Source organism: Mucilaginibacter flavidus, assembly GCF_024055575.1.
GTDB lineage: Bacteria > Bacteroidota > Bacteroidia > Sphingobacteriales > Sphingobacteriaceae > Mucilaginibacter > Mucilaginibacter flavidus.
In genome coordinates, this window is record NZ_JAMXOE010000031.1 from 1 (window position 1) to 57671 (window position 57671).

Genomic DNA, 57671 nt, shown 5'->3' on the forward strand with positions numbered 1-57671 from the left:
CAATAAATAAAGTAGTAAGGCTAATCTTTTCATATTGGGTAAGGCTTTGATAAACCTAACCAATAAAAACTAAATTATAAAATTACCGGCGTCCCAACTGATATATAGTTACCTAAAAAAATCTTTTTCATTATTAAACACTTGTTCTTTTCGTTCAATTCCTAACTCTTTTCTCTTGATCCTTGTCTTTTAACTCTTAGTTCTTGACTCTCAATTTCTTGACTCTGTTCCCCTATCCTTTTTTCAACACAATTACTTCGTTCAGCATTTCATGCATTTTCTTAAAAAAGGCATAAAAATCGGGGTATTTATCTTTGGAATATTCGGGCACATTATAGTACACGTTGTAGCGTATTACTATTGAACCATCCTGTTCGGCCACCACGCGCTTAAACGTGAAACTTTTATCAGGCATAGTCATGCTGGCGTTCTTTGGCAGCGCATCAGCTTTGTAGCCTGCCGGTATTTTGTAAATGCCGTTTATCGAGTAGCTGCGATTATAGCCAAACTCAACGTCCGTTTGCCGGTTTTCACTTAAAAAAGGGTTGCTTTTAAGTGCCGAAAACAGGTTAGGGTTTAAGTAGATATAGCTTTCGTCCGAGCCGGCCAAATCCAGGTTAAAATTAAAGTTTTGCATCAGCGGCAGCGAGTCCACTTCCATGTTTTCCAGCTTCAGGCCGGTTACCTTTATGTTATTGTCGTCGTGGCGCAAAAAGTCGATGTATTTTTTTTCGCCATCAGTTTTGTAACGGTCCACCACATTTATTTTGTTGTAGCTGTTGCTGCTTATCTGCGCGGTGCCCTCAATTTTGCCACCGGCCTTTATTTCTGCATTTACAAAAACCGACTCGCGCACTGGCTCATTTTTTTTCAGGGTAATGATGTTATACAAATCTTTCGATTTATCAATATAAAGGCCTGATGAGTTTAGCAGTTCTGATGGAGTTTCGTTATACATATTGTACTTACCACTGGCATCGAGCACATATTTTTTTGAAGAATCAACCGGCACATACACCACGCCACGGTTAAACTGCGCCAATGATGTGTAAAACGGCCTTACCCTGCCATGTTCGCGTGTGCTTACCACCATGGGGTATGCCCCTATGCCTGATTGCTTAAGTAAATGATACAATATCAGGTTTATTTCGGTTGCGTTGCCTGTTTTATTTTCCCATGCACGATAGGTTCCGTCTATCGTATACCAGCGGTCGCTGCCGTTCCACTTCATGGTGTTTTTTACCTCGTTAAAAAGATAGGCTATACGCTCGTCGGTCGATTTTATGGCCTTTGCTTTTGCTATTATGGCTTCCTCGCCGGTTACTTTCCTTTTCAACTGCCCGCCAAAGTCGTCATCATCGGCCAATATCCCACCTACTTTTTCCCAGGTATCCGAATGGTTAACCACAAAGCCACCGATCGGCTTGATGGTAACCAATTGGAAACGGATAGCCTGCACGTTATCCCGGTACGACGACATATAAGGCTCATCGGGCAACGACGGCACATTTACCAATGCACGCAGCGTATTTTCCAGGGTGTATTGGTAGGATTGGCTACCCTCTAACAAGCTTCGTCCATCGGATGTGGTTTTATACTTTGCAAATGCCATTGCCAGGTTTGTGTTTGCCCTGAAATAAAAAATATCGGGTATTGCAGTGTATAACTCGCTGTAACGTACCGGTATATGGTCCTGGAATTCCCAGTCGGGAAAATTTACGAACGAATTTGTGTTAAGGTTGTACTTATATTCAAGTATACTTCCCGGTTTTACATCGGGGAACGTAAAGGTTATTTCGCTGTTATTTTTGTCGATGACTTTGGTGTAGATCAGTTTTTTATCCAGCTTGATAATCTCAGGTTTGCCATTAACAAGGTTTATTGTTTGCGCCTGCAGCCCGGTGATGTACTCCAGGCGGTTGCCGCTGTAAAATTTAATGTGTATGTCGGCCTCTTTTTTGCCATTGTCGTTAAATACTTTTATCCGGCGATGTATTTCGTTGGTTATCGACATTAAATCGGCGCCAAAATAAACGTTTCCTTTATCAAAGAGCACCTCGGCGTTGGCATCTTTTTCAAAATCGCAGGCCTTCATTTCAAGGTCGGCAATATCAATTTTTCCGAAAGGTTGTGTGGTTGGCATTGCCGCGGCCGGCGTTTGCGCCTTTACGGTAAAACAAACAAAGGCCAGTAAAAAGGCGGGTAAAAGTTTATTCATTGTGATACAATTTGGTATTTAAATATAGTTAATAGGTTTTATTATTATGGGTATGATATTATTTAATAGCGATATTTAATTTTTCTTCAATACAATTTGCTCGTTAAGCAAATCGAACATCTTTTTATAGAAATCCCGGATGCTGGGGTATTCATCGGCGGGGAAAACGGCGTGTTTGTAATTGACGGTGTAGTGTACCATTATTGAGCCTTCCTGGTCGGCAACCACACGTTTAAAAGTTATGCTGGTATCCGGCATCATTAAAGATGTAGGCTTTGGTATCGATTCAATTTTGTACCCTGCCGGAATTTTATAAATGCCGTTGATTGCATAATAATTTAAGCTCCCAAAATCAATTTCGGAATGGCGGGTTTCGCTTAAAAACGGGTTGGTATGAAACGATGAAAATAAATTTGGATTAATGAAAATGTAGTTCTCGTCTGAGCCTGTAAGTTCCTGTTGAAAACTGAAGCTTTCTGTTAACGGCAGCGTGTCTTTGCCAACATTATCCCGTTTATACCCGGTAATTGTCAGGCTATTATCATTGTCTTTTAACTTATCGATATACTTTTTCTCGCCAAGTTCATCATACACCTGCAAACAATTGGCCCTGTGATAGCTAAAGTCGTTTATTTGTGCATTGCCATCCAGCTTTCCGCCTTGTTTAATTTCGGCAGTAACAAAAACAATTTTCCGCGATGGGTTATCATTTTTTAGCGGCACCAGCATGTGAATACCCCAATTATTTGGGTCGACAAAAAAACCGTTAGAGTTCAGCAACTCAAATGGAACGTCTCTCCATGTGTTAAATTTGTTACTGGCGTCAAGGGTATAGGCTCTCTTGCTGCCAGCATTTACACTAACAACTGTTTTATTAAATGCATTCATATCCGGATATCCGGGATTAATTTTTCCATTATCGCGCGTGCTTACAAAAAGAGGGAAACAATTTATGCCTGCCTGTTTAAGAAAACTGTATAGTATTAAATTAATTTCGGTACTGTTGCCTTGTTTTTTTATCCCATGCTTTTTTTACACCGTCGCGCGTAAACCATTCGTTCTCGCCATTCCATTTTACATCATTCTTTATTTTATTAAAAATGTAGCTTACTTTTTCCTCATCGGTGCCAAATGCCTTTACAGTAGTAAGCATTTTATCCGGGTCAACCAAAGTTTGCCTCAATTGAGGGCCAAAGTCATCGTCGGTTACAATAGCATGCCGCAACTGCCACCAATTCATGTCTAATGTTCGCATGTTGCTTTTAAGCGAGTATTTTATTGCCGATAATATAAACCGCATGCGTTGCAGGTTATCTTTGCGCGATGTTGAATAAGGCTCATCTCTGAATGAGTTTATATTTTTTAGCGCCCAGGTAAATTTGGCCCCAATGGTATCGCCGCTGCTATTAATCCAGCGTTCCTGCGTGTTTTTTACATAGTCACCTGATATTTTGGGAATAATTTTGTAAGAATAATCAGTTCGGATAGAAGCATTAAGTTCGCAGTATTTAACGGGTATATCCTGCTGAATCTCCCAATCCGGAAACGCCCCGGCGAAATCAAACGTAAGTTTATACGCATATTCAATTACCGAACCAACCTTTACCTGGGGAAAAGTAAAAGTTATTTTCTTTGTGTTTTTGTCGGCAGCCTGTTTAAAAAACTGTGCCTTGTCGACTTTTACATATGATACTTTGCCATTTTCAAGATTAGCGGTTTCGGCTTCAATATCGCCTACACTTTCAAGGCCATGCCGACTTACGTAGCCAATGGTAACGTTTGCCTCGTCCGTGCCTTTCGTTGTCAGAATCTTTATCCTTACGTGCCTTACTACTGCGGTAGACCCAAAACCGGTGTTAACATCGGTTTTATCAAACAGCACCATAGCATTAGCGCCTTTTTCAAAATCGCAGGCGGTAAGTTTCAGGTCGGCAATATCAACTTTTCCGTACGGCTGGGTTCTCGATATCGAACTATCGGGTGTTTGTGCCTTTACGCAAACGCTTATCAGCACAAAAAATAACATAAGTAAAGCTTCCTTCATTTTCTTCGGTTTAGGACTATTCCTTCTTTAACACAATTTGTTCATTCAGCAAATCGAACATCTTTTTATAGAAATCGCGGATGCCGGGGTATTCATCGGCGGGGAAAACGGCTCTTCTATAATTAATGGTATATCGCACTGTTATTAAGCCCTCCTGCTCGGCCACAATGCGTTTAAATGTTATGCTGGTATCGGGCATCATCAGCGATGTTGCTTTAGGCAGAGATTCTGTTATATATCCTGCCGGAATTTTGTATACACCATTAATGGCATAGTAATTTAAGCTGCCAAAATCAATAGCCGAATTGCGCCCTTCACTTAAAAACGGGTTGGTACGAAACGAGGTAAATAAATTGGGGTTGATAAAAATGTAATTATCGTCCGAACTGGTAAGGTCGAGCTGAAAATCAAAACGTTCAATTAATGGGAGCGAATCTTTTTCAACGTTTTCGCGCTTGTATGATGTTATTTTAAGGTTATTGTCATCATCTCTTAACGCATCAACATACTTTTTTTCACCAAGCTTTTCATATTTCTCCAGGCTGTTTTTACGGGCATAACTAAACCGGTTAACCTGGGTATTGCCCTCCAGTTTTCCATTTGGTTTAATGGTTGCCTCCACAAAAACAACCTTTCGCGATGGGTTATCATTTTTAAGGGGCACCAACAAGTTTACGCCGGTGTTATCCGGGTCGATAAAAAAGCCTGTTGTATTTAAAATTTCAAACGGGGCGTCTGTCCAGGTATTAAATTTACTGCAGGCGTCAAGCACGTAGTTTTTCCGGGATAGTGTTACGCTAACCACAATTTTGTTAAATGCATTAATATCCGGGTAGCTGGTGTTTATTTTCCCGTTATCGCGCGTGCTTACAAACAACGGGGAGCATTTTATCCCCGCCTGTTTCAGAAACCGGTATAAGATCAAATTTACTTCGGCGCTATTCCCTTGTTTTTTGTCCCATGCCTTTTTTATGCCCTCGCGTGTAAACCATACATTTTCGCCGTTCCATTTAATGTCACTTTTTATTTTATTAAAAATATAACTTGTTTTTTCCTCATCAGTAGTAAATGCTTTTGCCCCGGCAATTATGTTGTCGGCATCGTGGAGCTTTTGGGTTAATTCCATGGCAAAATCACGGTCGTTCATAATAGTGTATCTTAAATAATCCCAGTTCATCCAGAGCCGGGGATGGTTACTGTTAGGCGAAAACCTTCCGGATGATAATATAAAGCGAATACGTTGCAGGTTATCCTGGCGCGAGGTGGCGTATGGTTCGTCTGTAAACGATGGGATGTTTTTTAGGGCCCATGCATATTTGATCCCTATTGTATCTCTCTTTCCTTTAATCCATGGCTCGTGGGTCTTTTTTTCATACACACCTAATACATGGGGGATAATTTTATACGAGTATTCATTCCTGACGGCGGCATTGAGTTCGCAATATTTTACCGGTATATCCTGCTGAATATCCCAGGCGGGGAATATACCCTCGTTGTCAAGTGTAAGAGTATAAGTATATTCGATAACAGAACCGACCTTAACCTGGGGAAAAGTAAAAGTTATTTTCTTAATATTTTTGTCGGCGACCTGTTTAAAAAACTGCGATTTGTCAACTTTAAGGTAGGTTATTTTGCCATCGTCAAGATTAACGGTTTCGGCTTCAACGTCGCCTACGCTTTCAACGCCATGCCTGCTTACGTAGCTGATGGTAACATTTGCCTGGTCGGTGCCTTTGGTAGTTAATATCTTTATCCTTACGTGCCTTAACACAGCCGTGGACGATAAACCGGTGTTGACATTGGTTTTATCAAACAAAACCATAGCATTTGCATCTTTTTCAAAATCGCACGTGGTAAGTTTCAGGTCGGCAATATCAACCTTACCGTAAGGCTGCGATGAAAAAACTGCAGCCGTGTCGGGCTTTTGCGCTTTTACAGCAAGCCCCAACAGGCAAAACAATAAGAAGAGTGTAAGTTTATGCAATGGTTATGGTATTAGGTTTTAGTTTTTCTTTAATACAATTTGCTCATTCAGCATCTCGAACATCTTTTTATAAAAATCGCGAATGCCGGGGTACTCATCGGCCGAAAACTGTGTGCGTTTTAAACTGATATTATAATATGTAGCTATTTTACCGTCTTCGTTTGATACAATCCGCTTAAAACTGATGCCTTTGTCGGGGGTTATCATTGATACGTTCTGCGGTAATGATTCTACTTTATAGCCGGCAGGCGCGGTGTAAACAGCCCTTGCAGAAAGATTACTTAAATTCCCATAATCAATCGCGGCCTGCCGCGTTTCGCTTAAAAATGGATTGTTGTTTAACGAAGTAAACAACGTTGGATTAATATATAAGTATTTTTCGTCCGAACTCGTCAAATCTAGCTTAAAATCGATATTCTCTAAAAGAGGCAGTGAATCCACATCTGCATTTTCCCGTTTAAGGGAAAGTATTTGCAAATTGTTATCATTGTTCCGTAGTTCGGTTTTATACTTTTCATCGCCAAGCTCGTAGTATTGTTGTAGCTTGTTGATTCTTGCATTGCCTGTGGTAAGAATGTGTGCCGAACCTACCAATTTGCCGTCTGCGTTCACCTGTGCCATAACAGAAATTGATTTCCTAATGGGTAAGCTATCAGTTAAAGTCTTCAGCGTAGTTACTTTACTGTCAGGGTCAAGTACAAGTGAGTATCCGTTTAACAGGTAAAACGGGATGGTAGTATAACTATTAAACCTATTGCTGGCATCAAGCAAATAGCTAAGCTTTGGCGTTAAATTAACAGTTACTACCATGGTGTTAAAGCCATACATGCCGGGCAGGTCTGGGTACAACCTTCCATGGCTTCGGGTGGCAGCGTAGGTTATGCAGCTTTTTATGCCGGCCAGCCTCAAAAAATTGTAAAGCATATAGCTTATTTCGCCGCTGCTGCCCTGCTTTTTTCCCCAGGCTTTTTCCACGCCATCGGCCGTGCCCCAATCGTATACGTTATTCCACCGCACACCTGTTTTTATCTTATTGAACACATAGGCAATTTTTTCATCGTCGGTAACCAGACTGGCGGTTCCGGGCAATATGCCCAGGTCGTCTTTTAAATCAACCTCAAGTTGCTCTTTAATCTTTTCGTTACTCATCTGTGCGCCGGCCAGGATGCCCCAGGTAGGCTTGAAGGACGAGAAGTTGTAAGGCGATTTAGTTTTGTAAAAACGGACACACTGAATATTATCTTCGCGGCAGGTAGCGTAAGGCTCATCTTTATACGACGGTGTGTTTTTTACCGCCCACGCAAAATGAACGCCAACCGAATCATTCGATTTATTGCGGATCGCCTCTTTTATCTTTTTTTCGAAAGGACTATTTACATTGGGGAAAATACGGAAGCTAAAGCCCCTTTGTATGTACGTGTTAAATTCGCTGTAGCGAACGGGCAGTGTTTCCTGGAAATCCCAGGTGGGTAAAGCACCATTGTAGTCAACCTTGGTACGAAACGAATATTCAATCACCGAGCCCGTTTTAACGTTCGGAAAGTTTATGGTTAATGTTTTTACAAGCTTACTAGCTGCTTGTTTATAAATCAACGCCTTATCAACCGGCGTAAATATAAGCTGGCCATTCTCCAGGTTAATGGTTTGGGCATCAAGGTCGCTAATTTTTTCAAAGTTGCTTTTGCTGTACCAGGCTATGGTAACGTTGGCATTGCCGAGGCCTTTTTCGTTTAAAATTTTAACCCGCCTGTGTTTTAGTATAATTGTTTGCTCGTCTTGTGTATACACTTCGGTTTTATCGAACAAAACAAGTGCGTTCGCATCTTTTTCAAAATCGCAGGCGGTAAGTTTCAGGTCGGCAATGTCGATCTGTCCATAAGGTTGGGTTTGCCCTTTTGATACCATTACTGCGCAAAGCAGCAACAAGAGCGTAAATAGTCTTTTCAATTAACAGGGATTGAACAGATAAATATAATTATTAATTTAATTTCTGATTAAAATATTTTATTAGATAAATACTAAAGGAAAGATGCAATTACTGCCAAAAATCCACAAAGCCGTTAAACTATTTTGTCAAACCAAAGTCATACCATCAAATACCCTTATTATGGATAATTTACTGCAGGTAAAACATTTATATGCGCGGGCCGGCTTCGGGCTGAGGTTTGATGAAAAAAGTACTGCAGGCAACCTTAGCGTAAAACATGCAATTGCCGGGTTGTTTAAAACATCTGAAAATCCGCAGCCGATAACCATCGTTAAAGACAACGCCGATTACAGTATGTTAGTAAAAGGCGACAAGGAGCAGAAAAAGCAGTTTATGCAACTGCAGCGCCAGCAGGAAAAAGACCTCAACATGGCCTGGCTTAACTTCATGAGCACTACCGACGCCGTGCTGCGCGAGAAGATGACCTTGTTTTGGCATAATCACTTTGCGTGCCGGAGCCGGCAATCGGAATTTGCACAACAACTCAATAATATACAACGACAGCATGCTTTAGGTAATTTTCGCGAGCTGGTGCTGGAAGTCTCCAAATCGCCGGCCATGCTCCAGTTTTTAAATAACCAGCAAAACCGCAAAGGCCACCCTAACGAAAACTTCGCCCGCGAACTAATGGAACTTTTTACAATCGGTCGCGGAAATTATACCGAGCAGGATGTTAAGGAATCGGCCCGGGCCTTTACCGGCTGGGGTTTTGATAAGGACGGTAAATTTATTACACGCCCCTTTCAGCACGATAATGGCGAAAAAACCTTCCTGGGCAAAACCGGTAATCTAACAGGCGAGGATATCATCAACCGCCTGCTGGAGCAAAAACAAACTGCCATATTTATCAGCACTAAGCTTTACAAATATTTGGTTAACGAGGTGCCCAACCCGGCACACATCACGGCTATGGCCGACGTTTTTTACCGCGGAAATTATGAAATAAAGCCACTGCTCGAGTTTGTGTTTACCGCGCCCTGGTTCTATGATCCGCAAAATACGGGCAACCTGGTAAAGTCGCCGGTTGAGTTTTTGGTAGGGCTTAACCGCCAGTTTTACATCAGTTACCAGCGGCCCGAAGTACTGCTGCAATTTCAGAAAGTATTGGGACAGGTGCTCTTTTACCCGCCTAACGTAGCCGGCTGGCCCGGCGGCCGTAACTGGATTGACAGTTCATCGCTAATGTACCGCCTAAAAATACCGTCGACCATATTAAATGGTGGGCTGATTGACTTTACCGGCAAAGCCGACCCTGAAGAGGAAGCTTACATAGCCGCCACCCGTAACCAGCAGCAGCAGGTAAACGCACGCGTGCAAGCCCAGGTTGATTGGGATAAGTTGATGAAAACTATTCCCGCCGGCATAAACAACCAGCAAATAGCAGCATTTTTGCTGCAGCCACCGGTAAGTAAAACGCTGGCCGCCGAGCTTGGCAATGCACCGGATATTAAAACAGCAATAATTCAAACAGTATCAACGCCTGAATATCAACTATGTTAATTTTTTAATTAGTGAGTTAGTGATTTTTAAGACAGTTTTCTCAATCACTAATTCGCCAATTCACTAAATCGCTAATTAAGATGAACAGAAGAAATTTTTTGCGCAACACTGCGCTCGCTTCGGGGGCATTAATGGTTCCCGCTTTTTTGAAGCCATTTGAGGCTTTGGCGATAAATGAGCTATCGGGCTATAAAAACCTGGTGATTATTCAACTTTCCGGCGGCAACGATGGTTTGAACACCATTATCCCCTATGGCAACGATATCTACTACCAAAAGCGTAGCACTATCGCCATAAATAAATCCGATGTGATCGCACTCAACGATGTGCAGGGACTTAACCCCAACCTCTCTGCATTAAAGGAATTGTACGACCAGGGCTGGATGAGCATCATCAACTCCGTTGGCTACCCTAACCCCGATCGCTCGCACTTCCGCTCTATGGATATATGGCAAACCGGCAGCGAGGCTAACCAGTTTTTAACCACCGGCTGGATTGGCCGCTATTTGGATTCAAATTGCGCTACCTGTAAAAACCCATATACGGCTATCGAGGTAGACGATACACTCTCGCTGGCCATGAAAGGAGCAAAAATGAAAGGCATTGCCGTTGAAGACCCCAGCAAGCTTTTCCAAACCACCCGCGAGCCTTTTTTTAAGGAATTGGTACACGACCATGAAAACGCCAACTTAAGTGAAGATAACCTCGGCTACCTATATAAAACCATGGCAGAAACGTACTCTTCGGCGGGGTATATTCAGCAAACTTCGAAAACCTATGCCGTAAAAGGCGAATACCCTGCAACGCCATTAGGCAACCAGTTAAAAACGGTATCCAAATTCATTAATTCAGGCTTGCAAACGCGGGTTTATTATGTCTCACTCAGCGGCTTCGACACGCATGTGGCCCAGCAGGGGCAACAAGGCAGGCAGTTGCAAATTTATGCCGATGCCGTCGCGGCGTTTATAAAAGATCTTAAACAAACCGGCAAGCTGGATGATACCCTGGTGATGACCTTCAGCGAGTTCGGCCGCCGCGTTGAACAAAACGCCAGCAACGGCACCGACCACGGCACAGCTAACAATATCCTGTTGTTCGGCGGTAAACTAAAAAAGGCCGGCATTTTCAACGATGCCCCCGATTTGGCACAGCTAGACAACGGCGACTTAAAATACAAAGTCGATTTCAGGGATGTTTACGCCACCCTGCTCGATAAATGGCTGGATGTGAGCAACGGGCAGGTATTGGGTAAGGGGTTTAAAGGGTTGGAGTTTATTTAGGCGGAGATCTCCAATCCCTTAGAGGCAGTGCCCGCACTAATTTTAAGGAAACAATCCTAATTCATTACCATCTTTCGGTATTTGCGCTGATTTGACGAAGAGCCAACCGTTGTTAACCAATTTATAAAGCTCAAGTTTACACGGACAATGGGGAACGTAGGTAGTTGTATCTCCCGCATCAGGTTCGTCCTTGTCGTAACGTTTATCCACAAAAGTCATCCAAATCTCAAATTTGTTAAGATTGTTCATTGCAAACAATTCGACATCTGTGTCCTGTTTTTTTGTTTTATAGATGGAGTCAAGTGTTGCCATGGTTTTGACATCTTTCGCATAAAACTTTATCCTTGCCCACCCGTGTTGATGATTTTCATATTCAAATTGAAGAAACTGGTGTTTTGTCGAAACCGGGTCTGGCCCATACCAAAGCGAAAAACTTTTATTGTGAATATTTATAAAGTTCACATTGGAATGAAGAGTTTCCTGTCCGTTCCTGGGTTGCGCAAATGAATCAATATGCGAATGTAAAAAAACGCCCGCCAAAATAAAAATCAACCAGTTTTTCATGCGTCTAAAGTAAAAAAGACGCAAAGTATTGCGTCTCTACATTTTAAAAATAAATCCGAAATCGAACTTCCGAATTCCGAAATTACTTCGGCATTCTCCGCATCATGTTTGCCATGGCTGCCGGGTTGCTCATTTGCTTCATCACCTTGCGCATGTCTTCAAACTGCTTTATCAGGCGGTTAACCTCGGTAAGGTTGGTGCCCGAGCCATTTGCTATACGGTTGCGGCGGCTTTGGTTAATGGTATCAGGATTGCTTTTCTCGTATGGCGTCATCGATTGGATGATTGCTTCGATAGCTTTAAACGCGTTGTCATCAACTTCCACGTCCTTCATCATTTTGCCAACGCCGGGTATCATGCCCATCAAATCTTTCATGTTACCCATTTTTTTGATTTGCTGTATCTGGCTGTAAAAGTCGTTAAAGTCGAACTTATTTTTGCGGATCTTCTTTTGCAGTTCGGCAGCTTCCTTTTCGTCAAACTGTTGTTGTGCACGTTCAACCAGCGAGATAACGTCGCCCATTCCCAAAATACGCGAGGCCATACGGTCGGGGTGGAAAACGTCGAGCGCTTCCATCTTTTCGCCGGTACCGATGAATTTTATCGGCTTGTTTACCACCGATTTAATCGATAAGGCCGCACCACCGCGGGTATCGCCGTCAAGCTTGGTTAATACAACACCGGTAAAGTCGAGGCGGTCGTTAAACACCTTGGCGGTGTTCACGGCATCCTGGCCGGTCATTGAATCCACCACGAATAAAATCTCGTGCGGTTTAGTGGCGGCTTTTACGTTCTCGATTTCCACCATCATGGCCTCGTCGATAGACAAACGGCCGGCGGTATCAATGATCACCACGTTATTGCCGTTTTGTTTGGCTAACGCGATGCCTTCACGGGCAATAGCTACCGGGTCGGTCGATTCCAGGTTAGCATAAACCGGCACATCTATCTGCTTACCCAAAACCTGCAGTTGCTCAATAGCAGCCGGGCGATAAACGTCGTCGGCCACCAGCAGCACTTTTTTGTTTTTGCTGGTTTTCAGGTAATGGGCCAGCTTGCCGGTAAAGGTTGTTTTACCCGCACCGTTTAAGCCAGCAATTAATATAATGGTTGGGTTGGTAGTTAAATTTAAATCGGCTGTGCTGCCGCCCATCAGCTCGGTCAGCTCATCATTCATTATTTTAGTGAGGAGTTGGCCGGGAGAGATAGAAGTCAATACATTCTGACCGATTGCTTTTTGCCTTACTTCGTCGGTAAAGGCTTTGGCAGTTTTATAGTTAACGTCGGCGTCAAGAAGGGCCTTGCGGATTTCCTTCATGGTTTCGGCCACGTTTATTTCAGTAATAGTTCCCTGGCCTTTTAGTACCTTAAAGGCCCTGTCGAGTTTATCCGAAAGATTTTCAAACATTAGTTATGCTGATTTTGAGGATGCAAAAATAAGATTTTTTACGGTTTATATCGGATATTTTAACCGTAGCGGCACGGAGGGCGACACGAAGCACGCTGAGTTTTAACACTTATGCGCAAGACAGCGAAGAGCCTCCCGAATCAAAAGCGTTCCATTTTTCTACGTGGAACACCTGGAACGCTGTGAAACATTCTGATTATCAAATGTTTAATTTTTCTAAAATCGTCCGCTGGTCAATTATTGCGCGTTCCTAACCAGTTTCCAAACCTCGCTGTTAAAATTTGCCTTTGTAATTCCGCTCACCTTTTCCAGCGCTGTAAAATAATTTTCATCACCTTTTTCAACTTTGCCACAGGTAAGCAGTTCCATCGGGGCGCCGCCTTTTTCCTTATCGAACTTTTGGGCAACTAAGGCATTTATGGCGTACGATATTTTTAAGGGTTTTGAACCCTCCGAAAAATTCTTATTCTTTTCGTTGATGTACAGGGTCAGCCAGTCGGCATTGGGGTTCTCTTCGGCGTACTTTTTAAACATCGCAATAATTTCGGTCCAGCTAATGCCCCAGCTGCCGCCGTATAAATAGGCGCAGCCCTCGTCGACCGGGCGGTTGATTATATCGGGGTTAACTACCTGCCGTAACCGCTCGTGAAAAAGGTCGTGCGGGTCGAAGCGGCTTTTGTAGGCATTCCATCCGTTCACCAGTAATAATGAGTCCTTTTCATGTACCGACAGGGTGCCCCACGCCAGCCCGTTATACTGCAAGTTATAATCGACCCCTAAAATTTGCAGCGCTGCAGCAACGTCATCGCACAAATACAAAGCAATAGGCCGGGTGGGCGCATGCAGCTTTTTATCATAAAGGCTTACCGTATTATAATAGTATTTTGCCCCGGTCAGGTTCAGCGTGTCTTGATAATGAAAGGTGATATTGCCGAGCTTTTTTGTTTTCCAGCCTTGCGTACTTTGCTTTAACGGCGAGTAAACATAAAATGTACCTTCAGCTTTTTTTGCCATTAACCTAAATGACGACCGCAGTACAGGTGTGCCATTTACATCCGCCATATAATTTATCCGGGTTGAAAAAACATCATCACCCAGGGCACTAATATTGGCTAAGTACGGTTTATAATAATTATCGTCCTTAAGTTTGGCATTTTTCTCCAGGCCTTTTAGCTCGTCCAACAGCATCGAGGTTGCCAGGAACTCTTCTTTTAAAATAAATTTATTCTCTGCATGCGGTTTTTCTTTTTGGCCGAGAAAACCATTCAGCGCGCTTATTAATTGATTTTTGGTTGCCGTGTCTTTCGGCAGGTTTATTTCGGGGGATATGATCAACGGTTGCCCGTAAACATTACCGGTGAAAGCAATTAGCAGTAAAATAATGAAGCGTTTCATGTGTGTGTTTGAGGTTGAGGGATGCAAGATAGGGAAATTTACAGTCGGTCAAATACCACACATAACCAGGCACCTGCAATTCTTTAATTTCCTTGCTATTCCTCTTATAGCTAATCAGATCTTCGACACTGCAGCGCCTTTGTATTGTAAAGTAAAAACGGGTTCCATAATTCGCCGTCAGCAACCGCCCAATAAACGTTTCGCTCATACAGTAAATAATGCACATGTAGTATTGTACTCCTGGTTTAGCTGTTGTAATATTGATTGGTTAGAAAAAAGAAACACCAGGAGTAACCTGTTGCCTTTATTTTTTAATCCATGGAGCAGCAAAGACATATATTTTGTGTAATTAAAAATTGATAAATAACGCGGTGAAAGAAGAAAAAAGCAAATACAAAACCGGCTGGCGCGTTTTACTGATAAAAGCAGTATGCGCAGTTGCCATCGTGTTCTTGATAGAAATAGTTTTGGAGGCCTTGCGCAGTAAAGATGCCCTGGCGACTGCATTGGCGCCGTTTCATAACCACTATTTCTCGCTATCGCGCAACTTTCTTACCATACCGGGCATGGCTTCCACATTTTCGGACGACCAAACTGCGACAACCAGGTTTGTGGAGTATTTTATATTGGGCTACATTGCATTTGCTATTATCAGCATGTTAATATGGGCAATACCTGTATTGAAAAAGTATTCCAGCCGCATTAATTCCGTGTTGTTCTTCCTGCTGGTGTTAAGCACGTTCCTGGTGGCATTTTTCTTTCCCGGCCGAATGACGGTAATTGACACCAAAGCCAGGGAAATCCGGACCACCAAAAATTCCTGGTGGTTTATACCTGAAACTACCCGCATACCATTTGTCAATATCGCCAACATCGGTTATAAAACTACCTGGTATTATAACGGGCACGATAAAGAATACAATAACTATATTGTAATAACGCTTACCACCAAAATCGGCACAAAAATAAACCTCGGCGAAATACAAGCCGGAGAGCAGAAAGGTACTCTGGTCCATAAACCGCCAGTTATGATTCCGCCGGAACAAATAGTAACGGCGGCTAAGGTGGTGGATGCGTTGAATGAAGCGGCGAAGAAGTAGCAGTAGTGTTTAGTAGCAATAGTTCAAGGGATATGCCGGGCGGTTTTAACAGACACATTTTTAAACCAGGCCTGCGACCTGGCCTGATGAATTACGCCCTTTCAGGGCTTGGGGATGTTCTTCAACTTATGTTAACATGTTACGAATGCGACACTGTAGGAGAACCAAATTCAGGCCCGTCTGCGCGCTCAGCCCTGAAAGGGCGGCCATCACCAGCGCAGGTCGGGGGCCTGCGGTAATCGAACCGCGATAAATGCCCTTTTAAACCAGGCCTGCGACCTGGCCTGATGAATTACGCCCTTTCTGGGCTTGGGGATGTTCTTCAACCTCTGTGAACAAGTTACAAAGGCGGCACCGTAGAATAACCAAACTCAGGCCCGCCTGTGCGCTCAGCCCTGAAAGGGCGGCCATCACCAGCGCAGGTCGCAGGCCTGCGGTGAAAAGAGCACATATTAATCCCAAACATATCGTTCATCATATTCAACCCTATGTTCTTTTAAAACACACCGGTATTCGTCCTGAAAATGAATTTTGCTGTGATGTTGATGCTGGTTGCTTATATATGCAATAATGGAATCAACATCGTCGGGGCTAACTGAGAATCCTCCATAACCATTCTGCCAATAAAAATTTTCCAGCGATTCATGCCTGGTTTTTATCCATTTTGATGAACTCGCCTTTATCTTTTCAACCAGGGTCATGAGCGCTATTTTTTTCGATAGCATGCACAAAATATGAACATGGTCGGTATAGCCGCCCACCTTTATGGGATGGCACTCATACGTTTGACAAATGCCTGCCAAGTGATTATGTAGCTCCAGTTCATATGGCGCGTAAATAAGCGGCTCCCGATGTTTTGTGCTAAACACTATGTGCATATAATTTTTTACGAGTGATTGTCCCATGATTTGGAATTAGGTTATATTGCTTGTAATGTAAGGTGCTAATTTAAATTAAATACTGTGTTTGTTGAAGCGGTAAGCTTGACGATTAACACAAACATTTTAAACCAGGTCTGCGACCTGGCCTGATGAATTACACCCTTTCAGGGCTTGGGGATGTTCTTCAACTTATGTTAACATGTTACGAAGGCGACAATGTAGGAGTACCAAATTCAGGCCCGTCTGCGCGCTCAGCCCTGAAAGGGCGGCCATCACCAGCGCAGGTCGAAGGCCTGCGGTGAAAATAAAAAGCGTTCTACTGTACATCACTACCCTTACCCCCGTTTAAATAATAATTTTATATTTGACTTATTGCAATACTATGTTATTATCAACTCACCCGGTAGAATATCGTTACAACAAATTTAATGGCTGGTTTGCAGTTATTAGTTTAGCCGCCATTATTGGTGTTGCCGTGCCTTATATTATCTCGAATGCGAAAGCGGGCGATAATGGAATAGCCCTGGCAATTTTGACCGCGGCCGGCATAGCGGCTTTGATACTTGTTTTTGTTATTAAAAAATACTTTATACCTGCACTAAGAGGCGACATCGCGCTCGAAATAACTACCAAAGGAATAACAAGCTACCTGCATAACATCAGCATTTCGTGGCGCGATGTTGACAACATTGAGGTTAACGGCGGCCGTATGGCCGATGTACTCTACATCTACTTTAAACAGGAAACCGACCACGGCGATTATGTACGCATCCCCCTGCAATGGATAACCGGCAACGACGACGATATCTATGAAACGGCCAAAGCTTTCTGGAAGCACAAACCACAGTAGTTCACACGTATTTTGATCTTCAAATTTTTATTGGCGCAGGCCTGCGACCTGTGCTGGCGAATTGTGCCCCGTTGGGGCTTTTACGATTTTTCTTCAATTTAGTAATTCCGGTTAACCTATTTTATCAATGTTTCCAACATCCACAGAATGAAGGCAGCCCACTCAGCCCCAAAGGGGCGGCATTCATTAGCGCAGGTCGCAGGCCTGCGCTCAAGGCGATATGTTTAATCACAGGCCGGTAAATTAAGTTTATTGGTGGTTTTATATTATAATAAATGTATTTTCGTTTATACCTTGCACCTGTTGTATCGAAATATGAACGCTGCCGATAATTATGAACTTTTGATTGATAAGATCAACATCTTTATCCGGAAATACTATTTCAACAATTTTTTACGGGGGCTGATATTTTTAGGTGCGGGCCTGTTTTCGGCCTATGTAGTTTTCACGCTCAGCGAGTACTTTGGCAACTTCAATATCCTTTTCCGTACGCTGCTTTTTTACCTTTTTATCGCGATTAACCTTAGCCTGGTTATCTGGCTGATTATGCCGCCGCTGCTGGCCTGGTTAAAGCTGGGCAAATCGTTAACGCATGATGAGGCCGCCGAAATTATCGGCAAGCATTTTAACGACGTACACGATAAGCTGCTGAATACCCTGCAGCTAAAAAAACAAGCCGGGCAGGATGAACAGCACCGGGCATTGATCGAGGCCAGCATCAACCAAAAAATTGAAGCTCTAAAACCGGTGAGTTTTCCATCGGCAGTAAATATTAAAGAAAACCGCAAGTATTTAAAATGGTTGCTGTTCCCGGCCGGGGTGATAATTATTTTAGCTTTTGCGGCACCGTCCATATTAACCGAGAGTACCAAAAGACTTATCCGCCATAACGAATATTTTGTGCCTGTTGCCCCGTTTAATTTTATCATTCAAAACAAAATCCTTTCGGTTGTTCAGGGCGATGATTTAAAACTTGACCTAAAAATCGACGGCGATAAACTGCCTGCAGATGTATACGTAGAAACAGCTAACAATACATTTAAGCTGGATAAAGAGAACATCAGCAAATTTCATTACCTGTTTACCAACCTGCAGCAAAACACGGCATTTAAGTTAACGGCTAACGGCTTTACCTCGCAACCCTACGAAATTAAGGTTAACCTGCGCCCGGCCCTACTGCATTTTGACGTGGCGCTTAACTATCCCGCTTATCTGCACAAAAAGAACGAAACGATAAAAAATGCCGGCGATTTAATCATACCCGCGGGTACCACCGTTACCTGGGAAATGCACACGCAAAACGCTTTGAATTTAGCCTTTAGCATGAATGGCAGTAACGGCCAGGTTCGCGATGTGGCCCGTGATGTTTTTTATCACCAGGAAAGGATCATAAAAAACAGCGTCTACAAGATAACACCGCTTAACAGTAGCGTAAGCCATAGCGACTCGGCGAGTTACCGCGTTAATGTTATTGCCGATGAAATGCCATCCATCACCGTGCAGGAAAAACAGGATTCGGTGAGCCTGAAAACACTTTACTTTAACGGCAGGATACAGGACGACCATGGCTTTTCGTCTTTAAACTTTCACTATACCGTTGGCGCCCCCGGCGATAAAACCAATGTAAAAACTTATACCAAACCGGTTAAGGCCGATCTGGCGCAGCCGCAGTCGGATTTCTTTTATTTCTGGAACCTGAAGGATATGGGTATAAAGCCCGGCGACCAGGTAACCTACTATTTTGAAGTGGCAGATAACGATGGTGTTACCGGGCCGAAAAAGGTGCGCTCGCCTGAGCGGACAAACAACATCCCTGATGCAAAAGAACTGAATGAGCAGCTAAATGCCGGCAGCCAGGCCATCAAACAAAAAATGGAATCGGCAATAAAACTGGCCGGGCAACTGGAAAAAGATTCGCAAAAGCTGAACCAAACATTACTTAATAAAAATACGCTATCTTTCGACGAGAAAAAGCAAATTCAGGACCTGCTGCAAAAGCGCAAGGATCTGGAAGATTTGGTAAAAGAGGTGCAGGCCGACAACAAAAAGAACCAGTACAATCGCCAGGAAAACCAGCAACAAAGCCAGGAGCTTACCGAAAAGCAAAAGCAGATGGAAAAATTGCTGAACGAGGTGCTTGACCCTAAAATGCAGGAAATGCTGCAACGCCTGCAGGAAATGCTGGAGCAGGAACAAAAAGAAGGCGCCCGCAACGAACTGCAAAAAATGCAGGGCGACAATAAATCGCTTAAAAAAGAGCTTGACCGAATGCTGGAGCTTTACAAAAAGCTGGAGTTTGAGCAGAAACTAAACCAAAATGCCGACCAGTTGAACAAACTGGCTGAGCAGCAGCAGCAACTCTCAGATCAGGCTAAACAACCCAATGCCGATGCGCAGCAATTGCAAAAGGACCAGCAAAAAGCAAATAAAGATTTCCAGGATATCAAAAAATCGCTGGATGATTTAAAAAAGGAAAACGAGCAGGCCGAGCACAAGCAGGATTTTGAAGACCCGAAAAAAGACGAAGACAGCATCCAGCAGGAAATGGACAAAAGCAGCGATGACCTGGATAAAAAAGACAGTAAAAAAGCATCCCAATCGCAAAAAAAGGCAGCAGACAAGATGAAGCAGCTGGCCCAAAAAATGAAGCAAAATCAGCAGGAGGGCGAACAGAAAGAGGCCGAGATTGATGCGCAGCAGCTGCGCGAACTGTTGAAAAATTTGGTAAACAGTTCGTTTGAGCAGGAGAAGGTGATGCAAACGCTGAAATCCACCGCCCCAAGCGACCCTAATTATGTAAAACTGGCGCAGAGCCAGAAAAGCATAAAGGACAACCTTAAAACTGCCGAAGACAGCTTGTATGCATTAAGTCGCCGTATACCGCAAATACAATCGACTGTAAATACGGAGATAACCAGCATTAATAATCATATTGATGAATCGCTCGAAAACCTGGGCGACCGTAACACCGCCAAGGCTACCAGCAACCAGCAATATGCCATGACATCGATGAATAACCTGGCGCTGTTATTAAGCGAGGCGTTGGCCCAACTGCAAAATATGCAGAAGAAAGGAAGTAGCGGCAAGGGCAAAGGCAGCAAGCAATCGGTATCCCAATTGGCGAAAATGCAACAGCAGCTAAACCAGAATATGCAGAAGGCCCGCGACCAGATGCAGCAGCAGGGACAACAGGGTAACCAGGGAAAAAGTTCTTCGGGGAATAATGGAAATATGAGCGAACAATTAGCTAAATTAGCGCGCCAACAACAGGAGATTCGGCAGGCTTTACAGCAAATTGATCGCGAAGAAAACAAAGACGGCACAGGCGGGTTAGGGAATCTTGATAAAATTTCGAAAGAAATGGAACAAACCGAGCGCGATCTCGTAAACAGGAGAATAACCGAAGATGCAATTAAACGGCAACAGCAAATCCAGACCCGTTTATTAGAGGCCGCGAAGGCTGAACAGGAACGTGAACAGGATGAGCAACGCGAAAGTAAAGCAGGAAAAGACGTGCCGCCGGGATATATTAAAGCACTGCAGGAATACCAGCAGAGCAAACAAAAACAAACAGAACAGGTACGGACAGTGCCGCCTGCGCTGAATTTTTATTATAAAACAAAAATTAAATCATACTTTGATCTACTCAACGCTAAATGACATGGACCAATCAAATGTTCAAGCAGGTGAAATGTACACCTTACAGCTTCCTTCAAAACAAGAGAGCATAACATTGCTGGAAAATTTGATAGAAGAAATTTCCGACAGGCACCAGGTAAGTGAAGATACCTTCGCCAATATGATGACGTGCCTTAGTGAAGCAGTAAATAACGCTATTGCACATGGCAATAAGTTCGACGAAACTAAAAAGGTTATCGTAAACGCTGACGTGGAAGGCAAACGCATTGTTTGGACAGTCACCGACGAAGGCGAAGGCTTCGACTACAACAACCTGCCCGACCCAACCGCTCCGGAAAACCTGGAGAACTTAACAGGTCGTGGTGTGTTTATTATAAAACACCTGGCCGACCAGTACATTTATAATACCAAAGGCAACGAAATTGAACTTCACTTTAAGATATAATGCCGGCTATCCAGTTTTTTGAAGAAGACATCACCTATACTTTAAAACAAAAAACAGCCGTGCGGCAATGGGTTACAGATACCGTAACTGCCGAGGGCTATAAACTGAAAGAGCTAACCTATATTTTTTGTTCGGACAGTTACCTGCTACAGATAAATCAACAGTATCTTAACCACGATACTTACACAGATATAATAACTTTTGATAACTCGGATATCGCCAAAACCATAGTTGGCGATATTTTTATTTCTATCGACCGCATCCGCGAAAACGCGCTCAAATTCAGCCATACCGAAGCAGATGAACTGCACCGCGTAATTATCCATGGCGCCCTGCATTTGCTGGGCTACAAAGACAAAGCCCCGGCCGACAAGAAAAAAATGACATTAAAAGAAGATTTCTATTTGAATAAGCGAGCCTTTATTAGCTAATTTTACTTTTTGTCATTCTGAGCGGGAGCGAAGAATCTTATACGTGTGGACACGAACGCCGGACAGGCACAACGCAAGCCATTTTACAGTATAAGGTTCTTATTTTCGGTTGGGGTAATAAAGGGAGGCAACGGGCAATTAAAAACCTTCGTACTGGTAATTGACACTAAAAATCCAATTTTAAATATTATGAAATTACTTGCATTAATCTGCGCTTTTATGTTTGTTACAGCCGCGCCATCATCAGTTTATGATTTTAAGCTGAAATCAATTGAGGGGAAAGCTTTTTCGCTCGCCAAATACAAGGGCAAAAAAGTGTTGATAGTAAACACAGCATCAAAATGCGGCTACACGCCTCAGTATGCCGAACTGCAAAAATTAGCCGAACAGTATAAGGATAAGGTTGTTGTTGTTGGGTTCCCGGCAAACAACTTCGGTCAGCAAGACCCAGGTACCAATGGCGAGATCAAAACTTTTTGCGAAAAACGCTTTGGTGTTACCTTCCCGCTTAGCGAAAAGGTTAGCGTAAAAGGCGACGATATCGACCCATTGTTCAAATATTTAACAGAAGCTGAAAATCCTGATTTTACCGGCGAAATTAAATGGAATTTCGAGAAATTCCTGATTGACGAAAAAGGTAAATTGATTCACCGTTTCCGCTCGGCTACAACACCATTGTCTGCTGATATTACAAAATATTTGTAAGCTACGGAAAGATTTTATAGCAAGGCCCCTGGTTTACCGGGGGCTTTTTCGTGTTAAACACTACCGACGCGCCAACGCGCAGAATTCAGGCGGAATTTGGCTAAAGCCAGGGGGGCATAATTTCTCTGCCCGTCGGCTAAAGCCGGACGGCAATGAAGCAGACAGCTATTATAATCATTGCCGTCCCTTTTAAGGGGCGGATACCTGCGCAATAAATAGATGGCTTTAGCCAAAATGTAAAAGCAGCAATGTGATTTGCGTTCCACAGAGTTGTTAAAGGTGCGCATGTATACGACCAGCCGCAAACAATTAACACTCCCCCTATTGTTATCCACCATTTAATATTTATTTTTGTGCCATAATATACCCGCAATTATGAAACACCACGAAGAAGTTAAAAATAACGATTCATTATATTACCTTGTAGGCTTGCTTACCGGCTTGATTATTGGTGTGGTTATAGATACCACTTTTGTATTGATCCCAATCCTGGGCGTGGTTGGCTTGTTGTTTGCCGGCTTCTTCCTTAATGTATTTGTTAGGGGACGTGGCAACGCCTGATCCGGAACTGCCTTCATTTATTCGTAGCTGGAACCAGTTTTACGGCATTGTAGCCGGATGGCTGGTCCTGTTGATCTTCATTTTCTGGCTCATTACCATCCTTTTTGAATGAGCTTAACCGACTGGATAGTTCTTGCCGCAACGCTGCTAACCATCGTTATTTATGGCGTTTGGAAAAGCGGCGTCAACAAAAACATCGACCAGTTTTTAATGGGCGGCCGCTCAATGCGGTGGTACCATGTCGGGCTATCTGTAATGGCTACGCAGGCCAGCGCCATAACTTTCCTGTCTGCACCCGGCCAGGCCTATTCCGACGGGATGCGATTCGTGCAGTTTTACCTCGGTTTGCCGCTGGCCATGATCGTGCTTTGTGTAACCTTTGTGCCCATTTTTCACCGGCTGAAAGTTTATACCGCTTACGAGTTTTTGGAGAACCGGTTCGACCTTAAAACACGGGCGCTTACATCCTTTTTGTTTTTAATACAAAGGGGGCTCTCAACGGGTATTACTATTTACGCGCCATCCATCATCCTGTCGACCATACTTAACATCAACACCGTTTACACTACGTTGTTTATTGGCAGCCTGGTAATATTTTATACCGTTTATGGCGGCACCAAGGCGGTATCGTATACGCAACTGCTGCAAATGAGCATTATTTTTTTAGGGATGTTCTTTGCCGGCGTGCTCGTAGTACACCTGTTGCCCGGCAACGTTGGTTTTGGCAAAGCCGTTAAGCTTGCCGGCAAGCTGGGCCGCATGAATGTTATCGACTGGAAGTTTGACCCCAATAACCGCTATAACATCTGGAGCGGGCTTATCGGCGGCTTCTTTTTACAGCTATCCTATTTCGGTACCGACCAAAGCCAGGTTGGCCGTTATTTAACCGGGAGCTCGGTTGGCCAAAGCCGCATGGGATTGATTATGAATGGCCTGCTGAAAATACCCATGCAGTTTCTGATTTTGCTGATAGGTATATTGGTGTTCGCCTTTTACCAGTTTAACCGCCCGCCCATGTTTTTTAACCGTTACGAGGTGGACCAGGTAAAAAGCAGCAGCTACTCGGCACAATACAATAAACTCGAGACACAATACGCCACAGCATTTGAGCAGCGCAAAACTAAATCAGAAGCGCTGGTAAAAGCCTTTGACACCAAAGACAAGGCCCAGATAGCCCAAGCGCAATCGGAATTAAAAGTTGCCGACAAACAAACTACCGATATCCGCAAGGAAGCCATCGGTGTGATGAAAAGAAATAACGCCAAAGCCAATGGCGACGATACCAATTACGTGTTCCTCAACTTTGTTACCCACTACCTGCCCCGCGGGTTAATAGGTTTGCTGGTGGCCATTATTTTCCTTGCTTCGATGGGCTCAACGGCAAGCGCCTTAAACTCACTGGCATCAACAAGTGTGGTTGATATTTATAAGCGCATCATCAACCCCGGCGCCAGCGACCAAAACTACCTGGACGCATCGCGCCTGGCAACCGTTTTTTGGGGCGTTGTATGCGTGGGCATGGCGCTTTACGCCAGCAAGGTGGGCAATTTGCTGGAGTTTGTAAACCAGCTCGGCTCATACATTTACGGCACCATCCTGGGGGTGTTCGTGGTGGCATTCTACCTCAAAAAAATACGGGGCAATGCCGTGTTTATAGCAGCTGTGATTACCGAAATTACAATCTGCATCCTTGGTTATCGGGGAACAGTGGCTTATTTATGGCTTAATGCGATAGGCTGTATTTTGGTGATATTGATTGCTGTGGGTATAAATCCTTTGTTTCCGCAAAAGGTGGTTGAGCAGAAGGCAGAAGCGATGTAATATTTATTTCGTTAATCATCCGCTCATCGGATGATTGTTTTTTAAAGGCAAATGACCCGAAGAGCAATCTAAGCCTTTGTCAACGCGCCCAACGCAAAAAATTTGTGCGTTTAAGTTTGTTGATTAAATAGTTTGCTTCCGATCACGTGAGATAAAAAATAGAAATTGTGATATTTATTAAAGCTGGTAAATTCAGCAGGAATCTTCATCACGGGTATCCTGGTAAATATGAATAAAGATATTTGGCTTGGCCTGTTGCATGTGAAAACAATAAACGGCAACAATGATTTGGGTCATGCAATCGGAGCCGTTGTTAATGTAGCTTATAGGGCACTCGACAGGGAGGATTTTCTTATCGTTGCAAAAGAATCTTTTGAATCATTTGATTTTGACGTTTTGGGATTTGAGGAAATTGAAAGAGGTGATCTATCAGTTATCAACGCGGACAATGCAGAAAAGCGTAATCTTCTTAAACGCATAGCAGAAGGAGATGAATTTGCCTGGGGGACATTTCACACTTATAGTACAGAATAATAATCCCCCCCTAAAACTGCTTCAAAAAACTAATCTTCGCTATCATCGATTGGTTTTTAACCGGGGTATCCTTAAAGTTATTTTCGTTATACACCAGATAAATAAAGCTTAGCGGGGCAAATTCCCAGCTTGCGCGGGCGTTCCACTGGCCCAGTTTGCCGAACGAATTATACTGGTAATAGGCCGAAACCTGCACCTGCGGGTTAAGCGCGGCACGCAGCTGGGCGTTATACAAGCTGGTACGCAGGTTAACCTTATCGAGCCCGAAATCCTCAAACTTCTGCAGCGTATAATTGGCTGATACGGCAATCATGGGGCTGGGCGCATAACGCATCCCCAATGCTGTCGATTGCATCGAACCGTTGTAATATTGGCCAAAGTTAAAATCGCCTAAAAAAGAGAATTTCTTTGATTGGTCCGACTGATAAGTAAGCTCGTGCACGGTGTATGAATAATTGCGTTGCGCCAGCTTAACACCCAGCAGGCTAAAATCGAAGTTGATATTTTGCCAGTTGGGCCTGATAGCATATTGCACCACACCGCCGTTGTTTAGTACGATGTAAATTGGGTAAATGTATAAATCGGACTGCTGGAATTTAAAGTCGCTGGCGTTTTGGTAATAATTTACGTCGAACCCAATTTCGGCCTCGCGTATCCAGCTCCACTTTTTGTTTTTGGGCCGCAGGGAAATAAACTCAACCGTTTGGTGGTAGATCACGTTATTTTGAAAGATGAAACCCATTGCCGGGTTATACTTTTGCGATATAAACTCGTTCTGGTAGTAAAAAAAGAACTTGTTATCGAAGTATTTTATCTTAAAATAACTGGCAAAACCCAGGCTGTCGGGGCTGTTATTGTTTGATACCGATGTTAGGTATTGTATACTCAAAGTATTGCTCGGCCTAACCAAACCATCCACCGTAAGCGTGCTGTTATTTTTGGCATTGAAACCTTTGCGCGGGTCGGCCTCGTCAACCCGGTCGGTAAACATTACGCCGATGTTATTTTCCTTGCCATAGTTTTTAAGGTAGCGCAGCACGCCAAAATCGGCAGCGCCCTGTTCGGATGTGCCTTCCTGGTGCACGTATAGCGAGGCAAAGGTTCGGTCTTTTGTGCGGTCGGTAAAGCGCAGCCCGGCGTCGATAGGTACGGGCTTAGCGTTAAACTGGGTATTTGAAAGCCCGATACTGCGGCTGAAGAACGGTTTTAAACCTTCTATACTTGCCCCGGCAAATACACCCTGGTCCTCCAAAAAAAACTGCCGTTTCTCCGGGAATAGCACATTAAAGCGGGTAAGGTTATTCACCGCCTGGTCGACTTCGGCCTGGGCGAAATCAGTATTCAGCGTTAAATCCAAAACGGCATGCGGGTTTACGGCCCACTTGGCTTCGCCCCCAAATTTAAGCGTGCTGCTGTGAGTGGTTATATTGTCGGCGTCGGTGCTTTGCGAATACTGGTATAACGAATACGGCTGCACCCTGATATTGGTGGATGGCGGCGGCAGTTGCAAACCTTTCAGTTCGGCCCCGTAGCTCATACGGTAGGGAGAGTAGGTTTGTGGGATAGCCGGGAACACCGTTTGCTCATTGTCGCGCCGGGCAATACGCGAAAAAGTAAGGTTCCACGAAACCGAATCGTTGCCGTGTTTAACGTAGCGCAGCGATTTAAAAGGGATAGCAAACTCGGCACAATAGCCACTGTCGGAAACCGTGGTTTTAACCTTCCACAGGGCGTCCCAATTCACATCCTGTAGTTGGTCGTCAAACACCTGCATGTCGCCCTGCGTGCCCAGCGGCGTAGCCTGGAACGACACACAAAAACGCTTAAGGTTCTGTGGGTCGAGCTGTATCATAAACACATCGTTATCTGGCGTAAAATCACGGCGATAATCCTGAACACGCACACCTTTTTTGCCTGCTGTATCTTTACAAAAAACGCCGAAGTACAGGTTCTTCTTATCGTACACTATTTTAACAAAGGTTTTATACCGGTAGGCACCACCCTGCCGGGGCTGCAGCTTAAAAAAATCGGAGATAACGGGCGCGACTTTCCAGCTTTCTTCACTCAGCCGTCCATCCACTACGATATTGTCTTTAGCCTCAATAGCATACACAATGGGCGCTTTTAAAGGCGGCGAGAAATTGAGGCTGTCCTGTGCCTTAACTGCGTTGGACAGCAGCGTAATTGCTAATATTATTTTTGAGGTGGTAAAAAATGCTTTCACAATAATTTGAGCTAAAGAGGATTTGGGATTTGCTAAATCAAAATTGAGGTTAAAGCATGGTAAGGCCTGTTCAAATAGCTTTCAAGAGAAATTCAAATGCAATCAGAGGATTAAGGGATTGGATTCGCTATTAGCACAGGCCTGCGACCTGTGCTGATGAGTGTCGCCCCGTTGGGGCTGGGTGTATCGCTGCGGTGTTATTTTTGGTAAAAAAGAACATCATATTTACGTTTTTCATAGCCCCAACGGGGCGGCATCCGCCAGCGCAGGTCGCAGGCCTGCGGTAAAAAGTTCAAATGCAAACAGGGGACATCGCCGCCTCCACAAAGAGCCATCGGCTCGGCCCATGTTGTAGCGCCGGGCTTTAACCCGGCGCGAAATGAGTTTTTTGTAACGAAACCCCATTCCCAAGCGTCATAATCATTTAGTAACTTAATGCCGTTATTGAAACCATAAAATGGGTACCGAAAAGCCATACATAGTACTTTGGCGCGAGCTGGCCGAGCAGGCGCTGAGCTGGGAAAACAGCGGCAACTGGGGCGATTATGATTTCGAAAAACTGAGCGAACTAATTTTCGAAAAAACACAAACCCGCCTGAGCCTCTCAACCCTGAAACGCATCTGGGGTAAGGTGCGTTATGATAATACGCCAACCATCATAACCCTTAATGCACTGGCCCGCTTCCTTGATTTCGCCGACTGGCGCACATTTAAAAAACAACCCGAATTAAACAAAGTAAAGGTGCCCGCCGGAGAACCGCTGCAGGCCGTAAAACGCAAAAAGTTATCGATGCCTGTAATTTTTACCATTGCGGGATTGGCCGTTGCGGCCTACCTGGTATTATCACTGGCTGCAAAACGAGCGCCGGCAATTATAGCCAATGCGCCGGTAAAATTCAGTGCCCGGGTTGTTAGCGATAAAATGCCCAACTCAGTAGTTTTTGATTATGATGCCTCGGCATATCATAGCGACAGCGTGTACATACAGCAGAGCTGGGATCCCAAACGGCGAGAAAAGGTTGCCGGCGACGGGAAGCAACATACCTCTATTTATTACGTGCCCGGGTATTTTAATGCCAAACTGGTGATTAACGGACGGGTAAAGAAAGAGCAGCCGGTATTCATAAAAACCAACGGCTGGTTGGGCCTTATTGACAAGGACCCTGTGCCAAGCTACCTCAATAACGATTCCATCCACATGCCCGGTGCGCTGGGAATAACCGCGCGCCAGTTCGAAAAAATAAAAGGTGCCCCGGTGTTTAATGGCTCGGCGGTTTACTTTTACAATTTGCGTGATTTTGAAGGCCTGGCAGGCGACAATTTTAGCTTTGAAACCACGCTGCGCAATACTTCTGCCCCCGAGCAGTCGTTGTGCCGGAAAGTGCTGGTGGAAATTATTGGCACAAATAACGCAATCGACATACCACTTTGCGACAAAGGGTGCATCGCCAACCTGCAATTATCTACCGGCGATAAATACATATCGGGCAAAACAACCGACTTAAGTGCTTTCGGTTGCGATTTCGCCAACTTTCAGCACCTGGCCTGTGTTGTGCAAAACCATAAGTTTACTGTAAGCCTCAATGGCAAAGAGATATTCACCACAGCCGTAAACCAAAACATCGGCAAAATAGCCGGCATCCGCATCGGGTTTGAAGGGCCGGGGGAAATTAAGGATGTTAAGTTGGGCGATGATAAGCGGGTGGTTTATGCGGAGGACTTTGGTGGGAGGCGGGTATTGGCTGCCATTAAATAGTGGCATTGTTTCAATCGGCTTCAAATGATAGCTCCAGCAAGTCAGTGCCCATTCGTTTGCTGTCGGTGCTGCTATTGTAAATTACTCTGAGAATTAACGTGAGTGTACTAGTTGTAAGTGTTTTGATTTCTAATTCCATGTTACTCTCTTTGTCCTGGATTTTTATAACAATAGCATTGTTAACTATTTCATAAGCTGCCTGTTGCGATTCCTTTTTATTTCTGTCGGGGTAAATTGTTAAAAACTTCTCGTTGGTTAAATCCAGCATATCAATTTTGTCGAAGCCGCCCATTCCTGCTCCGGGCAACGGCTTGAAGCTTTTAAACTTCCAGAGTTTATTGATGGTTTGTTTGATAGCGCTATCGGCCCGGAGCCCGTTTTTGACCATGCCATTTACCTTGAAGCATATAAACGCGAGTACAAGGAAAGAAAACAAAGCACCCCGGTAAGCCATAGTAACAGATTGGTAAATAGTTTGCTAATGATACAATCGATGTGCGATAATGTTCGTGGAAGGGTTCCCCAATTGCCGTATATTAAAATTATGGAGGCCTTTTTCGTCTTAACCCGTGCGATAGTCGTGATCTGCAATGCACTTATGACGATTGATAACGTCGGCAGTAACCGCCAGGAGAAAATCATTTATCGAAAGTTTCCCTATCGGGCGGGCTGAGAATGTGAGAAATCCATTTTAAATATAAAAAGTTACCGTACATGATTGAAATTCAGCATAATACTGTTGCAATTGATAAATAAATGGTATATTTAGGCACCTAAATAAATATTACAATATGGCAACTCCCCAAACATCCCTTAACGTGAAAATCTTCCGCGGCGACGCGAAAGTTATGATAGCCTGCAACCTCGACGAGGCGGACACAAAAAACCTTGCCGGCTTTACTTTTTACTGCGAACCGGGCAATAATACACCTTACTACCTGTTCAATGAACTGCAATTTGAGGCTCCGTCACTGCATACGCAGGTCGCCCAGGAACCCGCTAGGTCGACCTTGAATTCGCCCATCCAAAAATTCCGCTGGCTGCACGTACCCGGGAGCCTTCACCAAACGGATAAAGTGTTTTATGGCGCCTATAAATATACCGTTACCCCCAGGTATTTCAATAATGGCCGGTTGCTGCCCATTGACAGGAGCCTGAGTGTTACCGTAAACACAACGGTTGACCGCTTTGTAAAAGGCGACATCGAACTCGGGTTTACGAGGGGCTTTGTCCAGTCGCAGGCTTTTGCCGTAAGGTTCGGCAAAGATGCCCCATTCAAACCCAAGCCAACACCGTTGCTGTACAATACCTCACAGCAAGCCGGCACGAATAGCGCAGGTGAAAACTACACGTTTCTTGATGAATATACCTGGTCGGGGTTCACAGCCAGGGAAAAAATATTTGCCGCTGTAGAAAAAGTGGTCAACGACAAAACCCTTTCCCTTGACGTATTAGCCTATGACCTGAGCGAGCCGGACTTATTGGCCTATTTTCTTACACTGGCAGAACAGAGTCGGATCAGGATGGTGCTGGATGATGCCGGCCTGCACCATGATAAAACCGGGGATATACCGGAAGATCAGTTTCAAAAAGAATTTATCCTGGCGGAAAAAAAACAGGCAGGGGGCGGCCCTGCCGTTTCTGCGCTGGTACGCGGCAATTTTGACCGTTACCAGCATAATAAAGTTTTCATCGTCACTAAAGGCGCGACCCGTACCCCGGTAAAACTATTGAGCGGGTCTACCAATTTTTCGGTAACCGGGATGTACGTTAATTCCAACCATGTGATAGTTTTCAATCACCCGGACGTGATCTCCCTTTACCAGCGCCTATTCAATGAGGCCTGGACCGATAAGGCATCGGCGCCTAAATTCAAAGCGACCGATTTGCCCACCAAAGATTTTGCCTTTAATGACCCCGCGCTTCCCCCTATGTCAATTACCTTCGCGCCGCATACCCAAACCCAGGCAAAGGCCAATCTCGATAAGATTACGGCCAGGGTTGCATCCGAGAAGAGTTCGGTACTTTTTGCCGTTATGGAGACCGATGACAAAGCATCCGGCACCATAATACCGGCCTTAATCGCCTTGCATCAGCGAACCGATATTTTTTCGGCGGGTATTACCGATTCAACTAATAGTATCACTTTCTACAAACCGTCGTCCCCAACCGGGGTTAGGGTAACAGGTAAACCAGGCTCAACGATACTTCCCCCGCCCTTTAACAAAGAGGCGACAGTTGGTATAGGCCACCAGATACACCATAAATTTATTGTTTGCGGCTTTAATACACCTGATGCCGTAGTGTGGCTGGGTTCCAGTAACCTTGCGGAACTTGGGGAACAACAAAATGGTGATAACCTTATCGAAATCCATGACCAGGAAATGGCTACTGTTTTTGCTCTTGAAGCATTAGCGCTTGTCGACCACTTCCACTTCCGTGATGCTCATCCGGCACCCGCCAAACCCGAAAAAGGCGCACCGAAAACCCCGCCGCCCGCGCCTGCGAAAACCCCGGGCACATATTACCTTTACACTGACGCGCGTTGGGCACCTTCTTATTATAAAGACGGCGACTTTCACCAGACGGACCGGAAATTGTTTTCTTAATAAATCAGGGTCGGCTTTGCGAGCCCTGATTTATTAAGAAAGCAAAAAAGGCACCCATCACTGAGTGCCTTTCAAATCTTTTATTTTCCCTTTGCGCCACCGCTAAAGCTAGGGCGACACGCGGTAGGGGGTTCGGGGGCAATTACGCCTCCTCTGCTTCCAAAGCCATTTGCTCGTCAACCAATATACGACCGCAATGTTCGCAAACGATTATTTTTTTACGCTGACGGATGTCCGACTGGCGCTGTGGCGGAATCTGGTTGAAACAGCCAGAGCACGAGTCACGCTGGATGGTTACTACAGCAAGGCCATTTTTTGCATTTTGGCGCAGGCGGTTGTAAGCAATCAGTAAACGCTCGTCGATGTTAACAATTGCTTTGTCGGCAAGGGTCGTTAATTCGTTTTCGTCTTTCTGTGTTTCAGCTGTGATGGTACCTAATTCAGCTTTCTTGGCGTCAAGGTCGGCTTTGCGCGATTCCAGGTCGGCAAGGGCTTTTTCATAGATCCCGGTTTTTGATGCTATCTCGAAACCGAACTCCCTGATTTTTTTCTCACTTACCTGTATATCGAGTCCCTGTATCTCAATTTCTTTCGAAATTGCATCATACTCGCGGTTGTTTTTAACCTCGTTAAGCTGGGTCTCATATTTTTTTGTGTTTGCCTGCGCATCCTTTATCAGGTTTTTGCGGGTAACAATATCATCTTCCAAATCATCCAGCTCGGCTTTAATTTTTTGTATACGGGTTTCAAGACCTGCAACATCATCTTCAAGGTCGGCAACCTCCATAGGTAATTCACCTCTAACCTGGCGAATTTTATCAATCTTGGTGTGGATAGTTTGTAGCTCGTATAAAGCTTTAAGCTTCTGTTCTACGGTTTGTTCCATTAAATAAAATATTTGACGGGGTTTGTATTTACTTCTGTTAAACGGACGGCAAAGTTAGTAAATTTTTTTGTAATAATTTCATACAATAATTGCTGCGTAAATTGCTCACTTTCAAAATGTCCCACGTCGGCAATCAGCACCTTTCCATCGGCATCAAAAAACTCATGATATTTGTAATCGCCCGTTATAAAAACATCGGCTCCTGCGGCAATGGCCTGCTTTAATAAAAAGCCTCCGGCGCCTCCACATACCGCTACTCTTTTAACGCTTTTGCCCGTATATTCAGTATGGCGGATGACGTGGCAATGCATTTTTTCTTTCACATGGTGTAAAAACGCTTCTTCGGCCAGGGCATTATCCAGCTCGCCAATCATTCCCGAGCCAACCTGCTGGTTTTGATTAGTGAGGCTGTATAAATCGTAAGCTACCTCCTCATAAGGATGGTTTAAAACCAGGGCCATTAAAATTTTACTTTCCAATATGGCGGGATAAACTGTCTCGATGCGCACCTCGTTTTCAAGGTGACGCTTGCCCGGCTCGCCAACATATGGATTGGTTTGGTCATTCCCTTTAAAAGTGCCTGTGCCTTCGGCGTTAAAGCTGGTTTCGCTGTAATTGCCAATGTTCCCGGCGCCGGCTGCAAAAAGGGCATTACGCACCGTATCCGCATGACTTTGAGGCGCGTAGGTAACCAGTTTTTTTAACAGGTTATGTTTGGGTGATAAGATGCGGCAGTTTTTTAGCCCCAGCGTTTCGCATATTTTGGCGTTTACGCCGGCTATCATGTTATCCAGGTTGGTATGTATGGCATAAATGGCTATGTTGTTGCGGATGGCCTTCTCCACCACGCGTTCCACATAAGTTTTGCCGTTAAACTTTTTTAATCCACGGAAAACAATCGGATGATGCGATACAATCACCTGGCAGTTGGTAGCAATAGCTTCATTAACCACGGCCTCCGTACAGTCAAGCGATACGAGCGCACGGTGCACTTCCATTTCCGGGCGCCCAACAATCAGGCCGGCATTATCGTAATCTTCCTGGTAAGCGAGGGGGGCCAGGCTTTCGAGGTAGGATGTAAGTTCGTTAAGTTTCATAATTAGGGGCAAATTTAATGAGAGTCACTAATTATTACGAATTTAGGCGAATTTCACGAATTAAGTCACGTAACCGCCAGAGCAATATCAAACTGTCATTTTTAATTGATAGAAATAAAGTTGTAAATTTGAAATATGGGAATATTGATAGCACATCCGGAAAACAAAGAGAAGTTAGCAGCTTTGAAAGCGTTTATGAAAGCTCTTAAAATACGTTTTGAAGAGGAAAAGTCGCCGTACAATCCCGAATTTATAGAAAAAATAAAGCGAAGTGAAGAAGATTTTAAAGCCGGAAGATTTAAGGCGATAAAAACTGAAGACTTATGGAAATAGTCTACTCTGACGAGGCTCAAAAAGACATAAACTTTTGGAAAAAGTCCGGGAATAAAGCTGTTCAGCAAAAAATCCAACAATTACTGAATTCAATAAAAGAAACACCTTACGAAGGCATTGGAAAACCTGAGCCTTTAAAATATGGCTTATCAGGGTTATGGTCCAGGCGAATTAATCTTGAGCACAGAATTATATACCAGGTCCTCGAAGGTAATGACAGGATTAAAATATATTCTTTAAAAGGGCACTACGATTAACAACCACGACAAACTGTAAGGGCGTATCACACACATCCTTACCTTGCGGTCTTTAAGTATCTATTACCGGTGAAACACAAATTTGCCCCACCAATAGTTATTAGGTTATGGTTAGTAATTCGTGTCAATAAGTTATCCTGAACCCAGCCGCATAGCTTAAACCGCTGTTATTTTGCAGTGCCGCAGGAATCGTAACGTTAATTACATCGCCATCCTGTTTCCATTTCAGTCTTTGCTTTACTCCCAATAGCGTAAGCTGCTGAACCTTTCGTGCATTGCCGGTTTTAATGCTAACTATCGATGGCAGTATCAATCCATTCTCGTTGCCCAGCAAAAACGCATATTCATTATTCCCGCCATTAGTTTGGGTGAAAAAGATATCCCCATCCGAGTATGGCGCAATGGCTTTTGATGCGTAGATGCCTTCGCCGTTAATTTTTATCCATTTGCCAATATCAGCCAAGCGATTGTAAGCTTCGGGATCCCAATCGCCATCCGGTCCGGGGCCAATGTTCATCAGCAGATTGCCGCCGCGCGACACAATTTTTACCAGCAGCTGCACTATTTGTTGCGATGATTTGTATTTATCGCCGGGTACATAACTCCAGGAGTTGCCCATGGTTATACACGACTCCCATGGGTAGCTGAGGGGTGCTGCGGGCACCTGCTGCTCGGGCGTGGTGTAATTTTCGTATGCACCAGGCACAGCGCGGTCAACCATTATTAATCCAGGTTGGTTGGCGCGGGCCATTTTAGCAATTTTAGGCATATCAATGTCCTGGTTGTACCTGTTGCCCATCTCGTGCGCCAAAGCCGAATCGGCTTTTCTTAACGGGCGCACCCAGCCGCCATCCATCCACAAAATATCTATTTTGCCGTAGCCGGTCATCAGTTCCTGTAGCTGGTTATAAGTAAAATCTTTAAACTGCTGCCATCTTTCAGGGTATTTGGCCGGGTCATAATTTACGTTCCGGTCTTTAGGTGGAAAGTACGGCCACCAATAATAGGGGCTGTGCCAGTCGGGTTTTGAAAAGTAGGCGCCTATCATAAAATTCTCCTTGCGGAAAGAGTTGAAAATCTCTTTGGCCACATTGCTTTTCGGGTTGGTTGAGAAAGGTGTTTTGGCGCTGGTTATCTTATAATCGGTTTGTTTGGTATCAAACATGCTAAACCCGTCATGGTGCTTGGTAGTAAAAACCACGTATTTCATACCGGCGTCCTTTGCGGCCCGCACCCATTTATCCGGATCGAAGTGGGTTGGGTTAAAAGTGGTTTGCAGGTTTTCGTAAGCCGTTTTGTAGGTATTATAATCGGCGCCGTAAGGGCCTTTGCGTTGTGTCCAGCCCTCGTCCTCGGGGCAAAGGCTCCAGCTTTCAACCACGCCCCATTCGCTGTATGGCCCCCAATGCATAAACAGGCCGAACTTTAAATCCTGCCATTGCGCCAGCTTTTGTTGAACGGCCGGGTCATCTGGTGGGGTGTATTCGGCATGCTGCTGGGCTTTGCCGGAATTAATAACAAACAGTAGAAACAGAAAGGCGAGGATTGGTTTCATAAATGGCACTAATTTAATGAAGGGCACAAATTTTCACGAATTTAAACGAATTACACGAATTGGAGGCGACTAATTGCATATAACAGGAATTTTGCCGGGCATAGATTAATGAGGTTTAATATTATGCCCCTGCTAAAATTAAAATAACCTCAAAACAGTCTTTCTTTTCGATTATGGTGAGTTCGTGCCTGTAGGGGTACAAAAGTTCCAACCGCCTTTTGGTATTGGCAATTCCCAATCCCAATGCCTTTTTTGATTGGCCGGTAAAGGCGTCTTTTGTATTCGTTATGGTAAAAAAGAGCATATCCCCGCTGTAGGTAAGGTTGATCTCTACCACATTGCGGCCGTTTTCATTAAATCCAACGTATTTAAAAGCATTTTCAATAAAAGAGATCAATAAGAAGGGCGCTATTTTAACATTGCCATCTATCTTCCCTGTGTAAAACGATACTTTAATTCGCTCGTCAATTCGGCTTTTTTGTATGGCGATGTAATTTCTTATGTATCAAACTCATCGGCCTGCGCAAGGTGCGAAAGATCGCCGGTATGCAAAACAAATGATGGCGCCGAAGGCATGGCGTTTATTTTGGCGATGGTAGCCTGCAGGGTGCCCACAACATCAGGGTTTGCGGGTTTGGTAAACCCAAGTTGGCTATCACTTATCTGGGCAAAGCTGAAATCGGATTTGGGTACTACCAGTCCTTTTTTCAACCCACCCGTAGTTTTATCAATCATCTGGCTCATGCCATACGACTTTAGTATCCCGCCCGACATCATCCAAAGGACGCCGGTACCAGCCCAGGCCATACATTCCAGGAAATCTCTGCGGTCAATACCGTCGTTGTTTAAATCCGGGGTGTGCTCATCTCCGGGGTGAATGTGATTTTTCATGATTTCAATTTTTAACGGTTTGTTTAATAGGCACGAAGGAAGATGAAATTGGGCTGGCGCTGAAAAATTTTACATGAACACAGTTAAATACTTGATGAAACCTCGGTTAGTATTGTCGTGGTTATTTAATATGCCTGCGGACTGGTAACGAGAGATTTTTTTTGCCTCGCGTTTACAATAACTTAGTTTATATTTGGCGCCACATTTAACACGCATTTTCATGGCAAAGGCATCTGAAATTAAAGTAGGGAATATATTACGCTATAACGGCGAACTGGTAAGCGTTACCGAAGTCCTGCATCGCACACCCGGTAAAGGCGGGGCGTTTTACTTAGATAAGTTTCGTAATATTAAGACTGGCAAAATTGTAGAAGCTCGTTTAGCCACTGACGAACAGGTTGAAATTTGCCGGGTGGAAACTAATGACTTTCAATACCTTTACCAGGAGGGCGATTTTATGGTGATTATGGATAACACAACATATGATCAACATAATGTTTCGAAAGCGTTATTCGGCCCGTCGGCAAAATTCTTAAAAGAAGGAATGAACGTAATTGTTTCTTTTGAAAGCGAGGAGCCTATTATGGCCCAGGCCCCCAACTTTGTTGAATTAGAAATTACCTACTCTGAGCCGGCTGTTAAAGGCGATACATCATCGGGCGCGTTGAAAAACGCCACTACAGAAAATGGGGTAGAAGTAAAAGTGCCACTTTTTGTAAATCAGGGCGATAAAATAAAAGTAGATACCCGCACCGGGGAATATATAGAACGGGTGAAATAGGCGGCAACAAAATTATTGAATCGGCGGGGTTGGATTTTTCGTGACACTAATCATCCAACCCCTTCCCGTCCAATATTTGCGGTAAATACTTTTCAACCCTTGCTTCGCGGGTTTTGGATTGTTTAGCCTGCGAAAAATAAAGCAGGTACCCTTTTTGCCGCCCGGGCGTCAAGGCCTCAAAAGCAGCTTTTAGGGCCGGAATCCGGTCTAATTTATATCGAAATTCATCAGGCATCTTGAATTCATCGGTCTTTTTAAATTCCACCTTTAACCCAGCTTTTTCCACTTCAATGGCTTCATAAATATAGGCCTTCAATGTCGACTCCTGTTCAACTATTTCGTTGATATTAGTAAGTCGTATTTGCCGTGCCGACTGCACATTTTCCGTTTGTTGTATTAATATGCCGTGCGAATCGTCCAGCAAAGTGCCTTTAAAAAATAAAAATGCGCAGTACTCTTTAAAGGTGTGTATTAAAACAATGTTATTGCCCTGCCATGTATAACATGGGCAACCCCACTTCAACTCTTCGGTTAGCCCGCAGTCAAGCGCAATCGATCTTAATTTTTCGATTTCTTCCTGCCACTTTTGGCCTTGTTAAAATAAAAATCAACTTTAGAATTCGTTCCATTCATAGTATCCGTTCTTTATATAATATTTACACCCTTAATGCGCCACGGAACCCCCTGGCTGCATAATATGAATCGGCGCCGTTGTGATAGATAAAAACCCTGCTGTAACGAAGATCCCCAAATATAGCGCCGCCAAGCCTGCGAACATCGGCAGGGGTTTTCAACCAGCTCGACGTTTTTGTGTCAAAACTTCCCAGCTGCTGCAACTCGCGGTACTGTTCTTCGGTTAACACGTCAATGCCCATGTCGGCAGCCATATCAATTATGCTATTTGCCGGTTTAAATTCTTTCCTGGAATCAAGCGCCTCGCGATCATAACAGAGGCTTCGGCGTCCCTTTGGGCTTTCGGCCGAACAATCATAAAAAACATATTCGTCCCTTTGATTGTCATAGGCGACAACGTCCGGCTCACCACCCGTGCTTTCCATATCATCCAGCGACCACAACTTTTCCGGATTGGCTTCCAGCTTTGCCTGCACTTTGTCCCATTCAACACCTTTATGGCGGTTCATGTTTTTTTCGAAACGCTGTTCATACCTGTTAAATGAAATCTGGCAATTGCATGGGCGACCGCCTGAACAAGCTGAACCGTGTAATTGTATTAATCAAACAAACGTTGAATAGCCCAGATTTGCCGCCGCTGTGCAGAATTTTAATATATTTAGTTTTATTGCTTACGACTGTCTTTTTCTGCGATTGCGGGCACCAACCCGGCAAATTCGAACTGTGTGGTTCTATCCATAAAGTTCGCGACTGCCACGCTTATTCCTAGAAATAACAAATAGGTTAGATTTCCTGGTTATTTCCCGCCAATCTCATCCTTATAAACCACACCGCCCTTCATTACAAACTGCACATGTTCCAGCGCTGTAACATCAGCCAATGGATCGTTTGTCACGGCAATAAGATCGGCGTATTTGCCCGGAGCTATGGCGCCTGCTTTATTTGTCCAGCCTAACAGATCGGCGGCGTTGAGTGTTGCTGATTGTATGGCTTGCATTGGAGTAAGGCCGAACTTAACCATGTATTTAAACTGCCGGCCGTTCCAGCCGTGCGGGTATACACCGGCATCGGTGCCAAAAGCAATTTTAACACCTGCCTTAACAGCGTGTTGGAAGCTAAGCCGCTGCGCCTGGCCAACCAGTTTTTCTTTATTGATGATTTTTGCCGGGGTGCCGTGTTTAGCGTAATCGCTCATGATGTACTCATCATTATAAATATCGGCAACAAGATAAGTGCCATGGGCTTTCATCAGGCTGATGGCTTCGTCATCCAAAAAGCTGCCATGCTCTATGGATGCGACGCCTGCTTTCACGGCCATTTTTATAGCGATAGTGCCATGCGCATGGGCACACGCTTTTTTACCCCACAGGTGCGCCTCATCAACGATGGCATCCATTTCGGCCTGGGTATATTGCGGGGAACCAACGCTCTCCTCTTCAGTAAGTACACCGGCACTTGCCCCAAACTTTATTACTTCGGCGCCGTATTTTATATTATACCTCACCTGTGCGCGAACTTCATCCACACCGTTTGCTACGCCGCTCATTTGTTTGGGACCTGTAAATTCAAGGTAAGGTGAAAAGCCATCCAAATCACCGTGACTGCCTGTACTGCCGATAAACAGTGTAGCTGGCTGTATTCGCGGACCAGGAATGTCGCCATTATTAATCGCGTTTTTCAAGGCAACATCCATAAATGCCGCCGAACCAACATCGCGGCAGCCTGTGAAGCCGGCATCGAGCGTTCGTTTTGCATAAATGTGGGCAACGATGGCATAATCTATCGGTGTTTTGCGGAATAGGTCGTCGTAATAATTTTCGCCAGGCTGCGCGGTTAAGTGGGTGTGGCAATCGATAAGGCCGGGTAAAACCGTGGCATTACTTAGGTCGATGACCTTTGCACCTGCCGGGATTACAATATTACTGCCAACCGCTTTAATAGTATCATGGTCAATAAGTATCAGCTGGTTTAACAGCACCTTACCTTGTTGCACATCAATAAACCGGCCGGCCTTTATAACTTTAATTGTGTCTGTTTGTGCCGAACTGTATAAAGCAAAAAAAAGCATCATAGCGGTAATGATGCTTTTGCAGTAATATTTACTCATGTGCTACTGGGTTAAGTGTAACCCAATAATACAAAAAATTATGAATTAAATGCGGATTTCTCACGGCTATTCCGCAGGGCTATTTTTGGCTAAAGCCATTCATCTGCTGGCTAACGTTCCGTCGGTTAAAACCGACGGCAATGATTATCTCGTCAAAAAAAAGCGCTTCAGCCAATTGAAACTGATTTTGCTTCATTGTCGTCGGTTTTAACCGACGGATAATTAGCCAAATGCAATTTAACCGCCTAACTATTAAATACGATTAACGCCTTTTCAATCCTGCTGATAGTTTCGGCCTTGCCAAGTATTACCGCAATATCAAACACATGCGGACCAAACTTGCCACCCACTAACATTATACGGAACGGCAACATCAGTTCGCCGGCTTTAATGCCTTTTTCTTCGGCTAGTGTTTTAAAGGCCGCTTCAAATTCAACAGGTTCAAATGCTTCGGTAGTATTTATTAAATTAATAACAGCATTAAAGAAGTCTGTTTTAGCATCTGTCCATTTCGGTTTAACCGAGTTTACATCGTACTCCTTCGGCTGCTCAAAAAAGTATGCCGCCTGGTGATAAAAATCAGGCAACAGCACACAGCGGTCTTTAATTTTATCAATAACCTGCAGCAGGTAACCGTCATCATTAATGACAACACCTTTATCTTCCAGCACCTTTCTGACTTCCAGCTCCAACTTTCCTGCTTCAGCCCTCTTAGTCCATTCAGCATTGAACCACTTAGCTTTCTCAAAATCAAACTTTGCACCGGCTTTGCTTACGCGTTCTAAAGAAAATTTATGCACCAATTCCTCCAGCGAAAATATTTCCTGGTCGGTACCATCGTTCCAGCCCAAAGTAGCCAGCAGGTTTAAAAACGCTTCAGGTAAAAAGCCAAGCTCGCGGAAACCGGCAGTCAACTCCCCTGATTTTTCATCAAACCAATTCATCGCATAAACCGGGAACCCAAGGCGCGCACCGTCCCGTTTGCTGAGCTTGCCGTGTCCATCTGGTTTTAATATCAATGGCAAATGCGCCCATTGCGGCATATCGGCTTTCCAGCCGAAATATTCCCATAACAGTAAATGTACAGGGGCGCTTGGCAGCCATTCCTCACCGCGGAAGGCATGTGTAATTTTCATCAGGTAATCATCCACCACCACTGCTAAATGGTAGGTTGGCATGCCATCCGCTTTCAGCAATACCTTATCGTCAACCTGGTTGGTTTCAAAACTTACGTGGCCCCGTATTATGTCGTTAAAGCTCACGCGCTCATCGGCAGGCATTTTTATGCGGATAACATGCGGCGTATGCGCATCAAGCAACTGGTCTACCTCGTGCTCTGTTAGTGACAACGAGTTACGCAGGCTATCGCGATAGGCGAGTCCATATTGAAAATTAGGAATTTCCTTGCGGTTTTTATCCAGTTCTTCGGTCGTATCAAATGCATAATAGGCATGGCCCTCGCGCACCAGCTTTTCGGCATATTCGCGGTAAAGTGCTTTGCGTTCGCTTTGACGGTAAGGCGCATACGGGCCGCCGGCAACCGGGCTTTCGTCGGGTATTAGCCCGCACCACTCCATGCAATCTAAAATATATTGTTCGGCGCCTTCAACGTAGCGACTTTGGTCGGTATCCTCAATCCTTAAAACAAAATCGCCGCCGGTCTTTTTAGCGAACAGGTAATTAAACAGCACAGTGCGTACCCCGCCCAGGTGCAAACCACCGGTTGGACTCGGCGCAAAACGTACCCTAACTTTTTTATCAGACATAGTGGGGCAAAGATAAGGTTTAGTTGGGGAGTCCGAAAGTCCGGAAAGTCGGAAAGATAGAAAAGTGGTTTAAGGGTGACGGATCGATTATTTTGAATTTATAGTCATTCAACCACCATTCTTAACAATTTAATAACTGTGCTCTAATATCCAACCTCTAGTCACTAATCGTATATTTACAATTATGAAACTTCGCATACTTGTTTTAATAAATGCGGCAGCGGTTGCCGTCACACTTTCTGCTGTAAATTACTATTTTCAACATAGCTGGTATAACGTAGCACTTACGTTTTTCATCACCATAATTACAAGCTTCCTGGTATTTTATTACCTGATTGAAAAATACGTTTACTCAAAAATAAAGCTGATTTATAAGCTGATCCACAACCTTAAGCTCGGCCGCGATTTACGTGATGCTCTCGGGGAACACATGAGCGCCGACCCGATTAATGATGTGGAAACTGAAGTAAAGGAATGGGCTAAAGAAAAGAAAACCGAAATTGACGAGTTGCGTAAGCAGGAAAAATTTCGCCGCGATTTTTTGTCAAACATATCACACGAGTTTAAAACACCGCTGTTTGCTATACAAGGATATATTGAGGCGCTGCAGGATGATGATTTTGAGGATAAAGACATGGCTAAGCAGTTTTTGGCGAAGGCAGCCAAAAATGTTGACCGTTTGAGCTATCTTATAAAAGACCTGGACGAAATATCAAAACTAGAATCGGGTGAGATACCGATTAACCTTACCCGTTTTAAAATAAATGACTTAATAAAAGAGGTTTTTGAGTCGTTTGAGCTGAAAGCGAGGCAGCATAACATCAAGCTGATATTTAAACAAAAATACGACGAACCCATACTGGTAAATGCCGACCGCGAAAAAATACGCCAGGTGTTGGTTAACTTAATTGACAACTCCTTTAAATACGGCAATGAAGAAGGCAGTACATCAGTAAGCCTTTTTGAACTGCACGACCAGGTGCTGGTTGAGGTTACCGATAACGGCATCGGTATCGAAGAAAAATTTCTGCCCCGTCTTTTTGAGCGCTTTTTCCGCACAGATACCAGTCGCTCAAGGCAGATAGGCGGCTCGGGATTAGGGCTTGCTATTGTTAAGCATATTATTGAAGCGCATGAACAAACAATTAACGTACGGAGCACCGAGGGATTGGGTTCAACTTTTGGATTTACCCTGCAGCGTTCAAAGCAGACTTTACATTTACCTAACATACCAAATCTAAAAAATTAACATTAACTTAACATTGCAAGGTTACCTTTGTCGAAACCCATGTTAAGTTATGTCACTAAACAGCATTTTCCAATACTTTGTACCAAAGGATAAAAAGGTATTTTTTCCCTTATTTGAACAGGCAGCAAACAATGTTGTAACAATGGCAACCATATTGGTTGAGGCTGTAAATTCAAATAACACGGCTACCCGCGAAGAGCTGTTTAAACAGATTGATAAACTGGAGAACAAGGGCGACGAAATAACCCACCAGGTTCATCTTGAACTTGGCAAAAACTTTATCACTCCATTTGATCGTGAGGATATTCATGCGCTATCATCAGCTATAGATGATGTTGCCGATTATATTCAGGGCGCAGCCAACCGGATGAACCTGTACCGCATTGACGATTATAACGAACACATCCGCAAACTGTCAGACCTTACGCTGCAGGCCAGTATCGACCTTGAAAAAGCTGTACGCGAACTGAAGGACCTTAAAAACGTGCGCGCCATTGCGGATTCGTGCATCAGGATAAACAGCGTTGAAAACCAGGCCGATTACGTGTTCGACCGCGCCGTGGCTGACCTGTTTTTATACGAAAAGGACGCTATCCGTTTGATCAAATACAAAGAGATTTTATCGGCGTTAGAAACCGCTACAGATATGTGCGAGGATGCAGCGGATGTAATGGAATCAATTTTAGTTAAAAACGCATAAGTAAATGATTACTACTACCCTTGTTGTTATAGTTTGCCTTGCGCTGATTTTTGACTACACCAATGGTTTTCACGATGCGGCGAACTCTATTGCTACTATTGTATCAACCAAAGTGTTAACCCCATTTCAGGCGGTTGTGTGGGCGGCTTTTTTTAACTTTTTAGTTTACTTTTTTATCAAGGACCATAAAGTTGCCAAAACGGTATCAAAAATTGTTGTCGAAAATTATATCACCCTTCACGTAATATTGGCGGGGCTGGTAGCCGCAATTTCGTGGAATTTAATAACCTGGTGGTTTGGTATCCCTTCAAGCTCGTCGCATACGCTTATTGGTGGCTTTGCCGGTGCCGGCATCACCAATGCTTTATACATGGGTGTAAGCGGCTTAAATGCTGTAAACATGAGTTATATACTAACCATATTGGCCTATATTGTTTTAGCCCCGGTAATTGGCCTGGTAATGGGATACCTTGTAACACTTTTGATATTACATATATGCAAAAATTCCCGGCCGGCCGCCGCAGAGCGTTGGTTTAAAAGACTACAATTGGTGTCATCTGCAGCACTAAGCTTTGCACATGGTGGTAACGATGCGCAAAAAGTAATGGGCATTTTATACGTAACTATTGTAACTGCCAAAATAATAAAACCCGGGGATACCATGCCCGATTGGATACCACTGGCTTGCTACTCTGCAATTGCACTTGGCACCTTGTCGGGCGGCTGGAAGATAGTAAAAACCATGGGGTCGAAAATCACCAAGATTACACCGCTCGAAGGCGTAAGCGCCGAAACTGCCGGCGCCATCACTTTGTTTTTTACAGAGCACTTTGGTATACCGGTTTCAACTACCCATACCATTACGGGTTCAATAATAGGTGTTGGTTTAACAAAACGCCTTTCGGCCGTACGCTGGGGCTTAACCATAAACATTATCTGGGCCTGGGTAATTACCATCCCTATATCCGCATTGATTGCTGCGGGTGTATTTTCCCTGTTACGGATTTTTGTTAAATAGCCTTTCTGCCAAAATTTGTTTAATTTGGCAGTGATAAATGCTATTTGCTAACTACCCATAAAACTTTTGCGATGAAAAAAGCCCTGCTAATAATCCCCGTATTAACGTTGTCTTTTATATTATCAAGTTACAACACGCCTGTTAAGTCGACGCCGGCAACCACCTTTCAGTTACCCATCCCATCATCGTTAGATATGGGGAAAGCCCTTAAACAAGCGTTGCAGCAAGGTACCGCAAAAAGCTCAGACCAGCTATCGGCACTAAACGGCTATTTTGGCAATGCCGCTATAAAAATCCTCTTTCCGCCACAGGCGCAAAAGGCCGAGAAAACGTTGCGCAGTATCGGCTTGGGTAAACTATGCGACAATGTTATCCTGTCGCTTAATCGCGCTGCCGAAGATGCAGCCAAACAGGCCAAACCGATATTCATAAATGCTATTACCCACATGACGCTGCAGGATGTGTCGAACATTTTACTGGGCAACCAGGATGCCGCCACGCAGTATTTTAAAAAGACCACTACCGACCAGTTAACCGCCTCGTTTAAACCCGTTATACAAAATAGTTTAGATAAAACCAACGCCACAAAATACTACGGCCAGGCAGCAAGCGAATAGAACAAAATTCCGTTTGTCAGCAAAATGAACCCGGATATCAGCGCCTACGTAACCCAAAAAGCAATCGATGGTTTATTTCATGAAATTGCTTTAGAGGAATTAAACATCCGCAAAAATATTGGCGCCCGCAGTACACCGCTGTTACAAAAGGTATTTGCTTTTGCTGATCAGAAGAAGAAATAACGATTAGCGATTGGTTAATTAGCTATTTAAAAATCAGGAACTTCGCACTAAACGACAAACAAAATCTCAGAATACTTGTTGGTAACAACATCGGCAGGGGCAGGAATTTGCTTTATTTGGCGGTGAAAAATTGTTACTACTTTAAACTACCGCAATGAAAAAAACGCTACTATTAATTCCCTTCCTGGCTATACTAATAACATTATCGGCTTGTGATTCTCTTAACCAGATAGCCCAGGCAGGCGTAGGTGCTGCTACATCAGGCAATCCCACAAACATTGAAATAGGTAACGGCTTAAAGGAGGCCCTACAAATTGGTACCTCAAAAAGCTCCAACCAGCTTTCGGCAGTCGACGGTTTTTTTGCGAATGCCGCAGTAAAAATCCTTTTCCCGCCCGAAGCACGAAAAGTTGAAAATACTTTGCGGAGCATTGGCCTGGGTAAATTGTGCGACAACGTGGTCCTGTCACTCAACCGCGCCGCCGAAGATGCAGCCGTACAAGCTAAGCCCATCTTTATAAATTCTATTAAACAAATGACGCTTACTGATGTAGCCAACATTTTGCTGGGCAGCCAGGATGCCGCCACTCAATACTTTAAGCGCACCACTACTTTACAACTAACGGCCTCATTTAAACCAGTTATACAAAACAGCCTTAACAAAGTTGGTGCAACAAAATACTATGGCGATGCCGCAAACGAGTATAACAAAGTGCCGTTTGTTACCAAAGTTAACCCCGACATCAGCGCCTACGTTACCCAAAAAGCTATCGACGGCTTGTTTTATGAAATTGCGCTTGAGGAGTTAAACATCCGCAAAAATATCAGCGCCCGTACGTCGCCGTTGCTGCAAAAGGTATTTGCTTATGCTGACAGGAATAAGAAATAGTGATTAGAGATTGGTTGATCAGAGATTAGTTGATCAGAGACTGGTGATTAGTAGGATCATGGTGTTTTGATCTTGTGCCAGCATGAGCCAGCGATTTTTCCTAATCTCTAACCGCTAATAAATAATCTCTACAATTGATCGCTAATTCCCAAACTTAACATTCAGCTTAACCAGTTGTGGCTTTCCGTTGCTGTTCGCATTCCATTTAGGGCCGTTGGTTATTAAATCAATGGCTTTTTTGTCGGCCGCAGTGCTTAACCCCCTGTTTACTTTTATCTCGCTGATGCTGCCGTCAGCGGCAACCATAAACGACAGTTTCACCGTGCCCTTTATCCCATCAGATGATGTGGCATTTTCTTTAAGGTATTTATTGAAGCTAACCCAGCCATCCGTTGGGCGGGCATTTAATGTAGCCTGATTGCTGTTCATCACAACCACTTCGGCAAGTGAGCTGTTGTTTGGCTCAAGCGCAATGGTTTTCAGCGAATCGCTTTTCTGCGCATCTACCTTCACCGTGTTATAGCCCACAAAGCCAATTTCCAGCTTTGATTTTGGGCTGTCTACCTTTATCCGGAATTTGCCATTATTGTCCGTAAGCGCGCCATAGTTTTTACCATTTACTTTTACCGATGCACCCGGCGGCGGCGATTTGTCGTTATTGTCAATTACGCGACCCTGTAATATAATAGGCCGTTGCTGGGCTGAGCTGAATGGCGATATTGCGGTTGTTTTTGATACACCAAGCGCCTGGCTTTTCAACACCTGGTCGGTAGTTGCGGCCGGCTTGTTCGTATAATTGGCTAAGTACCCTGCGGATCCGGTGTCAATAGGCGCTGCCTTCTTCTTCGAGCTATAATCCATTACCACCATTTCATTTAACGGGATGGTGTCTTTCTCTGCGGCAGCGTCCTTATTTATCCTGGCTTCTTTTAGTACATCGTTTCTTTCCGCGGCGATTATTTCAGGCGCAGCAGGTGCAGCAGCTCCGGCAGGCCTAACGGTGGTTATACGCTTTGGTGCTGCTAGCGCAACAATATTCTCTGCCATTTGCTTTGCACTGGCCGTATCTTTCGCCAATGGCTGTACAGTAGGTGTCTTAACTGGGGGCTTTTCTAATTTCGCTATGGGGATCACTGATTGTTTTGGTCTATTGCTTAACCACAGCCATCCAATAGTAAATACGACCAAAACCGATGCTGCAATAGCTAACCATCTGAATGGTATAATGCGGCGTTCCTTGCGTTCAACACGCTGTTGTAAACGGCTGCTTAAGTCAGCTAAATTATTTTGCTGGTCGTGGGCGGCGCTTTCATAACCTTCAAGGGCGTCCATTAAAAAAGGGTCATCCTGTGCGCGGGCTTCCAATTGGTGCATAGCACGGGCGTCAAGCTCCCCGTTAAGGTACTTCCTGATCAGCAATATGTCGGCCTCGTGTTTACTCACTGTTCTTCTCCAAACAAATTTTCAGGTTGCGTTTACCGTTTTGTATAAAGCTTTTTACTTCGTTAAGGGTAAAACCCGTAAGTTCAGTTATTTCTTTATAGCACTTTTCATTTAAATAAAACAAACTCACGGTTTGTTTTTGATTGAGCGGTAATTTCTCCATACATTTTTCAAGCGCCTGCATTGCTGCCTCGCGGTTGTTATCATCAGGATGCAGAATTAATGAAAATTCCATAACGTCATCCAAATTAATTACTTCCATCTTTTTACCGGCACGCAGCTGCATCAGGCAATAATTGCGGCTAAGCACGTACAACCAGCTTTTAAACTGTTTGATGTCGTGCTGCTTAACCTTTACCGTCAACTCTTCAAAAATCCCCATAACGGCATCCTTGGCCTGCTCTTCATCTTTCAGGTATTTTAAACAAACACCGTATACCAGCGGCATTTGTTTTTCGTAAAGTTTACCTAAATGCAGCAAATCACCGCTTTCGCGGTAAAGGGTTAGCAGTTTATCATCGTCTGCATCGGTTGGCTTAACTGGTTTCCTAAAAAAATTCATTTACGGGGTGGTAAAATTAATTTTTTTAAATGGCTTATGGAAATGTGCGTTTTACTGCATCATCAGTAAAAACTAAACGCATTATGAAAAAGCTTTTATTATTTGTTTTAATTTTTGCCGGCTTAACAGGGTTTAAGCATGGCAATACCCGCACCATCACGGGGACTGTTTATTCAAAAGATGACGGATTGCCGCTGCCCGGGGTATCTGTGACGGCGCCTGGCACCCAAATTGGGGCCATAACAAACGATCAAGGTAAATTTACGATTAAAGTGCCCGAGGCCGCCAACAACCTGGCTTTTGCTTTCGTTGGTTACAATCGTAAAACGGTAAAACTAGGAAAAACAGATACGTTAACGGTTTATCTTGAAACAAATGCGAAACAATTGAATGAGGTTGTGGTAGTCGGATATGGGTCTGTGCAAGGTCAGGATTATTCTGGCTATGTATCAGCATCCGCACCTGCTGAAAAACAAACACTCTCAAGGCACTTCTCGCAAACACAGGACAAGAGCTATAAAACCGTGGTAACCAAACGCGATGATGACGATGAAAGCTATGCCGGTATTACCGAAAACGCATTCACAACGGTTAAAAACGCACCTCTTTCTACTTTTTCTGTCGATGTAGATGCCGCCTCATACAGCAATGTAAGGCGTTTTATTAACCAGGGGCAAATGCCACCTGCCGACGCTGTACGTATTGAGGAAATGATAAATTATTTTCACTATAACTTACCTGCACCAACCGATGGCGGCCCGGTTGCAATCCACACCGAACTATCAGCAGCGCCATGGAACACCAAACACAGGCTGTTGCGCATCGGCCTCAAAGCAAAAACTATCGATGCCCAAAAACTGCCGCCCTCAAACCTGGTGTTTTTAATCGATGTATCGGGCTCCATGTTCCAGGACAATAAATTACCGTTGGTAAAATCATCAATGAAAATGCTTGTTGAGCAATTACGCCCGCAGGACAGGGTAGCTATTGTGGCATACGCGGGCAATGCCGGGCTTGTGCTGCCTGCTACCAGCGGCGACAAAAAATCAACCATCAATGATGCCATCGAAAGCCTGGCCGCAGGTGGTTCCACTGCCGGGGGCGAAGGACTGAAGCTGGCCTACAAAATTGCCAGGGAGAATTTTATGGTGAAAGGCAATAACCGTATTGTTATGTGCACCGACGGCGATTTCAATGTCGGCCCGTCAAGCGATGGCGATATGGAGCAATTGATAACCAAAGAGCGCGACAGTAAAGTTGCTATATCAATAATGGGTTTTGGTATGGGTAATTATAAAGACAGTAAAATGGAAACCCTTGCCGATAAAGGCAACGGCAATTATGCTTATATCGATAACATCACCGAAGCACATAAAGCCCTGGTTAGTGAATTTGGCGGCACCCTGTTCACTATTGCAAAAGACGTGAAGCTGCAGGTTGAATTTAACCCGGCAAAGGTACAGGCATACCGGCTATTGGGCTACGAGGACCGTATGCTGGCCAAAGAGGATTTTAATAATGATAAAAAAGATGCCGGTGATATGGGCCTTGGCCATACTGTGACGGCCTTGTATGAAATTGTGCCTGCCGGGATAAAGGACGATTATGCCGGTAGTGTGGACCCTTTAAAGTATCAAAAAGCACTTCCTGTTAGTGTAGATAGATCATCAGATGAGATGATGACTATCAAATTCAGGTATAAAGACCCTGATTCGGCAACCAGTAAGTTAAGCCAGGTATCTATAAAAGATAATCCAAAGGCATTGGAGGCCACTTCTGTCGATTTCAGGTTTGCTGCTGCTGTTGCCGAGTTTGGGATGCTGTTGCGTGGGTCGCAATTTAAACAGCAATCAACCTATGTACAGGCTATCAGCCTGGCCAAAGGCGCCAAAGGGAACGACGAAGAAGGTTACCGGTCGGAATTTATCCGGTTGGCAGAGAGTGCAAAATCAATGGCAAACGAATTGGCATCCAAGTAAAATTGACCCATTCTCCGCTCGTCATTGCGAGGTACGAAGCAATCTCTGCACATGCTAATCCCGGAACAATAACTTTGTGGCGACTTGTAAACCGACTTCCTGGTCGCCACAAAAAGAAAGACTCGTGACTGTCCTGAGTAAAGATTGCTTCGTTCCTCGCAATGACGATTTTTTGAAGTGTATTGGTTCGGCGGAGTTTTTTGGCACAACAAATCTGGCCTATCGCCAATTTAATCCCCAATACGTGCACCAAATTTTCCACAAATCGCGGTCTCATTATTCCCACGGCGCTTAAATTATTAATCAATAGTAAAATTACTTTTTCGCTACAATAAAAATCAGCTATAAATCTTTAAAAATTATGTGGCATGCCTATTGCCTTATCTAGGTCAGTAGTATTGTTAAAAAACGTTGTAACTAAATTATTACAAAAGCCATCAATAGCTAACACGTTAATTTTAAAATACTTATATTAGCAACCATTAAATCTATTTATCATGTGCAAACTTGTAGTAATTGATGACAACCCGACAGATCACTATATTATGCAGCGCTTGTTGCATAATAATTATAACTGCCAGCAAGCTACTTACACTTTTGATGGCAGATTGGTTTTAGATTATTTAGAAGAAAATAAAGACAGCGGCACCATGCCGGATGTAATACTGCTTGACCTTGATATGCCACAGTTAACCGGCTGGGAGTTTTTAGATAAGCTGGAAAGCTTTAATGCGGATGCTCATAAAAATGTGCGGGTGCATATAATGAGTTCATCAATTCGCACGGCTGATGTTTTTCAATCGAAAAAATACGCCTGTGTTAATTCATTTATGACCAAACCATTATCACGCGACCTTGTAAACCAGGTGTGCGAACAAGCCAATCCATTTAATAATCAGCAGTTAAATACTGCATCGTAAATAAAAACCTTTGCCATTCATTAATGGCTTGATTTGCTGGGGCGCAAAATCATTTTTCACCATGCTGTTTGGGGTAAGGCCCGGCATATTTTTTGAATTTATCCGCTGTTGAAATAGAGCGGCTATAAATTATTTTAGTTAGCCCACCTCGCGTGGGCTATTTTTTTTATACGATGCCGCGGCCTGTTGCCAGGCGTTTGTACATCTAAATATTATTAGCTTATTTTTACAGCCATAATGGCTATCCGCAATAAAATATATTTCGCTTCCGATTTTCATTTGGGCACCGGCACTTACGCCAGCAGCCGCGAGCGCGAAGACCGCCTGGTGCGCTGGCTTGACATGATTAAAGCAGATGCCGCCGAAGTGTTTTTAATGGGAGATGTGTTCGACTTTTGGTTTGAATATAAAACAGTAGTTCCCAGAGGTTATATCCGTTTTTTAGGCAAGCTGGCCGAATTGAGCGATGCAGGAATAAAACTTTGGTTTTTTAAGGGCAACCACGACATGTGGATGTTTGATTATTTTGAACAGGAACTCGGCGCAACCATTATCAGCAACGAATTGGAGATTGAGCGCAGTGGAAAAAAGTTTTACCTGCACCACGGCGACGGACTTGGCCCCGGCGATACGTTTTACAAATTTTTAAAGGGCATTTTCCGGAGCAAGCTTTGCCAGTGGCTTTTTGCCCGTATCCATCCAAACCTGGGCGTGGGGGTTGCCAACTACTGGTCGAGGCACAGCAGGAAGGTAAACCTGGGTAAACCAGACAGTAAGCCCGGTGAACAAGAATGGCTGGTAGCTTTTTGCAATCAACTTTTGCAAACTCATTTTTACGACTATCTTATATTCGGTCATCGCCACCTGCCGCTGGATATCAAATTAAACGATAAAAGCCGCTACATAAACCTGGGCGAGTGGGTACAAGCCTCCAGTTATGCTGTTTTTGATGGAGAAAACGTGCGGCTTTTATACTTTGTAAAGTAAGTCTTTCCTACTCCACTTTATACCTGAACACCTGCCTGCCTAAATTTCCTTCAGCATCAATTCCTTCAACAACCACACGGTAAGTGCCTTTGCCATCAGCTTTAAAATATTCAAACGATGCTTTGCCGTCTTTATCGGTTATGATGTTTGGGTTCCAGTAGATAGTGCTGCGCAAATCGGTCATTTTTTGGTTGGTGTGCGCGTTATCATATTGCGGCGAGTAAAACTCGCGGGCTTTGTAGAAACCACTGGCGGTATAAACTATTACACCAGGGGCTTCTTTGTAATAGTTGTTTATTTTCCGTGCCCTTTTGGTGGTAACTACAATTACCCCGTTCACTCCAAAAGTGCCATATATTGCCCCACCATGCGTTCCAAGTATTATCTCAAAAGCGTCAACATCGTTGATATTTAATGCGTGGAGCGCTTCATAATCGCTTCTCGTGCCATCTATTACAACTGTCATCGGGGGGTCGGTGGTCCTTTTAAGTTCCTCATCGTAATACGGTCGTCCTTTAGAATGACCACTATAAAGTTTGCCAAATTGCACGGTAATGGAATTTAATTTTGACCCCAAACAATCCATAATCCGGCCACAGGCAAAGTTTTCAAAATCTTTCGCTGTCAATACCTGGTCGGCCTGGCCTTTACCGTTCAGATTTTCGGAGTTTTCAAGTTCCTTCGCAATTTCTTTATCTCGTACCACCACCTCCTTTAATTGCTGCACATGCCTATTGATGCCAAATTTTTCCTGCTCGTCGTAAAATAGCTTTGCGCTTTTTGAGTATGCATACAAATTACCCAGGTTGCCGGGCGTAATATTAAGCGACTGAACAACCGGCACGTTTATGGTGTCTGTTATTTTGTCCATTTCAATATCCACGTCTTTCTGACCTTTTGCGGTGCGGGCCTGTATTATAAACTTTGCGGTATCAGTAAACATTAAGTTGTCGAAAACAAACCTGCCGTTCGCATCGGCTGTGGTATCCAATACCATACCCCCTGCCGATTTGCTCAATAACCTGATTTTACCATTGGGTATAACAGCCTTGCCGTTTTTTATATACCCGGCCAGCCGCAAGCCCGGCTTTTCGGCCTGATAAGATATAGCCGGATAGCCGTTGTTTAATATTTTTTTCCATTCAAACCGCCGGTAACCCTGCGTAAGCATCAGCAGGTCGAGATCTGCCCGGGTATTATCGTTTTGATTTGTAAAATAATAATTGGGATTTTCAATATTGCCTTTTACTTCTGATGTTAAAAGCAGGTTGGTTAAAATGGTATTTTCTGTCGTTTCATCCACCGGTACAATCGTCTCGTCGGTAACGGCCACCGAAAACGTACCTGTTGCCGGCATATCCAGTTTGTTTTTTGCAACCAGGTTAATTTTTATCTTTTCGCGGGTTGTATAATTTTTTTTAACTGTATTTATATCCAATTTAAGCTGGTCGGCATTTTGCAAAAAAATCAAGCGCTCGTTAAGCGGTTCACCATCTGCCGAAAATAAAGTAAACTGTGCTATCCCCGCGGGAAAGAACTTTTTCGGGAAGCTGGCAATAAACTCTTTGCTATTCGGATTGCTTTTTGCCGCCGAATAAATTACCCCGCCTGATTGTGCTACAAGGATTAATGCTCCTTTTGGTTTTACGTTATCCCCGTTGTGTAATGTTATCGCAACGGTAATTGCCTCATCGGTTACGGTATCAATTGTTAAAGCGTATCCGGTATTGGTAGCCATTGGCAAATTAACCGTACATTCTGATCCGTCGGCAAACGTAGCCTTTGCTCTATATGTTTTACCGTTCAGCGGCCGGAATGTAAAGGCCCCCATACCCAAGTGTTCGCTGTTAAATACTGCCACACGTTTATCTTCATTATCAATTACCACGCCTTTTACATCAATACCCAGTCCGTTGGCTGCGATAGCTTTAAAAGCAACTTTCAACTTTACTCCGTTAAGCAAGCAACCCCCTTCGGGGAAAAAACTTATGGCCGGCTTTTCTTTTGAAGACTTACCTTCCTGCAAACTGTCTTTGGCTACACCCTTTAAATTGATGCCGGTTACAGGTATCGGTTGTTCAAAAAAACTGCTGCTACCATCATTAAGCATCAGGTTGGTGTAGGCCCTCACCCGATAATTTTTGGCAGACAGCGAATCGGGCAGGGCAAAATCACCCCAGGCGTAGCCGTTTGTAAGCAGTAACTTCAGTTGTTTTATTATTTTGTTTTGGTTGTTTATCAGCTCTACATGTAATACGCTGCTTAATACCGAAAGCACATGCCTGCCGCCGTCAGTTACATACGCTTTAAAATAGATGGTGTCTCCAATGGCATAGTACGGTTTGTCGAAATGCAGGTAGGCTTTTTCTGCCGGGTGATTGGTAGCATAAGTATTTAAACTATTGCTGATGCCTTTAATCAGGTTATTCACAGAGGTACTGTCTTTACTTACCTGGCCAAAGGCCAAACAAGGCACCATAAAACATAAAAGTAATACGCGTTTAATCATAGTTCTTATTCCACTTTATACCTGAACACCTGCCGTCCCAAATTCCCCTCGGCATCAATGCCTTCAACAACTACTTTGTAGCTGCATTTACCGTCGGCATTATAAAAATCGAATTGGGCGTTGCCGCTTTTATCGGTTGCTATTTCGGGGTTCCAGTAAATGGTGGTGCGTAAATCTGCAAGTTTGTTGTCGGTAGCGCTCTCATATTTAGGCGAGTAAAACTCGCGGGCTTTGTAAAAGCCTCGTGCGGTTATGTGGAGGATGCCTTTGGAGCTAATTTCGTTTGCCTGCAAACCATGCTTTAATGTGATGATGAATGCTCCTTCAGTACTCAAATCTCCCACCGTAGCATTTGTTGCTATTTCAATTTTATCGACTAGCGCCGTACTTATCGAGTTTATATCAAATCCCGCAGGCATCTCAGAGCCGTCAATAACAATTCGAATAGGTGTTGGGGGGCTCGCCATGGTTATACGCTTATAAGCTACCGATTGACCTATTATACCCGTTGAGACGAAGATAACACCGGGTATTCTGCCATCAAGGCGCTCTGAAAGCAGGCCGCCATAGGTGATATCATTGCCATGAATTATATAATCAGCTACACCGTAGCCCCTGGTAATAGCCGGCTTATCCAGTTTATGTGCGTTTATTTTTACCTCTCTAAGCATTTTCCCTGTAATTAAACCCTGGGCATATAATTGGTCGTGCTGCTTTTGATGGGTTTTCATGTAAGCAATTAATCCTGTATCCACTCTCGTGGCCTGTGGTTGTTGGTAAAACGTAACCGGCACAGGCTTATCCGCATTATACGTCAACACCGTATTATTACTCCCCTTGGCATTTACTGCCTGCAAAATAAATTTCGCCGAATCCATATAAACCAAATCGGTAAAGCGGAAATTCCCTTTATCATCGGTAACTGCGCTTAATATTCCCCGGCCGCTAAATGGTGCAATTAACGATACCGCTCCTTTATTCAAAGCGCGACCGCCCAGCATTTTTGCCGTACCGGCTATCTCCAGCGATTTTTCGGGTTGATAAGCCAGCGGCGGGTAAGCATTATTAAGCAAGGGCTTCCATTCAAACCTGCGGTAGCCGTGGGTAAGCATTACCAGGTCGAGGTTGCTGCGTGCATCGTCATTAATATTTGCGAAATAGTAGTTTGGCTGTTCTACATCACCTTTCATATCCGAGGTGAGCAGTATGTTGGCCAGGATACTGCTTTCGTCGCTTTCGTTTACTGATACTTTACCCTCATCTACAACCGATACCGAAAAATGGCCCATACTTGCGGAGTCTGCTCGATTTTTCGCAAGAAGGCTGATATTTACTTTTTCTCTCGCAGCATAAACAGTTTTATCGCTTTTTATATCAAGCTTAAGCTGGTCGTAATTTTGCACAAAAAATAGCCGTTCGCATAATGGCTCGCCCGCCGGCGAAAACAAGGTAACCGTTGCAACGCCCGTATGTAAGTGCCGCTTAGCAATATCAAGCAAAATCACGCTGCTATCCAGTTTGCAGATAACCGATGTAGCCACCCCGCCCGAATAAATCAACAGCGTATAGTCTTTATCCCGGTTTTGGGCAAAGCAGACCTTGTTGGCTTCAATCCGCACCGATGCTTTGGGTAACGAATCGTTGTTTACCGTTAAAACCAGGCCCGATGTTCCTGCGTCCGGCAGTTTAGCCACACTCTGCATTCCATCAGCATAAGTTATTCTGGCGGCGTAGCTTTTACCTTCCTGGGGCTGTAAGTAAAAATACCCCATGCCCAAATGGGTTGAGGCAAAACGGCATATTTCGGTATTGTTATTATCCAATACCACCCCTGCCACATCAATCCCCTTGCCATTTGCACCAACTGCCTTAAAGGCGATTTTTGACTTAAGGCCATTTCCCAGGTTGCCGCTCTCGGGAAAAAATTGAACATCAGGTTTTGAATTTATTTTTGCCCCTGCAGGCGTGCTTTCGGCAATCTTTTCCTTTTCGGTCGAGCCAACCGAAACCACCTGCTCAAAAAAGGACGCATCAGCTTCGTTGCGCATCCATTGGGTGTAAGCCCGAATGCGGTAATTGCCTTTTGGCAACGAGTCGGGCAATAAAAAATCGCCCCAGGCAAGCCCGTTTACCAACTGTAGCTTTATTGATTGATCTATTTTATTATTGGTGTTGATCAAATCGACGTGCAAAACACCACTTAAGGTTGATAGCTGGTGCCGTTCGCCAAAAGTAACGTAGGCTTTAAAATAAACGGTATCGCCAGTGGCGTAATAAGGTTTATCAAATTGGAGGTATACCTTCTCTGTGAGGTGGGTTGCTAAAAAGGTTTTTAATTTGGAGATTACCGGGTTGCCGAAAGTGCCTGCATTC

General features: G+C 44.1%; 48 protein-coding genes and 1 pseudogene (1 of these 49 running past the window's edge). 24 read left to right on the forward strand and 25 right to left on the reverse strand.

The genetic code is table 11. The annotated features are described in order from the left end of the window. Positions 1–232: 232 nt before the first annotated feature. The 5 genes from NAF19_RS27295 to NAF19_RS27315 all read right to left on the reverse strand — a co-directional run bounded on the left by NAF19_RS27295 (position 233) and on the right by NAF19_RS27315 (position 8193). Complete coding sequence (locus NAF19_RS27295) at positions 233–2218, reverse strand: DUF3858 domain-containing protein (RefSeq protein ID WP_252793545.1); 1986 nt, start codon at positions 2216–2218, stop codon at positions 233–235. A gap of 75 nt (positions 2219–2293) precedes the next feature. After that, entirely contained in the window at positions 2294–3106 is an 813-nt protein-coding gene (locus tag NAF19_RS27300) for a DUF3858 domain-containing protein (protein ID WP_252793546.1), read from the reverse strand. 100 nt (positions 3107–3206) lie between these two features. Further along, entirely contained in the window at positions 3207–4262 is a 1056-nt protein-coding gene (locus tag NAF19_RS27305; protein ID WP_252793547.1) for a DUF3857 domain-containing protein, read from the reverse strand. A gap of 16 nt (positions 4263–4278) precedes the next feature. Further along, positions 4279–6246 carry a DUF3857 domain-containing protein gene (locus NAF19_RS27310; RefSeq protein WP_252793548.1) on the reverse strand — a complete coding sequence of 656 codons (1968 nt, stop codon included), beginning with the start codon at positions 6244–6246 and terminating at the stop codon, positions 4279–4281. Positions 6247–6264: 18 nt separating this feature from the next. After that, positions 6265–8193, reverse strand: coding sequence for a DUF3857 domain-containing protein (locus NAF19_RS27315; RefSeq protein ID WP_252793549.1), 1929 nt, complete (start codon positions 8191–8193; stop codon positions 6265–6267). Between the two features lie 160 nt (positions 8194–8353). Between NAF19_RS27315 and NAF19_RS27320 the strand changes: the two genes are divergently transcribed. After that, positions 8354–9733 (forward strand): DUF1800 domain-containing protein, encoded by a 1380-nt coding sequence (locus tag NAF19_RS27320; protein ID WP_252793550.1) that lies wholly within the window; start codon positions 8354–8356, stop codon positions 9731–9733. Positions 9734–9813: 80 nt separating this feature from the next. Next, positions 9814–11013, forward strand: a complete 1200-nt coding sequence (locus NAF19_RS27325) for a DUF1501 domain-containing protein (RefSeq protein WP_252793551.1) — start codon at positions 9814–9816, stop codon at positions 11011–11013. Between the two features lie 42 nt (positions 11014–11055). Here NAF19_RS27325 and NAF19_RS27330 read toward each other — a convergent pair whose 3' ends face one another. The 3 genes from NAF19_RS27330 to NAF19_RS27340 all read right to left on the reverse strand — a co-directional run bounded on the left by NAF19_RS27330 (position 11056) and on the right by NAF19_RS27340 (position 14380). Continuing rightward, on the reverse strand, positions 11056–11577 hold the full coding sequence (locus tag NAF19_RS27330) for a hypothetical protein (RefSeq protein WP_252793552.1): 522 nt from the start codon (positions 11575–11577) through the stop codon (positions 11056–11058). Between the two features lie 82 nt (positions 11578–11659). After that, positions 11660–12985, reverse strand: coding sequence for a signal recognition particle protein (gene ffh, locus NAF19_RS27335; protein WP_252793553.1), 1326 nt, complete (start codon positions 12983–12985; stop codon positions 11660–11662). A gap of 237 nt (positions 12986–13222) precedes the next feature. Further along, entirely contained in the window at positions 13223–14380 is a 1158-nt protein-coding gene (locus NAF19_RS27340) for a hypothetical protein (RefSeq protein ID WP_252793554.1), read from the reverse strand. A 371-nt stretch (positions 14381–14751) separates the two neighbouring features. On the opposite strand from NAF19_RS27340, the gene NAF19_RS27345 reads away from it, so the two are divergent. Further along, a complete protein-coding gene (locus NAF19_RS27345; RefSeq protein ID WP_252793555.1) occupies positions 14752–15480 on the forward strand; it encodes a hypothetical protein in 729 nt (242 codons plus the stop codon). A 452-nt stretch (positions 15481–15932) separates the two neighbouring features. On the opposite strand, the gene tnpA is transcribed toward NAF19_RS27345, so the two are convergent. Then, complete coding sequence (gene tnpA, locus NAF19_RS27350; protein ID WP_252793556.1) at positions 15933–16385, reverse strand: IS200/IS605 family transposase; 453 nt, start codon at positions 16383–16385, stop codon at positions 15933–15935. A gap of 358 nt (positions 16386–16743) precedes the next feature. On the opposite strand from tnpA, the gene NAF19_RS27355 reads away from it, so the two are divergent. From NAF19_RS27355 to NAF19_RS27390, 8 genes are all read left to right on the forward strand, one after another. Next, entirely contained in the window at positions 16744–17211 is a 468-nt protein-coding gene (locus NAF19_RS27355) for a hypothetical protein (protein WP_252793557.1), read from the forward strand. 315 nt (positions 17212–17526) lie between these two features. Further along, entirely contained in the window at positions 17527–20871 is a 3345-nt protein-coding gene (locus NAF19_RS27360) for a DUF4175 family protein (protein WP_252793558.1), read from the forward strand. 1 nt (position 20872) lies between these two features. After that, complete coding sequence (locus NAF19_RS27365) at positions 20873–21295, forward strand: ATP-binding protein (RefSeq protein WP_252793559.1); 423 nt, start codon at positions 20873–20875, stop codon at positions 21293–21295. Then, complete coding sequence (gene ybeY / locus NAF19_RS27370) at positions 21295–21726, forward strand: rRNA maturation RNase YbeY (RefSeq protein ID WP_252793560.1); 432 nt, start codon at positions 21295–21297, stop codon at positions 21724–21726. The genes NAF19_RS27365 and ybeY overlap by 1 nt, the downstream gene beginning before the upstream one ends. Positions 21727–21915: 189 nt before the next feature. After that, a complete protein-coding gene (locus tag NAF19_RS27375) occupies positions 21916–22431 on the forward strand; it encodes a glutathione peroxidase (RefSeq protein ID WP_252793598.1) in 516 nt (171 codons plus the stop codon). Between the two features lie 375 nt (positions 22432–22806). After that, the gene (locus tag NAF19_RS27380) at positions 22807–22992 is read left to right on the forward strand and encodes a hypothetical protein (protein ID WP_252793561.1); all 186 of its coding nucleotides are present in this window, start codon (positions 22807–22809) and stop codon (positions 22990–22992) included. Between the two features lie 108 nt (positions 22993–23100). After that, positions 23101–24813 (forward strand): sodium:solute symporter family protein, encoded by a 1713-nt coding sequence (locus NAF19_RS27385; RefSeq protein WP_252793562.1) that lies wholly within the window; start codon positions 23101–23103, stop codon positions 24811–24813. Between the two features lie 228 nt (positions 24814–25041). Further along, on the forward strand, positions 25042–25347 hold the full coding sequence (locus tag NAF19_RS27390) for a S26 family signal peptidase (RefSeq protein WP_252793563.1): 306 nt from the start codon (positions 25042–25044) through the stop codon (positions 25345–25347). Positions 25348–25357: 10 nt separating this feature from the next. Here the strand turns inward: NAF19_RS27390 and NAF19_RS27395 are convergent, their stop codons facing one another. Together NAF19_RS27395 and NAF19_RS27400 are read right to left on the reverse strand one after the other, a co-directional pair. Further along, positions 25358–27571, reverse strand: a complete 2214-nt coding sequence (locus NAF19_RS27395; protein ID WP_252793564.1) for a DUF5916 domain-containing protein — start codon at positions 27569–27571, stop codon at positions 25358–25360. A 197-nt stretch (positions 27572–27768) separates the two neighbouring features. Then, a complete protein-coding gene (locus NAF19_RS27400; protein ID WP_252793565.1) occupies positions 27769–28047 on the reverse strand; it encodes a hypothetical protein in 279 nt (92 codons plus the stop codon). Between NAF19_RS27400 and NAF19_RS27405 the strand changes: the two genes are divergently transcribed. After that, positions 28029–29327: a hypothetical protein gene (locus NAF19_RS27405; protein WP_252793566.1), complete on the forward strand. Its 1299-nt coding sequence runs from the start codon at positions 28029–28031 to the stop codon at positions 29325–29327. The two genes, NAF19_RS27400 and NAF19_RS27405, sit on opposite strands and share 19 nt — an antisense overlap. A 10-nt stretch (positions 29328–29337) precedes the next feature. On the opposite strand, the gene NAF19_RS27410 is transcribed toward NAF19_RS27405, so the two are convergent. Continuing rightward, on the reverse strand, positions 29338–29781 hold the full coding sequence (locus NAF19_RS27410) for a hypothetical protein (RefSeq protein WP_252793567.1): 444 nt from the start codon (positions 29779–29781) through the stop codon (positions 29338–29340). 337 nt (positions 29782–30118) lie between these two features. Between NAF19_RS27410 and NAF19_RS27415 the strand changes: the two genes are divergently transcribed. Further along, the gene (locus NAF19_RS27415) at positions 30119–31936 is read left to right on the forward strand and encodes a phospholipase D-like domain-containing protein (protein ID WP_252793568.1); all 1818 of its coding nucleotides are present in this window, start codon (positions 30119–30121) and stop codon (positions 31934–31936) included. 142 nt (positions 31937–32078) lie between these two features. Here the strand turns inward: NAF19_RS27415 and NAF19_RS27420 are convergent, their stop codons facing one another. Together NAF19_RS27420 and NAF19_RS27425 are read right to left on the reverse strand one after the other, a co-directional pair. Then, on the reverse strand, positions 32079–32822 hold the full coding sequence (locus NAF19_RS27420) for a zinc ribbon domain-containing protein (RefSeq protein WP_252793569.1): 744 nt from the start codon (positions 32820–32822) through the stop codon (positions 32079–32081). Further along, positions 32822–33919, reverse strand: a complete 1098-nt coding sequence (locus tag NAF19_RS27425) for a Nif3-like dinuclear metal center hexameric protein (RefSeq protein ID WP_252793570.1) — start codon at positions 33917–33919, stop codon at positions 32822–32824. The genes NAF19_RS27420 and NAF19_RS27425 overlap by 1 nt, the downstream gene beginning before the upstream one ends. A 135-nt stretch (positions 33920–34054) precedes the next feature. On the opposite strand from NAF19_RS27425, the gene NAF19_RS27430 reads away from it, so the two are divergent. Next, positions 34055–34252 carry a DUF2683 family protein gene (locus tag NAF19_RS27430; protein WP_252793571.1) on the forward strand — a complete coding sequence of 66 codons (198 nt, stop codon included), beginning with the start codon at positions 34055–34057 and terminating at the stop codon, positions 34250–34252. Beyond that, entirely contained in the window at positions 34243–34509 is a 267-nt protein-coding gene (locus tag NAF19_RS27435; RefSeq protein WP_252793572.1) for a Txe/YoeB family addiction module toxin, read from the forward strand. Before NAF19_RS27430 ends, NAF19_RS27435 begins: the two co-directional genes overlap by 10 nt. Before the next feature lie 124 nt (positions 34510–34633). On the opposite strand, the gene NAF19_RS27440 is transcribed toward NAF19_RS27435, so the two are convergent. The 3 genes from NAF19_RS27440 to NAF19_RS27450 form a co-directional block, all read right to left on the reverse strand. Then, positions 34634–36064: an alpha-L-fucosidase gene (locus tag NAF19_RS27440; protein ID WP_252793573.1), complete on the reverse strand. Its 1431-nt coding sequence runs from the start codon at positions 36062–36064 to the stop codon at positions 34634–34636. A gap of 121 nt (positions 36065–36185) precedes the next feature. Then, the gene (locus NAF19_RS27445) at positions 36186–36461 is read right to left on the reverse strand and encodes a LytS family sensor histidine kinase (protein ID WP_252793574.1); all 276 of its coding nucleotides are present in this window, start codon (positions 36459–36461) and stop codon (positions 36186–36188) included. A 101-nt stretch (positions 36462–36562) separates the two neighbouring features. Continuing rightward, positions 36563–36955, reverse strand: a complete 393-nt coding sequence (locus NAF19_RS27450) for a metallophosphoesterase family protein (RefSeq protein WP_252793575.1) — start codon at positions 36953–36955, stop codon at positions 36563–36565. A gap of 220 nt (positions 36956–37175) precedes the next feature. Here NAF19_RS27450 and efp point away from each other — a divergent pair, with 220 nt between their 5' ends. Next, positions 37176–37736 (forward strand): elongation factor P, encoded by a 561-nt coding sequence (gene efp, locus NAF19_RS27455; protein WP_252793576.1) that lies wholly within the window; start codon positions 37176–37178, stop codon positions 37734–37736. 46 nt (positions 37737–37782) lie between these two features. Here the strand turns inward: efp and NAF19_RS27460 are convergent, their stop codons facing one another. The 4 genes from NAF19_RS27460 to gltX all read right to left on the reverse strand — a co-directional run bounded on the left by NAF19_RS27460 (position 37783) and on the right by gltX (position 42242). Continuing rightward, a complete protein-coding gene (locus NAF19_RS27460; RefSeq protein WP_252793577.1) occupies positions 37783–38259 on the reverse strand; it encodes a YdeI/OmpD-associated family protein in 477 nt (158 codons plus the stop codon). 133 nt (positions 38260–38392) lie between these two features. Beyond that, complete coding sequence (locus NAF19_RS27465; protein WP_252793599.1) at positions 38393–38917, reverse strand: DUF4256 domain-containing protein; 525 nt, start codon at positions 38915–38917, stop codon at positions 38393–38395. Between the two features lie 248 nt (positions 38918–39165). Continuing rightward, on the reverse strand, positions 39166–40476 hold the full coding sequence (locus NAF19_RS27470) for a Xaa-Pro dipeptidase (protein ID WP_252793578.1): 1311 nt from the start codon (positions 40474–40476) through the stop codon (positions 39166–39168). Between the two features lie 245 nt (positions 40477–40721). Next, positions 40722–42242 carry a glutamate--tRNA ligase gene (gltX, locus tag NAF19_RS27475; protein ID WP_252793579.1) on the reverse strand — a complete coding sequence of 507 codons (1521 nt, stop codon included), beginning with the start codon at positions 42240–42242 and terminating at the stop codon, positions 40722–40724. Between the two features lie 184 nt (positions 42243–42426). On the opposite strand from gltX, the gene NAF19_RS27480 reads away from it, so the two are divergent. The 5 genes and pseudogenes from NAF19_RS27480 to NAF19_RS27500 all read left to right on the forward strand — a co-directional run bounded on the left by NAF19_RS27480 (position 42427) and on the right by NAF19_RS27500 (position 46898). Then, entirely contained in the window at positions 42427–43491 is a 1065-nt protein-coding gene (locus tag NAF19_RS27480; protein ID WP_252793580.1) for a sensor histidine kinase, read from the forward strand. Between the two features lie 49 nt (positions 43492–43540). Next, positions 43541–44191: a DUF47 domain-containing protein gene (locus NAF19_RS27485; RefSeq protein ID WP_252793581.1), complete on the forward strand. Its 651-nt coding sequence runs from the start codon at positions 43541–43543 to the stop codon at positions 44189–44191. A 4-nt stretch (positions 44192–44195) separates the two neighbouring features. Next, a complete protein-coding gene (locus tag NAF19_RS27490; RefSeq protein WP_252793582.1) occupies positions 44196–45209 on the forward strand; it encodes an inorganic phosphate transporter in 1014 nt (337 codons plus the stop codon). Between the two features lie 194 nt (positions 45210–45403). Continuing rightward, positions 45404–46009: pseudogene (locus tag NAF19_RS27495) on the forward strand (DUF4197 domain-containing protein). Positions 46010–46163: 154 nt separating this feature from the next. Next, complete coding sequence (locus NAF19_RS27500) at positions 46164–46898, forward strand: DUF4197 domain-containing protein (RefSeq protein ID WP_252793583.1); 735 nt, start codon at positions 46164–46166, stop codon at positions 46896–46898. Positions 46899–47039: 141 nt separating this feature from the next. Here NAF19_RS27500 and NAF19_RS30880 read toward each other — a convergent pair whose 3' ends face one another. Together NAF19_RS30880 and NAF19_RS27510 are read right to left on the reverse strand one after the other, a co-directional pair. Then, positions 47040–48341 carry a carboxypeptidase-like regulatory domain-containing protein gene (locus NAF19_RS30880; RefSeq protein WP_252793584.1) on the reverse strand — a complete coding sequence of 434 codons (1302 nt, stop codon included), beginning with the start codon at positions 48339–48341 and terminating at the stop codon, positions 47040–47042. Beyond that, positions 48334–48903 (reverse strand): RNA polymerase sigma factor, encoded by a 570-nt coding sequence (locus NAF19_RS27510; protein ID WP_252793585.1) that lies wholly within the window; start codon positions 48901–48903, stop codon positions 48334–48336. Before NAF19_RS27510 ends, NAF19_RS30880 begins: the two co-directional genes overlap by 8 nt. 83 nt (positions 48904–48986) lie before the next feature. Here NAF19_RS27510 and NAF19_RS27515 point away from each other — a divergent pair, with 83 nt between their 5' ends. From NAF19_RS27515 to NAF19_RS27525, 3 genes are all read left to right on the forward strand, one after another. Then, on the forward strand, positions 48987–50882 hold the full coding sequence (locus NAF19_RS27515; protein WP_252793586.1) for a vWA domain-containing protein: 1896 nt from the start codon (positions 48987–48989) through the stop codon (positions 50880–50882). 497 nt (positions 50883–51379) lie between these two features. Then, positions 51380–51802: a response regulator gene (locus NAF19_RS27520; protein WP_252793587.1), complete on the forward strand. Its 423-nt coding sequence runs from the start codon at positions 51380–51382 to the stop codon at positions 51800–51802. 237 nt (positions 51803–52039) lie between these two features. Then, positions 52040–52789, forward strand: a complete 750-nt coding sequence (locus NAF19_RS27525) for a UDP-2,3-diacylglucosamine diphosphatase (RefSeq protein WP_252793588.1) — start codon at positions 52040–52042, stop codon at positions 52787–52789. Between the two features lie 7 nt (positions 52790–52796). Here NAF19_RS27525 and NAF19_RS27530 read toward each other — a convergent pair whose 3' ends face one another. Beyond that, a complete protein-coding gene (locus NAF19_RS27530) occupies positions 52797–55298 on the reverse strand; it encodes a TonB-dependent receptor (protein ID WP_252793589.1) in 2502 nt (833 codons plus the stop codon). A 5-nt stretch (positions 55299–55303) separates the two neighbouring features. Next, positions 55304–57671 carry the 3' portion of a TonB-dependent receptor gene (locus NAF19_RS27535; protein WP_252793590.1) on the reverse strand. It continues 59 nt past the right edge of the window, so only the last 2368 of its 2427 coding nucleotides appear in the window; its start codon lies off the right edge, out of view; the stop codon is at positions 55304–55306.

Coding starts and splice junctions, on each gene's coding strand:
- NAF19_RS27295 (WP_252793545.1), bottom strand. CDS start 2,218: ATGAATAAACTTTTACCCGCCTTTTTACTGGCCTTTGTTTGTTTTACC.
- NAF19_RS27300 (WP_252793546.1), bottom strand. CDS start 3,106: ATGAATGCATTTAATAAAACAGTTGTTAGTGTAAATGCTGGCAGCAAG.
- NAF19_RS27305 (WP_252793547.1), bottom strand. CDS start 4,262: ATGAAGGAAGCTTTACTTATGTTATTTTTTGTGCTGATAAGCGTTTGC.
- NAF19_RS27320 (WP_252793550.1), top strand. CDS start 8,354: ATGGATAATTTACTGCAGGTAAAACATTTATATGCGCGGGCCGGCTTC.
- NAF19_RS27325 (WP_252793551.1), top strand. CDS start 9,814: ATGAACAGAAGAAATTTTTTGCGCAACACTGCGCTCGCTTCGGGGGCA.
- NAF19_RS27330 (WP_252793552.1), bottom strand. CDS start 11,577: ATGAAAAACTGGTTGATTTTTATTTTGGCGGGCGTTTTTTTACATTCG.
- ffh (WP_252793553.1), bottom strand. CDS start 12,985: ATGTTTGAAAATCTTTCGGATAAACTCGACAGGGCCTTTAAGGTACTA.
- NAF19_RS27340 (WP_252793554.1), bottom strand. CDS start 14,380: ATGAAACGCTTCATTATTTTACTGCTAATTGCTTTCACCGGTAATGTT.
- tnpA (WP_252793556.1), bottom strand. CDS start 16,385: ATGGGACAATCACTCGTAAAAAATTATATGCACATAGTGTTTAGCACA.
- NAF19_RS27355 (WP_252793557.1), top strand. CDS start 16,744: ATGTTATTATCAACTCACCCGGTAGAATATCGTTACAACAAATTTAAT.
- NAF19_RS27360 (WP_252793558.1), top strand. CDS start 17,527: ATGAACGCTGCCGATAATTATGAACTTTTGATTGATAAGATCAACATC.
- NAF19_RS27365 (WP_252793559.1), top strand. CDS start 20,873: ATGGACCAATCAAATGTTCAAGCAGGTGAAATGTACACCTTACAGCTT.
- ybeY (WP_252793560.1), top strand. CDS start 21,295: ATGCCGGCTATCCAGTTTTTTGAAGAAGACATCACCTATACTTTAAAA.
- NAF19_RS27375 (WP_252793598.1), top strand. CDS start 21,916: ATGAAATTACTTGCATTAATCTGCGCTTTTATGTTTGTTACAGCCGCG.
- NAF19_RS27380 (WP_252793561.1), top strand. CDS start 22,807: ATGAAACACCACGAAGAAGTTAAAAATAACGATTCATTATATTACCTT.
- NAF19_RS27385 (WP_252793562.1), top strand. CDS start 23,101: ATGAGCTTAACCGACTGGATAGTTCTTGCCGCAACGCTGCTAACCATC.
- NAF19_RS27390 (WP_252793563.1), top strand. CDS start 25,042: ATGAATAAAGATATTTGGCTTGGCCTGTTGCATGTGAAAACAATAAAC.
- NAF19_RS27405 (WP_252793566.1), top strand. CDS start 28,029: ATGGGTACCGAAAAGCCATACATAGTACTTTGGCGCGAGCTGGCCGAG.
- NAF19_RS27400 (WP_252793565.1), bottom strand. CDS start 28,047: ATGGCTTTTCGGTACCCATTTTATGGTTTCAATAACGGCATTAAGTTA.
- NAF19_RS27410 (WP_252793567.1), bottom strand. CDS start 29,781: ATGGCTTACCGGGGTGCTTTGTTTTCTTTCCTTGTACTCGCGTTTATA.
- NAF19_RS27415 (WP_252793568.1), top strand. CDS start 30,119: ATGGCAACTCCCCAAACATCCCTTAACGTGAAAATCTTCCGCGGCGAC.
- NAF19_RS27420 (WP_252793569.1), bottom strand. CDS start 32,822: ATGGAACAAACCGTAGAACAGAAGCTTAAAGCTTTATACGAGCTACAA.
- NAF19_RS27425 (WP_252793570.1), bottom strand. CDS start 33,919: ATGAAACTTAACGAACTTACATCCTACCTCGAAAGCCTGGCCCCCCTC.
- NAF19_RS27430 (WP_252793571.1), top strand. CDS start 34,055: ATGGGAATATTGATAGCACATCCGGAAAACAAAGAGAAGTTAGCAGCT.
- NAF19_RS27435 (WP_252793572.1), top strand. CDS start 34,243: ATGGAAATAGTCTACTCTGACGAGGCTCAAAAAGACATAAACTTTTGG.
- NAF19_RS27440 (WP_252793573.1), bottom strand. CDS start 36,064: ATGAAACCAATCCTCGCCTTTCTGTTTCTACTGTTTGTTATTAATTCC.
- NAF19_RS27450 (WP_252793575.1), bottom strand. CDS start 36,955: ATGAAAAATCACATTCACCCCGGAGATGAGCACACCCCGGATTTAAAC.
- efp (WP_252793576.1), top strand. CDS start 37,176: ATGGCAAAGGCATCTGAAATTAAAGTAGGGAATATATTACGCTATAAC.
- NAF19_RS27470 (WP_252793578.1), bottom strand. CDS start 40,476: ATGAGTAAATATTACTGCAAAAGCATCATTACCGCTATGATGCTTTTT.
- gltX (WP_252793579.1), bottom strand. CDS start 42,242: ATGTCTGATAAAAAAGTTAGGGTACGTTTTGCGCCGAGTCCAACCGGT.
- NAF19_RS27480 (WP_252793580.1), top strand. CDS start 42,427: ATGAAACTTCGCATACTTGTTTTAATAAATGCGGCAGCGGTTGCCGTC.
- NAF19_RS27485 (WP_252793581.1), top strand. CDS start 43,541: ATGTCACTAAACAGCATTTTCCAATACTTTGTACCAAAGGATAAAAAG.
- NAF19_RS27490 (WP_252793582.1), top strand. CDS start 44,196: ATGATTACTACTACCCTTGTTGTTATAGTTTGCCTTGCGCTGATTTTT.
- NAF19_RS27500 (WP_252793583.1), top strand. CDS start 46,164: ATGAAAAAAACGCTACTATTAATTCCCTTCCTGGCTATACTAATAACA.
- NAF19_RS27510 (WP_252793585.1), bottom strand. CDS start 48,903: ATGAATTTTTTTAGGAAACCAGTTAAGCCAACCGATGCAGACGATGAT.
- NAF19_RS27515 (WP_252793586.1), top strand. CDS start 48,987: ATGAAAAAGCTTTTATTATTTGTTTTAATTTTTGCCGGCTTAACAGGG.
- NAF19_RS27520 (WP_252793587.1), top strand. CDS start 51,380: ATGTGCAAACTTGTAGTAATTGATGACAACCCGACAGATCACTATATT.
- NAF19_RS27525 (WP_252793588.1), top strand. CDS start 52,040: ATGGCTATCCGCAATAAAATATATTTCGCTTCCGATTTTCATTTGGGC.
- NAF19_RS27530 (WP_252793589.1), bottom strand. CDS start 55,298: ATGATTAAACGCGTATTACTTTTATGTTTTATGGTGCCTTGTTTGGCC.